Origin of the sequence: Brevibacillus fortis, assembly GCF_046196545.1 — a bacterium.
GTDB classification, from domain to species: Bacteria; Bacillota; Bacilli; order Brevibacillales; family Brevibacillaceae; genus Brevibacillus; species Brevibacillus fortis_A.
In genome coordinates this window covers 5,815,514-5,873,184 of the sequence record NZ_CP176370.1, presented here as the reverse complement: position 1 = coordinate 5,873,184, position 57,671 = coordinate 5,815,514, and the positions used below count along the sequence as shown (strand labels likewise).

54 protein-coding genes, 1 tRNA gene, 1 other RNA gene and 1 pseudogene (2 of these 57 running past the window's edge) are annotated in these 57,671 nt (G+C 46.2%); 36 read left to right on the top strand and 21 right to left on the bottom strand.

The window, feature by feature from the left end; translation table 11 throughout:
• Together ACKKE8_RS28535 and ACKKE8_RS28530 are read left to right on the top strand one after the other, a co-directional pair.
• A protein-coding gene (locus ACKKE8_RS28535; RefSeq protein ID WP_409175973.1) for a copper amine oxidase N-terminal domain-containing protein crosses the window boundary here: on the top strand, positions 1–147 show its 3' end. It extends 315 nt beyond the left edge of the window; only the last 147 of its 462 coding nucleotides appear in the window; its start codon lies beyond the left edge, outside the window; its stop codon occupies positions 145–147.
• Between the two features lie 206 nt (positions 148–353).
• The gene (locus ACKKE8_RS28530) at positions 354–1,589 is read left to right on the top strand and encodes a branched-chain amino acid ABC transporter substrate-binding protein (protein WP_409175972.1); all 1,236 of its coding nucleotides are present in this window, start codon (positions 354–356) and stop codon (positions 1,587–1,589) included.
• 252 nt (positions 1,590–1,841) lie between these two features.
• On the opposite strand, the gene ACKKE8_RS28525 is transcribed toward ACKKE8_RS28530, so the two are convergent.
• Both ACKKE8_RS28525 and ACKKE8_RS28520 read right to left on the bottom strand, forming a co-directional pair.
• A complete protein-coding gene (locus ACKKE8_RS28525; protein ID WP_015893478.1) occupies positions 1,842–1,976 on the bottom strand; it encodes a DUF4023 domain-containing protein in 135 nt (44 codons plus the stop codon).
• 35 nt (positions 1,977–2,011) lie between these two features.
• Positions 2,012–3,880, bottom strand: a complete 1,869-nt coding sequence (locus ACKKE8_RS28520) for a PAS domain S-box protein (protein WP_409175971.1) — start codon at positions 3,878–3,880, stop codon at positions 2,012–2,014.
• A gap of 194 nt (positions 3,881–4,074) precedes the next feature.
• Here ACKKE8_RS28520 and ACKKE8_RS28515 point away from each other — a divergent pair, with 194 nt between their 5' ends.
• On the top strand, positions 4,075–4,233 hold the full coding sequence (locus ACKKE8_RS28515) for a hypothetical protein (protein WP_409175970.1): 159 nt from the start codon (positions 4,075–4,077) through the stop codon (positions 4,231–4,233).
• A gap of 75 nt (positions 4,234–4,308) precedes the next feature.
• On the opposite strand, the gene ACKKE8_RS28510 is transcribed toward ACKKE8_RS28515, so the two are convergent.
• The gene (locus ACKKE8_RS28510) at positions 4,309–5,319 is read right to left on the bottom strand and encodes an ABC transporter substrate-binding protein (protein WP_409175969.1); all 1,011 of its coding nucleotides are present in this window, start codon (positions 5,317–5,319) and stop codon (positions 4,309–4,311) included.
• 266 nt (positions 5,320–5,585) lie between these two features.
• Between ACKKE8_RS28510 and ACKKE8_RS28505 the strand changes: the two genes are divergently transcribed.
• The 5 genes from ACKKE8_RS28505 (at position 5,586) to ACKKE8_RS28485 (ending at position 9,001) form a co-directional block, all read left to right on the top strand.
• Positions 5,586–6,602: a FecCD family ABC transporter permease gene (locus ACKKE8_RS28505; protein WP_409175968.1), complete on the top strand. Its 1,017-nt coding sequence runs from the start codon at positions 5,586–5,588 to the stop codon at positions 6,600–6,602.
• A complete protein-coding gene (locus ACKKE8_RS28500; RefSeq protein ID WP_409175967.1) occupies positions 6,595–7,635 on the top strand; it encodes a FecCD family ABC transporter permease in 1,041 nt (346 codons plus the stop codon). The genes ACKKE8_RS28505 and ACKKE8_RS28500 overlap by 8 nt, the downstream gene beginning before the upstream one ends.
• Before the next feature lie 390 nt (positions 7,636–8,025).
• Positions 8,026–8,505, top strand: coding sequence for a hypothetical protein (locus ACKKE8_RS28495; protein ID WP_409175966.1), 480 nt, complete (start codon positions 8,026–8,028; stop codon positions 8,503–8,505).
• Between the two features lie 42 nt (positions 8,506–8,547).
• On the top strand, positions 8,548–8,718 hold the full coding sequence (locus ACKKE8_RS28490; protein WP_409175965.1) for a hypothetical protein: 171 nt from the start codon (positions 8,548–8,550) through the stop codon (positions 8,716–8,718).
• The gene (locus ACKKE8_RS28485; RefSeq protein ID WP_409175964.1) at positions 8,678–9,001 is read left to right on the top strand and encodes a hypothetical protein; all 324 of its coding nucleotides are present in this window, start codon (positions 8,678–8,680) and stop codon (positions 8,999–9,001) included. The genes ACKKE8_RS28490 and ACKKE8_RS28485 overlap by 41 nt, the downstream gene beginning before the upstream one ends.
• Positions 9,002–9,135: 134 nt before the next feature.
• Here ACKKE8_RS28485 and ACKKE8_RS28480 read toward each other — a convergent pair whose 3' ends face one another.
• On the bottom strand, positions 9,136–9,705 hold the full coding sequence (locus tag ACKKE8_RS28480) for a TetR/AcrR family transcriptional regulator (protein WP_409175963.1): 570 nt from the start codon (positions 9,703–9,705) through the stop codon (positions 9,136–9,138).
• 214 nt (positions 9,706–9,919) lie between these two features.
• On the opposite strand from ACKKE8_RS28480, the gene ACKKE8_RS28475 reads away from it, so the two are divergent.
• A complete protein-coding gene (locus ACKKE8_RS28475) occupies positions 9,920–10,891 on the top strand; it encodes an ABC transporter substrate-binding protein (RefSeq protein WP_409175962.1) in 972 nt (323 codons plus the stop codon).
• 54 nt (positions 10,892–10,945) lie between these two features.
• Here the strand turns inward: ACKKE8_RS28475 and ACKKE8_RS28470 are convergent.
• Positions 10,946–11,020, bottom strand: a tRNA-Arg gene (locus tag ACKKE8_RS28470).
• A gap of 145 nt (positions 11,021–11,165) precedes the next feature.
• Between ACKKE8_RS28470 and ACKKE8_RS28465 the strand changes: the two genes are divergently transcribed.
• From ACKKE8_RS28465 to eno, 11 genes are all read left to right on the top strand, one after another.
• A complete protein-coding gene (locus ACKKE8_RS28465) occupies positions 11,166–12,176 on the top strand; it encodes a FecCD family ABC transporter permease (protein WP_409175961.1) in 1,011 nt (336 codons plus the stop codon).
• Positions 12,169–13,209 carry a FecCD family ABC transporter permease gene (locus ACKKE8_RS28460; protein ID WP_409175960.1) on the top strand — a complete coding sequence of 347 codons (1,041 nt, stop codon included), beginning with the start codon at positions 12,169–12,171 and terminating at the stop codon, positions 13,207–13,209. Before ACKKE8_RS28465 ends, ACKKE8_RS28460 begins: the two co-directional genes overlap by 8 nt.
• Positions 13,210–13,358: 149 nt before the next feature.
• Positions 13,359–14,732 (top strand): RNA polymerase factor sigma-54, encoded by a 1,374-nt coding sequence (gene rpoN, locus ACKKE8_RS28455; RefSeq protein ID WP_409175959.1) that lies wholly within the window; start codon positions 13,359–13,361, stop codon positions 14,730–14,732.
• Positions 14,732–15,010: a glutaredoxin family protein gene (locus tag ACKKE8_RS28450; RefSeq protein WP_409175958.1), complete on the top strand. Its 279-nt coding sequence runs from the start codon at positions 14,732–14,734 to the stop codon at positions 15,008–15,010. The genes rpoN and ACKKE8_RS28450 overlap by 1 nt, the downstream gene beginning before the upstream one ends.
• A 168-nt stretch (positions 15,011–15,178) precedes the next feature.
• Positions 15,179–16,204 carry a sugar-binding transcriptional regulator gene (locus tag ACKKE8_RS28445; protein WP_409175957.1) on the top strand — a complete coding sequence of 342 codons (1,026 nt, stop codon included), beginning with the start codon at positions 15,179–15,181 and terminating at the stop codon, positions 16,202–16,204.
• An 18-nt stretch (positions 16,205–16,222) separates the two neighbouring features.
• Positions 16,223–17,587 (top strand): Na+/H+ antiporter NhaC family protein, encoded by a 1,365-nt coding sequence (locus ACKKE8_RS28440; RefSeq protein WP_409175956.1) that lies wholly within the window; start codon positions 16,223–16,225, stop codon positions 17,585–17,587.
• Positions 17,588–17,606: 19 nt separating this feature from the next.
• Complete coding sequence (gene gap, locus ACKKE8_RS28435; protein ID WP_048034950.1) at positions 17,607–18,611, top strand: type I glyceraldehyde-3-phosphate dehydrogenase; 1,005 nt, start codon at positions 17,607–17,609, stop codon at positions 18,609–18,611.
• Between the two features lie 98 nt (positions 18,612–18,709).
• Positions 18,710–19,894 (top strand): phosphoglycerate kinase, encoded by a 1,185-nt coding sequence (locus ACKKE8_RS28430; RefSeq protein ID WP_409175955.1) that lies wholly within the window; start codon positions 18,710–18,712, stop codon positions 19,892–19,894.
• Between the two features lie 21 nt (positions 19,895–19,915).
• Positions 19,916–20,674, top strand: coding sequence for a triose-phosphate isomerase (gene tpiA / locus ACKKE8_RS28425; protein WP_409175954.1), 759 nt, complete (start codon positions 19,916–19,918; stop codon positions 20,672–20,674).
• Between the two features lie 12 nt (positions 20,675–20,686).
• Entirely contained in the window at positions 20,687–22,228 is a 1,542-nt protein-coding gene (gene gpmI / locus ACKKE8_RS28420) for a 2,3-bisphosphoglycerate-independent phosphoglycerate mutase (protein ID WP_409175953.1), read from the top strand.
• A gap of 88 nt (positions 22,229–22,316) precedes the next feature.
• Positions 22,317–23,603 carry a phosphopyruvate hydratase gene (gene eno / locus ACKKE8_RS28415; protein WP_409175952.1) on the top strand — a complete coding sequence of 429 codons (1,287 nt, stop codon included), beginning with the start codon at positions 22,317–22,319 and terminating at the stop codon, positions 23,601–23,603.
• A gap of 199 nt (positions 23,604–23,802) precedes the next feature.
• Here the strand turns inward: eno and ACKKE8_RS28410 are convergent, their stop codons facing one another.
• From ACKKE8_RS28410 to ACKKE8_RS28400, 3 genes are all read right to left on the bottom strand, one after another.
• Positions 23,803–24,630 carry an ABC transporter ATP-binding protein gene (locus tag ACKKE8_RS28410; RefSeq protein WP_007729437.1) on the bottom strand — a complete coding sequence of 276 codons (828 nt, stop codon included), beginning with the start codon at positions 24,628–24,630 and terminating at the stop codon, positions 23,803–23,805.
• A gap of 558 nt (positions 24,631–25,188) precedes the next feature.
• On the bottom strand, positions 25,189–26,226 hold the full coding sequence (locus tag ACKKE8_RS28405; protein WP_409175951.1) for a FecCD family ABC transporter permease: 1,038 nt from the start codon (positions 26,224–26,226) through the stop codon (positions 25,189–25,191).
• Positions 26,226–27,233: a FecCD family ABC transporter permease gene (locus ACKKE8_RS28400; protein ID WP_409175950.1), complete on the bottom strand. Its 1,008-nt coding sequence runs from the start codon at positions 27,231–27,233 to the stop codon at positions 26,226–26,228. The genes ACKKE8_RS28405 and ACKKE8_RS28400 overlap by 1 nt, the downstream gene beginning before the upstream one ends.
• A 183-nt stretch (positions 27,234–27,416) precedes the next feature.
• Between ACKKE8_RS28400 and ACKKE8_RS28395 the strand changes: the two genes are divergently transcribed.
• Positions 27,417–28,427 carry an ABC transporter substrate-binding protein gene (locus ACKKE8_RS28395; protein WP_409175949.1) on the top strand — a complete coding sequence of 337 codons (1,011 nt, stop codon included), beginning with the start codon at positions 27,417–27,419 and terminating at the stop codon, positions 28,425–28,427.
• 42 nt (positions 28,428–28,469) lie between these two features.
• On the opposite strand, the gene ACKKE8_RS28390 is transcribed toward ACKKE8_RS28395, so the two are convergent.
• The 5 genes from ACKKE8_RS28390 to ACKKE8_RS28370 form a co-directional block, all read right to left on the bottom strand.
• On the bottom strand, positions 28,470–29,708 hold the full coding sequence (locus ACKKE8_RS28390; RefSeq protein ID WP_409175948.1) for a YjgB family protein: 1,239 nt from the start codon (positions 29,706–29,708) through the stop codon (positions 28,470–28,472).
• The gene (locus ACKKE8_RS28385) at positions 29,698–30,222 is read right to left on the bottom strand and encodes an RNA polymerase sigma factor (protein WP_409175947.1); all 525 of its coding nucleotides are present in this window, start codon (positions 30,220–30,222) and stop codon (positions 29,698–29,700) included. Before ACKKE8_RS28385 ends, ACKKE8_RS28390 begins: the two co-directional genes overlap by 11 nt.
• A 106-nt stretch (positions 30,223–30,328) precedes the next feature.
• Positions 30,329–31,093 (bottom strand): ABC transporter permease, encoded by a 765-nt coding sequence (locus tag ACKKE8_RS28380; protein ID WP_409175946.1) that lies wholly within the window; start codon positions 31,091–31,093, stop codon positions 30,329–30,331.
• Positions 31,090–31,842, bottom strand: coding sequence for an ATP-binding cassette domain-containing protein (locus ACKKE8_RS28375; protein WP_409175945.1), 753 nt, complete (start codon positions 31,840–31,842; stop codon positions 31,090–31,092). Before ACKKE8_RS28375 ends, ACKKE8_RS28380 begins: the two co-directional genes overlap by 4 nt.
• Before the next feature lie 80 nt (positions 31,843–31,922).
• Positions 31,923–32,318 carry a YqzM family protein gene (locus ACKKE8_RS28370; RefSeq protein ID WP_409175944.1) on the bottom strand — a complete coding sequence of 132 codons (396 nt, stop codon included), beginning with the start codon at positions 32,316–32,318 and terminating at the stop codon, positions 31,923–31,925.
• 281 nt (positions 32,319–32,599) lie between these two features.
• Here ACKKE8_RS28370 and secG point away from each other — a divergent pair, with 281 nt between their 5' ends.
• The 4 genes from secG to ssrA all read left to right on the top strand — a co-directional run bounded on the left by secG (position 32,600) and on the right by ssrA (position 36,643).
• Positions 32,600–32,842 carry a preprotein translocase subunit SecG gene (gene secG, locus ACKKE8_RS28365; RefSeq protein WP_007728789.1) on the top strand — a complete coding sequence of 81 codons (243 nt, stop codon included), beginning with the start codon at positions 32,600–32,602 and terminating at the stop codon, positions 32,840–32,842.
• 142 nt (positions 32,843–32,984) lie between these two features.
• Positions 32,985–35,507, top strand: coding sequence for a ribonuclease R (rnr, locus tag ACKKE8_RS28360; protein WP_409175943.1), 2,523 nt, complete (start codon positions 32,985–32,987; stop codon positions 35,505–35,507).
• Between the two features lie 148 nt (positions 35,508–35,655).
• Positions 35,656–36,129: an SsrA-binding protein SmpB gene (gene smpB, locus ACKKE8_RS28355; protein WP_016740379.1), complete on the top strand. Its 474-nt coding sequence runs from the start codon at positions 35,656–35,658 to the stop codon at positions 36,127–36,129.
• 158 nt (positions 36,130–36,287) lie between these two features.
• Positions 36,288–36,643, top strand: a transfer-messenger RNA (tmRNA) gene (gene ssrA, locus ACKKE8_RS28350).
• A gap of 245 nt (positions 36,644–36,888) precedes the next feature.
• Here the strand turns inward: ssrA and ACKKE8_RS28345 are convergent.
• The 4 genes from ACKKE8_RS28345 to ACKKE8_RS28330 all read right to left on the bottom strand — a co-directional run bounded on the left by ACKKE8_RS28345 (position 36,889) and on the right by ACKKE8_RS28330 (position 40,611).
• Entirely contained in the window at positions 36,889–37,602 is a 714-nt protein-coding gene (locus tag ACKKE8_RS28345) for a hypothetical protein (RefSeq protein ID WP_409175942.1), read from the bottom strand.
• 309 nt (positions 37,603–37,911) lie between these two features.
• Positions 37,912–38,535, bottom strand: a complete 624-nt coding sequence (locus ACKKE8_RS28340) for a DUF2306 domain-containing protein (protein WP_409175941.1) — start codon at positions 38,533–38,535, stop codon at positions 37,912–37,914.
• Positions 38,532–38,948, bottom strand: coding sequence for a DUF6220 domain-containing protein (locus ACKKE8_RS28335; protein WP_409175940.1), 417 nt, complete (start codon positions 38,946–38,948; stop codon positions 38,532–38,534). The genes ACKKE8_RS28340 and ACKKE8_RS28335 overlap by 4 nt, the downstream gene beginning before the upstream one ends.
• Positions 38,949–39,132: 184 nt before the next feature.
• The gene (locus ACKKE8_RS28330; RefSeq protein ID WP_409175939.1) at positions 39,133–40,611 is read right to left on the bottom strand and encodes a hypothetical protein; all 1,479 of its coding nucleotides are present in this window, start codon (positions 40,609–40,611) and stop codon (positions 39,133–39,135) included.
• Positions 40,612–41,429: 818 nt separating this feature from the next.
• Between ACKKE8_RS28330 and brnQ the strand changes: the two genes are divergently transcribed.
• From brnQ to ACKKE8_RS28295, 7 genes are all read left to right on the top strand, one after another.
• Complete coding sequence (brnQ, locus tag ACKKE8_RS28325; RefSeq protein WP_409175938.1) at positions 41,430–42,776, top strand: branched-chain amino acid transport system II carrier protein; 1,347 nt, start codon at positions 41,430–41,432, stop codon at positions 42,774–42,776.
• Between the two features lie 210 nt (positions 42,777–42,986).
• The gene (locus ACKKE8_RS28320) at positions 42,987–43,634 is read left to right on the top strand and encodes a 2OG-Fe(II) oxygenase (RefSeq protein ID WP_409179222.1); all 648 of its coding nucleotides are present in this window, start codon (positions 42,987–42,989) and stop codon (positions 43,632–43,634) included.
• A 203-nt stretch (positions 43,635–43,837) separates the two neighbouring features.
• The gene (locus ACKKE8_RS28315; RefSeq protein ID WP_409175937.1) at positions 43,838–45,430 is read left to right on the top strand and encodes a diguanylate cyclase; all 1,593 of its coding nucleotides are present in this window, start codon (positions 43,838–43,840) and stop codon (positions 45,428–45,430) included.
• A gap of 204 nt (positions 45,431–45,634) precedes the next feature.
• On the top strand, positions 45,635–47,956 hold the full coding sequence (locus ACKKE8_RS28310) for a DPP IV N-terminal domain-containing protein (RefSeq protein ID WP_409175936.1): 2,322 nt from the start codon (positions 45,635–45,637) through the stop codon (positions 47,954–47,956).
• Between the two features lie 459 nt (positions 47,957–48,415).
• Positions 48,416–49,381 carry a peptidyl-prolyl cis-trans isomerase gene (locus ACKKE8_RS28305; protein ID WP_409175935.1) on the top strand — a complete coding sequence of 322 codons (966 nt, stop codon included), beginning with the start codon at positions 48,416–48,418 and terminating at the stop codon, positions 49,379–49,381.
• Positions 49,382–49,421: 40 nt separating this feature from the next.
• Complete coding sequence (locus tag ACKKE8_RS28300; RefSeq protein WP_409175934.1) at positions 49,422–50,156, top strand: N-acetylmuramoyl-L-alanine amidase; 735 nt, start codon at positions 49,422–49,424, stop codon at positions 50,154–50,156.
• Between the two features lie 264 nt (positions 50,157–50,420).
• Positions 50,421–50,786 carry a hypothetical protein gene (locus ACKKE8_RS28295; protein WP_409179236.1) on the top strand — a complete coding sequence of 122 codons (366 nt, stop codon included), beginning with the start codon at positions 50,421–50,423 and terminating at the stop codon, positions 50,784–50,786.
• A 20-nt stretch (positions 50,787–50,806) separates the two neighbouring features.
• On the opposite strand, the pseudogene ACKKE8_RS28290 reads toward ACKKE8_RS28295, so the two are convergent.
• Positions 50,807–51,025 (bottom strand): annotated as a pseudogene (locus ACKKE8_RS28290) (MFS transporter); the annotation flags it as partial.
• Here ACKKE8_RS28290 and ACKKE8_RS28285 point away from each other — a divergent pair.
• Both ACKKE8_RS28285 and ACKKE8_RS28280 read left to right on the top strand, forming a co-directional pair.
• Entirely contained in the window at positions 51,024–51,434 is a 411-nt protein-coding gene (locus tag ACKKE8_RS28285; protein WP_409179221.1) for a transposase, read from the top strand. The pseudogene ACKKE8_RS28290 and the gene ACKKE8_RS28285 overlap by 2 nt on opposite strands.
• Positions 51,359–51,604, top strand: a complete 246-nt coding sequence (locus ACKKE8_RS28280; RefSeq protein ID WP_409179220.1) for a transposase — start codon at positions 51,359–51,361, stop codon at positions 51,602–51,604. Before ACKKE8_RS28285 ends, ACKKE8_RS28280 begins: the two co-directional genes overlap by 76 nt.
• Positions 51,605–51,702: 98 nt before the next feature.
• Here ACKKE8_RS28280 and ACKKE8_RS28275 read toward each other — a convergent pair whose 3' ends face one another.
• From ACKKE8_RS28275 to ACKKE8_RS28265, 3 genes are all read right to left on the bottom strand, one after another.
• Positions 51,703–52,029: a hypothetical protein gene (locus tag ACKKE8_RS28275; RefSeq protein WP_409175933.1), complete on the bottom strand. Its 327-nt coding sequence runs from the start codon at positions 52,027–52,029 to the stop codon at positions 51,703–51,705.
• Between the two features lie 8 nt (positions 52,030–52,037).
• On the bottom strand, positions 52,038–52,454 hold the full coding sequence (locus ACKKE8_RS28270; RefSeq protein WP_409175932.1) for a hypothetical protein: 417 nt from the start codon (positions 52,452–52,454) through the stop codon (positions 52,038–52,040).
• A gap of 274 nt (positions 52,455–52,728) precedes the next feature.
• Positions 52,729–53,802 carry an RDD family protein gene (locus ACKKE8_RS28265; protein ID WP_409175931.1) on the bottom strand — a complete coding sequence of 358 codons (1,074 nt, stop codon included), beginning with the start codon at positions 53,800–53,802 and terminating at the stop codon, positions 52,729–52,731.
• A gap of 137 nt (positions 53,803–53,939) precedes the next feature.
• On the opposite strand from ACKKE8_RS28265, the gene ACKKE8_RS28260 reads away from it, so the two are divergent.
• Together ACKKE8_RS28260 and ACKKE8_RS28255 are read left to right on the top strand one after the other, a co-directional pair.
• Positions 53,940–55,058 (top strand): hypothetical protein, encoded by a 1,119-nt coding sequence (locus tag ACKKE8_RS28260; RefSeq protein ID WP_409175930.1) that lies wholly within the window; start codon positions 53,940–53,942, stop codon positions 55,056–55,058.
• Between the two features lie 240 nt (positions 55,059–55,298).
• A protein-coding gene (locus tag ACKKE8_RS28255; protein WP_409175929.1) for a LuxR C-terminal-related transcriptional regulator crosses the window boundary here: on the top strand, positions 55,299–57,671 show its 5' portion. The gene runs 198 nt beyond the window's last position; only the first 2,373 of its 2,571 coding nucleotides appear in the window; the start codon lies at positions 55,299–55,301; the stop codon falls past the right edge of the window.

The following is a 57,671-nucleotide window of genomic DNA, read 5'->3' as shown; positions in this document are numbered from 1 at the left end:
AAAGAAACCAGTGTTGCAAATCCGCCACGTCCAGTGACTGGAGCAGTACTCGTTCCTCTCGTATTCATTGCCCAAGAATTGGGTGCAAAAGTAGAGTATGACGCAAAAACGCTCACTTACAAGCTGAGCATTCCAATTAATTCCTAATATTTTCTCATTAAGATAGCCACTTCTATGCGTAGAAGTGGCTATTTGCCTCCATACTACACGTGTACGCCTCTATTAGCAGACAGCGATAGAGGTTTTTTGATTGATTCTTCTTTTAATCATTTCTATTGCAAATTTTCAAAAATATCCTACAATAAGATTGTGATTCATAGTTTGCTCATAAATAAAGAGGGGGATGTTTTGCTATGAAAAAACAGAAATCATTGTCGATACTGGCTGCAACATTTGCTCTGAGCACGTTGCTCGCGGGCTGCGGTGGAGGTGCGGGGACTGGTGGACAAAGCGCGACACCACAGCCGAGCAACAATAGCGGAGGAAGCACGGGCGGTGCAAGCGGAGCTACTGAGAAGCTCGTGATTGCTGTAGTTGGTCCGATGTCTGGTCAGTACTCCGATTACGGAAGCACAGCAAAAGCTGGTGCTGAATATGCGTTGAAAGAAAAGGCAGAGGCATTCAAAGCACTTGGCTTTGACGTTCAATTGTCCGCGCAAGACGACCAAGCTGACCCAAAACAAGGGGTAGCAGTCGCACAAATGTTGATTTCGAATCCTGATGTAGTCGGAGTAGTAGGCCATGCTACAACAGGTGCGTCGATTACAGCGGCAGCGCAATACGAGCAAGAGAAGCTCGTAATGGTTTCTCCTTCTGCAACGGGATCAGATTTGACTGAGCAAGGAAAGAAGATCGTACACCGCATTTGTGCGCGTGATGATCAACAAGGCTCCAAGGCTGCTATTTTTGCCAAAAATCAGTTGAATGTAAAAACAGCTTTCGTTATGCATGACAAGGCTGCTTATGGACAAGGTCTTGCGGAAGAAGTGAAAAAGCAATTTGAAAAAGATGGCGTACAAGTTCTCGGCTATGAAGGGGTAACGGCAGGAGAGAAGGATTATAGTGCGATCATCACCCAAATCCTTGCGAAAAATCCAGAGATGATCTACTTTGGTGGATACTACTCTGATGCAGGGATCATCGTGAAGCAAGCACGTGAAAAAGGCTTCAAAGGTGTCTTCATGGGTGGCGATGGCTACGACTCCGCTGACATGGTGAAAATTGCTGGTGCGGAAAATGCCAATAACGTAGTCTTTACTTCTACTGTTGGCGATATTGGTGCTACCGAAGACGGCAAGAAATGGATCACAGACTTCGAGAGCGCGACTGGCAACAAAGTAGGGATCTTCACTTCGTTTGGTTATGACTCCATGGGTGTTATGCTGAACGGACTGGAAGAAGCGATCAAAGCAAACGGCGGCAAAAAGCCAACTCGTGAACAAGTACTGGAAGCTGTTCACAAAACCAAAGATTACAAAGGCAAATTCGTAAACGTAACATTCAATGAAAAAGGCGACAACGACTTTGCTTCCGTATACGTGTACAAGTATGAGGATGGAAAGAAAGTATTTATGGGTGAAGCAAAGTAATTCTTCATTATGAATAAGCCGTTTGGGACATACTACGTTTGGCATGAATACCAGAATGAAAAGGAAGGGATTCTGATGTCAAACAATCGTAATACGAAGAATGGCGGCAACCAAGGACACAGCAGCAAGACGCAAGGCACCCAGAAGCAAAAGTCCGAAAGAGATCGTAACCTGAATAAGCAGGATCCACAATAACAATGACAAAAGCCCACCCGTTTGAGCCATAGGAGCTCGAGGGAGGGCTTTTGCTTGTTAAATGCCTTGCTTGCTGGGCAAACGTTTTTCGGGATGACCATAGCCCTGATGCTGTCTGCTTCGCAGGTTTTTCGCTTGGGATTCGCGAATTTTGGCCACGAACTCACTCGTGCTCATTTTGGTGAAATCCATAGGGCACCTCCGCTGATGATGGGATGTACACCTTTCTAGGATGACCCAATTTGGTCCTGTACAATCGGTAATGTAATCTCTACCACCGTGCCTTCGTTCTCTCTGCTTTTAATTTCCAAGCTGCCGTTATGATCTTTCATGATTTTGCTGCTGATCATGAGGCCGAGGCCAGTCCCGTTTTCTTTTGTCGTGAAAAAGGGGGCACCCAGCTTGTGAATCATTTCTTCAGAGATTCCACAGCCAGTATCCGTGAGCGTAATGAGTACCTGATGCTTGTTTTTTAAGGCGGTGGCAATAAGAACCTCTCCATGTCCGTCGATCGCTTCGATGGCATTTTTAATGATGTTAATAAAGACCTGCTTGAGCTGGTTTTCTTCTCCCGCAATGATCGGATGGTAAGCAAATGCGGTACGGAAATTGATGTTTTTCAAATTTGCTTCCGACCTCAATAGTGTCAAGACGTTTTCTAACAAAGGGATGAGCGGAAGAGGCTTGATTTGGATGCTATGAGGCTTTGCCAAGACTAGCAGTTCACTCACAATAAAATTGATCCGGTCCAGTTCAGAGAGCATGATGTCGGCGTACTGCTGGTTATCATTCATGCTTGGATAAAGAAATTGGATAAAGCCCTTCAAAGATGTGAGCGGATTGCGAATCTCATGGGCGATTCCAGCAGCCAGCTCCCCAATCACGGACAGCTTCTCAGCCTTGCGTAATAATTCCTCGTTATTTCGGCGTTCTGTAATATCCCGCGACACAATGATAAAACCATCACAATCTCCCGTTTTTGTCAGGATAGGGGCACCCTTTGATTCGAGAACGATCCATTTGTTATTTTTCGTTTGGAAACGGAACTCGCATATCCTTGGTTCTTGGGATGCCAGCAAATGATGAAAGTGGTCAATGACAGTTTGGCGATCTTCTGGATGAATCTCGGCAAAGGTGAGCTGACGGCAATGTTCACTCGTTTCGATTACGCGTGAATGCGAAGGGGAGAGATAGAGGATATCCCCGTTTTTGTCCGTAATCAGTATAAGATCATCTGTGTATTCTGAGATGATTTTGTTCGTATTCTCGCTTTTAAACAAGGCGGCCTCTGAGTATTTGCGTTCTGTGACATTTCGCGAGACTAACATGATGTTTTGGACGTCTCCACCCGCGCTTAAAATGGGGATACCGCGTGTTTCGAAGGAGACCTCGCTTCCGTTTCTATCCATAGATCGCGTCTCGAAGTGAACAGGTTGTTTCGTTGTCATAATCTCTTGAAATTTGTCCCGGAACATAGGAATATCCTCTGGATGTGTGAGCTGCAGATTGTTAGGGGAAGTAACCTCGGCTGGAACAAATCCCAATTGCTCGATTGATGGGGATGCATAGATGCGTCGCATGGATAAATCATAAATCGTCACGATATCCTGGGTATGATCGATGAGGAGACGATATTTGGCTTCAGTTTGACGTAAGGCCTCTTCAATTTTTTTGCGGTCGGAAATGTCACGGGTAATGCAGGAAGCGCCAATAATCTTTCCCGTTTCGTCTTTGATTGGAGCAGCCGACAGAATGACATCCATCTTTGTGCCATCTTTTCGCTGCCTGATGGTTTCGTAATTAGTTAGTAATACACCCATGCTCCTGACCGCATCAAATAACTGTTTGGTCTCGCTCCTATACTCGTCTGGAATAAAGCAGAGCGGTGAAGCGTAAATCTCCTCCATGGACCAACCGTAGTATTGCTCAAAAGCATGATTCACCAAGACGATATTGTTATCGAGATCACTAATGGAGATGGCATCCGTCGTAAAGTGAAAAAATGCTTTTAATATTTGATCTGGAAACAACACTTGCGTGATTTCCTTTTTTGAGCGTTTCTTTTTCCATAAGAAAGGGGTATTAAGCTTGTTCATCAGATTTCCCCCGTATAGTCTATCAAGTATTTGAGTGAGATAGCGTTGTGGTAACTATTCGAGATATAGGAGCCATTTTCCTATCAAAATTTGGAATAGTTTGTTATTCCATAATGAATTGGTTATGCATGAAGGTTCTGACTCGCATGGAAATCAGCTATAATGAGAGTTAGAAAAAAGTCGGGGGTGTATGCATGACAACTGGTTTTATCGTTGCGTTGGTGCTCATTTTTATCGTCATCATCGGTGCGACGATTTTGGTTACAAATAAAGCTTATTCGCGTAAACCAGAACAAATAGATCCGATTCTGCCCAGTAAGGATACTGCTGGAAATAAGGAACTCGGTCAATAATGCCAGCAGGCAAAAGAAAAGGAGTGGTTATCTCAACCACTCCTGCTTTATTGACGGTATCGGAAGGTATATAGCCTACAGTTTGGAGAAGCGTTCTACGATGTCATCAACAAGCATTTCTGCAGAAAGGATACCGCCGCCTACGTTCCAGATCACTTCGTCAACTTGGAATGCCTTATTGTTTTTCGCGACATTCAGTTTTTGATAGAGCGGATCTTTCATCCATTCCTCTGTGTATTTATTGGCAGATCCATCACCGGAATAATCGCCGATCCAGTAAAACATGACGTCGCCATCCATTTCAGCCATGAGCTCTTTTGGGATGTCTTTTTTGAACTCATCGATGTCTTGGGAGGCTGGTCGAGCAAAGCCGAGCTGGCTCAGAACAACGCCAGAAAAAGTGTCTTTCAAGTAAAGACGCGTTTTGCCAGCTACGAAACGAACGACAGAGACTTGCATCTTCGTCTTGTCACCCAATTTTGCTTTCGCATCTTCAATCTTCTTATCGAAATCAGCCATCAGCTGGTCGCCTTCAGCTTTTTTGTTAAGAGCTTCTGAATAAAGCGCAAAGTTGATTTTCCATCTGCCTACGAGATCCTCGGAGAAGACGGTTGGGGCAATCGTGGAAAGCTGAGCGTATACTTTTTCTTGCCCTTGGCGTCCTTTTGTCCCCAGAATCAGGTCTGGCTTCAGGCTGGCGATCAGCTCAACGTTCGGTTGGTTCTCATCACCCAATTCAACTGCATCCTTCATTTTCTCTTTAATATGTGGATGCCATGGGTCACCAGGTTTACCGAGGCCGCTCATGACAGCCCCGACTGGCGTAATCCCTAATGCGAGAACAGCCTCTGTGCTTTCACTGGTAAGTGCGACGACACGCTGAGGAGTCCCTTTTATTTTTGTTGACCCCATAAAGTGTTTTACTTCTCTCTCTTCAGACGCTGCCGGTGCTGGTGTAGTTGTTGACGCAGCTGGAGTAGAAGAAGATGAGCTGGATGAAGACGTTGCCTGTCCCCCGCAACCTGTTACGAGCATTACAGCGGAAAGCATAGCCCCGAGCATCAAACGCAGGGAAGTTTTGCGCATGATGGAAAATCCCCCTTTTAACTGATAATGATTATCATTTTTCTTCACTACTGTATATGCTTATATGACAATGTGTCAATATATTTTTTGGAATGAAAGGAAAAGTATAGATATTTTTGTGTTGAATTTTCCAATAGCGATAATAAAAATCAATATCATTGACTAGCCCTATCCTCAAGCTTAGACTGATTAGTGGGAGAAACTTACATACATAATGTAGCGAATAGACAGAATAGGTAGAATGCAACGGAAAGAAGGGAAAAGGCGTGAATGTGATTTTGTCCAGCCGACTGCAAAAGACTACTGTGCTCTTAGTAGGACTCGCCGTCCTGGCAGTCGTGATGGTAGCTAGTATCCTTTTCGGAATCAATCGGTATTCGCTCACTACTGCAGTAGAGGCATACACCCAATTTTCCGGTTCAGAGGAACATTTGATTATTACGACTTCCCGAATGCCGCGTACGCTGACAGCGGTAGCGGTGGGGAGCAGCCTTGCTGTAGCAGGTGTTTTGTTGCAGGCGTTGACTCGCAACCCTTTGGCTTCACCATCTCTTATTGGTGTGAACGCTGGAGCTGCAGCAGCTATCGTGACGACGATTGCTGTTTTTGGCTCGCAATTCCCAGTGTCACAAATGATGTGGGCAGGCTTTATCGGAGCGGGTGTGACTGCTCTGCTTGTATACGGGCTGGCTTCCGCTGGGCGGGGAGGCATGACTCCGATTAAACTGACACTTTCGGGTGCAGCGGTTGCCGCTTTTGCTTCGTCTGTGACCTCTCTGTTTATGCTGTTGCAAGAAAAAACGATGACAGAGGCCTTTTACTGGTTAGTTGGTTCTGTGGAGGGAAGACAGCTTGACCATTTTTTTATGATCATTCCTTATTTGCTAGTAGGCTTATTAGGCGCTATGCTACTGACCGGCTCGTTAAACTTGATGGTACTCGGTGATGATGTAGCGACTGGCCTGGGCCAAAAGATTATCTTGGTAAAAGCTACAGCGATATTGATCGTGGTGCTCTTGGCTGGTGGGAGTGTCGCACTCGCCGGACCGATTGCATTTGTGGGCATCATCATCCCGCATCTTTGTCGTTTTTTAGTCGGTCTTGATCATCGATGGTTAATTCCCTATTCAATTGTCTTCGGCGGAGCCTTTCTGGTTTGCGCTGATTTGCTTTCTCGCCTTGTATTGATGCCGATGCGTTTGGAAGTACCAGTAGGCGTAGCAACCGCCATGATCGGAGTGGCTTTTATCATCCCGCTGGTCAGGAGGAGGGCGTATGCATAGACATGTAGTCATTCGGACCAAAAAGCCAGCGCTCTCGTTTCATGTAAATAAGCGGGCGTTAGGAATTAATTTGATACTATTTTTGCTGTTATCGGTTGTGATTGTACTGAGTATTGGCTTAGGAAGCTTGCATATTCCTGTGTGGGAAGTCATCAAAGCTTTTGTGGGAGCGGGCAGTGAACAGAATGAATTGATCGTGCTCGATTGGCGATTGCCTCGCGTTGTCGTTTCAGTCATGGTGGGGGCTTCCCTGGCTGTATCGGGGGCCATCTTGCAGTCCTTGGTGCGAAATCCATTAGCTTCGCCTGATTTGATCGGGACTACAGCGGGAGCGACGGCAGCAGCGGTAGCATTTATCACATTCGCAAAAGATGTAAGTGTGCAGTGGATGCCATTGGTGGCCTTGATCGGTGGAATGTTAACCGCTACGCTTACATATCTCACTGCGTGGAAGGAGGGAGTCTCACCTTTTCGCCTCGCGCTTGTCGGTGTATGTATCTCAGCAGGCATGGGGGCATTAACGATCTTTTTCCTGGTGATCACCCAAACCCACAAAGCCTCAAACGCTCTCGGGTGGATGACTGGAACCGTGTACGGTATGTCTTGGGTAAATGTCATGACGTTGCTTCCGTGGACCGTTTTGTTTCTCGTCGCTACGATTTTCCAAATCCGGTATTTGAATGCCCAGGAGCTCGGTGATGATATCGCCAAAGGCATTGGCGTAGCGATTGATAAGAAGCGATTGCTCTTGATTGCGATCAGTGTGGCATTGGCAGGTGCTGCGGTCGGTGTGGCAGGAGGAATCAGCTTTATCGGTTTGATGGCTCCACACATTGCTCGTAGGCTAGTAGGCTCTGCGTATGGCTACTTGCTGCCGGCTTCCGCCGTTTTGGGCGGGATGCTTGTCGTCTTGGCTGATTTGATAGGGAGAACGGTGTTTTTGCCGCATGATTTACCAGCTGGGATTTTTACCGCAGCGATTGGAGCGCCGTTTTTTGTTTATCTGTTGTATAAAACGAGGAATCATCAGTAGGAATTCGATGTATGTTTATCGATAGTTTAGTGAGAACCCTGAAGAATAGGTATGCTTCAGGGTTTTTGTGTTCACTATTTGCTAATTTATTACAAAATATTACAAAATTCGAATTTACAAAATGTTTTAAACATGGTAAAAATTAGTATTATTTACATTTATGATAACCTGTGGAAGTAATCGTTATGGGCTACTTTGCGCATGGGAACTCCTAATATACGGAGAGTAGCAGAGATCGATAATATTAGTCATAGTTCGATACATGTACACTTCATTCTAGCGAAATCATCAAATTATTACAAAAAATTACAAAACTAATATTTGCAATCAAGTTATAAAATGGTAAAAAATAATAGTACCTACTATTACAGCTTTTGGAGGGATTTATTCGTGAAAAAAGTCGTAGCAAGTCTATTGAGCCTGTCACTCGTATTAACTGCTTCCGTATCTGCACTGGCTGCAGAACCTGCAAAAAGTTTGAAAGCACCTCAAAAAGCTGCGTCCGCAAGCGACTCTTATGAGCCAAATGATGAACCTGCATTTGCTTCATTTGTTAATTCCAATGTTTCGTATTCAGCAGAGATTGGCCATAACAAAGATTTCGATTGGTTTAAGTTTTACGCGAAACCGGGGAAGCTTAATTTTGCGATTAGTAGCTTAACATCAGAAAAAGGGAACCTACGGGTAGGGGTGTTTCATGAAAGTAAAATGTCAGGGTCACCTCATTTTGTAGAAAATGGGAAGTTAAGCTTCACACAGGATCTCACAAAAGAGGGCATTTACTACATCATGATTTATGACTACTCTGCATTTGATTCCAAGCCAATCAAACCAATCCCGTATGCATTTAAAGCTATTTATAATCAATAAAGTAACTGACTATTCCTACTAATGTATGCGGAGGGATTATTCATGAAAAAAGTCGTAGTTAGCTTGTTGACCCTTGCAGTAGCTTTATCAGCATCTGCTTCCGCATTTGCAGCAGAACCGACTAAATATATGAAGTCTTCCCAAAAAGCAGCCGCTTCGGTGACCGATCCATATGAACCAAATGATAGTGTTGCATTACACGGCTGCGATTAATCACAATAAAGATCTTGATTATTTCAATTTTTATGCAAAGCCAGGAACGTTTAATTTTGCATTCAGTAGACTGTCATCAAGTTCTGAATCGATTACTATCTGGGTGAGGAAGCAAACAGGAGAGACAGTGCATAGAGTTGTTATTAAAGGTAATACGTCTTTTTCAGTGAACATCCCTGAAGAAGGCCAGTACTACATTCAACTGATGGCTCCAAATGCAATGTTTGAAACTAACCCAATAGCACCAATCCCTTATTCCTTCAAAGCGATTTTTAACCAGTAAATGTAACGGTATATAGTCCTTTACTGAACTGCACCCCAATTGTTAGAAACACTTAACAATTTGGGGTGCAGTATTTTATATGGATAAGTTGCTCTGCGTATAGCGCTACTTTTTGTTTTTCATCAGGAACTCTATTAGAGAAGAAGCCCACGCATCGAGGCTGTCAATTGAAAGGCAAGTCGCCCCATCTCTTGACAGGACTCTTGAAATCGTCTCAACGTCCACTCAATCAAAAGCACATGGAGGGTGGAGGACATCGATCTTTGTGCATAGTAGTGAAGGCTTTCCTGTTGATGAACATTCTCTGGGTTTGCCCTGTTTGGAAAACGCTCTTGAATAGAAAAGTCAACGCTCCGAAAAATGATCTGTCTGACTTTCCGATCTCCATTGCTAATGTTCTTTATTAATGAAGGGGGAGAGTGCTGCTGCCACATGTCGAAAAAAGCGATCAGCATATCTTCATTCAGCTCGTTCTCTTCATCTATTATCCTCCAGTAGGTCGCATACTGAGCGCACAAAAATTCATATAAGATCTCGTCTTTATCCTCGTAATTTCGATAAAAGGTTTGTCTGGCAAGCCCTGCTTTTCGTGTGATCTCGGTAATGGAGATTTGGGAGTATTGCGTTTTTTCCATGAGTTGAAGCAGAGCAAGAGTGATCCATTCTTTTGACGGTTGTGTTCGATTTCTTACGTTGAGATTCAAATGTGACACATCCTTGCTTTTGTCTATTTTCGCGTGGTTTTTCCTGAATTCAATTGAAAATAGGAGATATCTATATTAGTGTACAATTGTAACATTTGATCTCCCTTTGCGCAGTGGGAGAACATAGTGTAAGAGGAAGCACAGATAGATAGGCCTATTTTTTTACTTCCAAATTGATAATGATACTCATTAGCATAAAAAGGGGACGCAACTCATGTTTAAAAAAGGAAAGCTTCCGCTGCTTGTGACGATGATCATGTCGTTGCTTTTGGCAGCTTGCGGTACGGAAACGGCTGCTCCAGCTCAGCAGGCACAAACAGAGCAGCCACAGACAGAACAGGTTCGCAAGATTACACATGCCATGGGTGAAACAGAAATCAAGGGCACCCCAGAGCGCATCGTTGTTCTGACCAACCAGGGGACAGAAAGCTTGCTTGCATTGGGAATCAAGCCGGTAGGAGCAGTTAAATCGTGGATCGGAGAACCGTGGTTCGACCATATTAAAGATCAGATGAGTGGGGTTGAAGTCGTAGGGGACGAGACACAGCCCAATATGGAGCTGATTGCGAGCTTAAAGCCCGATCTGATCCTCGGAACAAAAGTGCGACAAGAGAAGATTTACACGCAGTTATCAGCGATTGCACCAACCGTTTTTACTGAAAACCTCGGTGACAGCATGATTGAAAACTTCGAGTTATATGCAAAAGCATTAAATAAGGAAACAGAAGGATCGAAAATCTTGGCTGATTTCGATAAATTGATTGCAGACACGAAAACCAAGCTAGGTGACAAAACGAAGATGGAAATCTCGTTGGCACGCTTCCAGCCTGGGAAAGTACGCGTCTACTATAAACAAAACTTTGCAGGGGTTATTTTCGACAAGCTAGGCTTTGCGCGTCCAGCGGAGCAAAACAAGGCGGAGTTTTCCAAAGATATCGCAAAAGAGCAAATCAATGTACTGGACGGGGATGTTTTCTTTTACTTCACCTCTGACCGTAATGGGGATACCGGAGCTTCCAAGACCGCACAAGAATGGCTAAGTGATCCGCTAGCGAAGAACATGAAGGTCGTACAGACAGGCCGTGCATATCAAGTTAACGAAGCCATCTGGAATACGGCTGGGGGAATCCTGGCAGCGAACTTGATGGTGAAGGATATCGAGAAGATCTTTGCGGATATAAACTAATAGAAGAGATAAATAAAAAAGGCTGGAAGCATCCAGCCTTTTGGTTAGCAATTATGGTACGCCTGAAGGGAATCGAACCCCCGCACATGGTTCCGGAGACCATTGCTCTATCCACTGAGCTACAGGCGTATAGTGTTTTTTAATGACACTATTTCATTATATGACAGCGATCAGGCAAAATGCAAACGAAAAAAGTGGTTTTAGTGGATTTTTTCATGAATATGAACTCGGTCCATATCTAAATGGGCAGCAGCATGAGAGAAGGGGATCGAAGGTGCAATCTTTTTTATGCAGCCGTGTTCAAAAATGGTCTGTACTGATTATGGGGATCGTGATTCTTGGGCTGGCCATGACGGCAAGCGTACTGTATGGATTGCAAAACTTCCCTCTATCAACAGCCATTGAGGCGTATACTCAGTTCGATGGGAGCACGGAACATCTCATTATTAAGGATACGAGAGTACCTCGGGTAATTACGGCTGCATTTGTCGGAGGAAGCTTGGCTGTAGCGGGAGTTCTTCTACAAGCACTCACCCGCAACCTATTAGCTTCCCCTTCTGTTTTGGGAATCAATTCGGGAGCGGCCCTGTTCATTGTGATTGCGTTGTTTTTGGCAGGGAACGTTTTTTCCTTTACACAGTTGATGTGGATTGGATTTTTGGGCGCGGGATTTACGGCTATTCTGGTTTATTTGCTTGGGTCGGCAGGACGAGGTGGTAGCTCGCCGTTAAAAGTGACACTTGCAGGCTCGGCTGTGGCCGCTTTTGCCTCCTCATTGACTTCTCTGTTGATGCTGATCAGTAACCAAACGTTAGAGGAAGCGCTCTATTGGCTGGTGGGATCTGTGTCCGGACGCGATTTGCAGCACGCTTTGATGATTATTCCTTATTTATTCTGTGGGTGGATATTGGCAGGTTTTATGGCAGGTTCGCTCAATTTGATGGCACTGGGGGACGATGTTGCCACAGGTCTGGGACAAAAGATTATTTGGATAAAGACGGCGATCGTATTGGTTGTCGTACTCCTTGCAGGTGGGTCTGTAGCCTTGACTGGCCCCATTGGCTTTGTTGGAATCATGATTCCCCATATTGCGAGGTATTTGGTCGGCTTTGATCACCGTTGGATTTTACCTTACAGCGTCTTGTTAGGTGCAATATTCCTCGTTGTGGCTGACGTGATCTCCCGGTTCTTGCTTGTGCAGGAAGAAGTTCCTGTAGGAGTAGCTACTGCTGTTCTAGGAGTGCCATTCGTCATTGCCATTGTAAGGAGGAGGGCACATGAATAACTTTAAAGTGATTCGAAGTCAGAAGCCTATGTTCTCCTTTCATGTGGAAAAAAGGTCGGTGGGCATCTTAATCCTTTTGGCTATTCTGCTGGTGGCTGCTGTCGTCATTAGTATCGGATTGGGAAGTACACGCATTCCAGTGTTAGAAGTTCTGAAAACATTGGTTGGTTTGGGAAATGGCACTGAGCAACTCATCGTGCTCGAGTTGCGTCTGCCGCGTATTGTGCTCTCGGTACTTGTGGGAGCAGCGTTGGCTGTGTCCGGTGCTATTCTCCAAGCCCTCGTCCGTAATCCGCTGGCTTCGCCTGATTTGATCGGAACGACAAGTGGTGCAACAGCGTCGGCTATGGCATTCATCGCCTTTTCCAACGGGGCGTACAGTATTCACTGGCTGCCAGTTGCAGCATTAATTGGTGGATTTTTTGCTGCTTTTCTCACGTATATAACTGCTTGGAAACGTGGAGTCTCTCCGTTTCGCTTTGCTTTGATAGGTGTATCGATCTCAACGGCAATGGGTGCATTGTCTATTTATTTCATTTTATCCGGTCCGATCTATCTCGCTTCTCAAGCGCTTGGCTGGATGTCCGGGACTGTGTACGGGAGTTCGTGGAATCATGTGTTTAGTTTACTTCCGTGGACAGTCGGATTCTTCATTCTGATTACGATGCAGGCAAGGACACTGAATTCACTGGAGCTAGGGGATGAAGTAGCAAAAGGATTGGGTGTTTCCGTTGAACGAAAGCGGCTCATATTGATTGCGATTAGTGTGGCGTTGGCAGCGGCGGCAGTGGGGATTGCAGGAGGAATAGGCTTTGTTGGCTTGATGGCTCCGCATATGGCCCGCAAGCTGATAGGTTCAGGCTACAGTCGTTTGCTCCCTGCCTCCGCTATACTGGGTGGACTTTTCGTTTTAGTGGCTGATTTGGTGGCACGGACGCTGTTTGTCCCGCTGGATGTGCCTGTTGGCGTGTTTACAGCAGCGGTAGGGGCACCTTTTTTTATCATGATGCTTTATCACAGCCGTCAAGGATAGGAAAAGACCCTTTAAGTGACCCTGACCACAAGGGTCACTTTTTTGTGCTGCTGTATCATAATTTGGCAGGAAAATTGCATGAGAGATCGAATATAATGAAAATAAAGAGTCATCGAGCAGCATGAGCAAGTGCGAAGGAGGCGAGCTTCATGAACATGGGATTGGGGTTATTTCAAGAACAAACACTGAAATTAGTGATGACGCCGGAATTACGCCAAGCGATTACCATATTGCAGTATTCAGCCATTGATCTCATCTCCTATTTGCAAGATCAGGCCAATGAAAATCCTGTTTTCGACCTTGAAGTGGCAGGAGAAGTCGCTTCTGCAAAAGCAGAGAAACCAGCTCCTGAGATTGACTGGAAAGAAATTGTGGGCAATCGCGCGACAGGTGAGTACGGTTCGTCGAAAAATGAAAGCACTTACAATCCGCTGGATTACGTCCAGCAAGGTGCGGAGACGCTATACGAACATCTGGAGCGTCAACTCGGCTATGTAAAAGGATTCTCGTCGCTGCAAAAACAGATCGCTCTCTTTTTGATCGGGAATTTGGATGAGAAGGGGTATTTGGAAATTACACTGGAGGAAGCGAGTGCGCGCCTAGGCGCTGAAATGCTGGAGATTGAGGACGTGTTGTCCGTTTTGCAGCATTTTGATCCAGTAGGCGTAGCTTCACGCAGCCTGGAAGAATGTCTGTTGCTGCAGCTCGGGCATTTGGCACTCGATGACGAAAAGATCGTGCAGGTCGTTCGCAACCACCTGCAAGATTTAGCGGACAATCGCTATCAGCGGATTGCAGACAAAATCGGATGTACACCGCAAGAGGTACAGGCGATGGCAGACCTAATTCGTACGCTAAATCCGCGTCCAGGAGCAGCCTTTTCCACAGTAGAGACAAGATATGTCATTCCAGATGTGACGGTAGAGAAGGTCGGGAATGATTATGTAGTAATGGTCAATGATGTTGCTGCACCGCGGCTGAAAATCAGCAGCTTCTATGAAAAAATGCTGAGCCAGCAAAAAAGTCAGGATGAAGCCAAGCAGTTCATTCACGATAAGCTGAATGCCGCCATGTGGCTGGCAAAAAGTCTGGAGCAGCGCCGCCTGACACTCATGCGTGTAACACAGGCCATCCTCGATATGCAACGGGAGTTTTTTGATCGGGGGATTCATTATTTAAAGCCCATGACACAAAAGGAAATAGCAGAGCGGGTCGGCCTGCATGAATCGACGATCAGTCGGGCAACCAGCAACAAATACGTCCAGACACCACGCGGAATTTTTGAGCTGAAGTATTTCTTTACGTCAGCACTCTCTACTTCCAGCGGGGAAGCGACTTCTTCTGAGAGTGTTAAGCGCAGAATCAAAGCACTGATCGAGCAAGAAGATCGGAAGTCTCCGCTATCTGATCAAAAGCTGGGTGAGATGCTGCTTACAGAAGGGATTGAAATCTCCCGCCGCACGGTTGCCAAGTACCGGGAAGAAATGCTGATCCCATCGTCGGCCAAACGAAAGAGGTTTTAATGAGAATGAATGAAAAAACGTTTGAAATTGTTTTGTACGGCCGAAATAAATGTCATTTGTGCGACGAGGTGGAGCTCTACATCCGCAGTCTGGCGGAGGAGCTCCCCCTTCGTATGCGCGTGGTTGATATTGAAAGTGATCCGGTCTTGCATGAAGAAATGATGTTTGTCATTCCAGTAGTCGAGATTGATGGAGAAATCGTGTTTCCCTCCATTACACATGTGGTGACGCTCGAGGAGTTGCGAAACGAATTACAGAGACGTGCCGCTCGGTCATGAGTGGCACTTTTTTATAGGGGCTCGGGGGAACTTGCAAGATATTGTTAAATATGATACATTCAAGTTGTAGAAAGTGATCTTTTTTTTGCATTAAGTGGGACATAAAATGTATACACAGGGACATAAAAGGTCCCGATTAATTAATTTGTAACCAAGGAAGAAGGCAAAATGCGACGTTTACTGGAACTGCAACAAAAATTGTTGCCCGACTTGATTCAGGTTTTGCGTCAGCGGTACATGTTACTCCGATCCATCTATCATTTGCAGCCGATTGGCAGAAGAGGTCTAGCTCAAGCCATGGATACCACTGAGCGTATTTTGCGGGCAGAAGTGGAACTGCTAAAAGAGACGGGGCTCCTTCATGTAACGGCTGCGGGAATGAGCCTGAGTGAAGAAGGACAACAAGTCTTGGACGACATGGAGCCTCTCGTCGGAGAGCTATTCGGCCTTACTGACTTGGCGGAGCGTCTGCAAAAAATGCTGGGCATATCAGAAGTCATTGTGGTGCAGGGCAATGCAGACCAATCGCCTTGGGTAAAGGAAGAACTTGGACGGGTAGGGGCTAGGATCCTCAAACAGGTCGTGCAAGAAGGAGACATTGTAGCGGTAACAGGTGGTTCATCCATCGCTAGCGTAGCAAGTCATCTGACGCCTTCTGCTTCGTTCAAAAATGTTCAGTTTGTCCCTGCTCGCGGTGGACTGGGAGAACGCGTAGAGCTGCAAGCGAATACGCTCGCTTCCGCCATGGCAGCGAAAACAGGTGCTTCTTATCGGCTTCTTCACGTACCGGATCGCCTTCATCCAGAAGCCTTGCAGACATTGGTCAAAGAGCCGCAAGTACAAGATGTGCTGTCGCTCTTGGGCGAGACTCGAATCGTTTTGCATGGAATCGGGGATGCCGTCACCATGGCACGCAGGCGGAATTATTCGGAGGAAGAGCTCGCAGAATTAGCGGAGACGGGTGCTGTATCAGAAGCATTCGGCTACTACTTTAATGAAGCGGGAGAAACGGTCCACAGAATGCCGACAATTGGTTTACAGCTAGAGGAAGTGCACAAGGCAGAAACTGTGCTCTCCATTGCGGGGGGCGAAAGCAAGGCAAAAGCGATTCTTTCCTTTGCTAAGCAATCGTGTCAGAATGTACTCATTACGGACGAAGGGGCAGCTTACACGCTGTTGTCCGCACGATTGTAACGGAAGGAAGTCGGTCGCATGTCTATCACATCGGTAACACCCATCTTGGCAATGATCGCTGGCATCATTTTGAGCCTATCGCTCGGTTTTCCGATCGCATGGGGGATTGTTTTTGCGATCTTGGTCACACTGGTTAGTGTAAAAAGATTGGGTTATCCGTGGAAGCAACAGTTCGTGTTTGGCTGGGAAGGTGTCCAAAAGACAAAGCCCGTCCTTACGATTCTGTTTCTAGTAGGACTCTTGATTCCGCTATTAATGATGGGAGGAACCATACCCGCCATCATTTACTACGGATTGTCGATTGTGAATGTCGAGTATTTGTTCGTTCTCTCTTTTCTGTTGACCGCAGGCGTCAGTTATTTATTGGGTACATCAATCGGTACGCTGAGTACGATTGGGCTGTCCCTGATGGGCATCGCACACGCAGCAGGGATATCACCTGCGATCGTAGGAGGTGCGCTCATCTCTGGAGCGATGGTGGGGGAACGTTTCTCACCGATATCCAGCAGTCGTTTACTGGTGCTTTCCAATGTCGGTATGACAGAAGAGCAGGAAAGAAGAATACGGCGTCCTGCTTTGCTTACGGTAGCGATTTGCGCGTTACTTTTCCTGATTCTTGATCTGTTTCGACCTCAAGCGAACTCGACGGATACCGTTCAAATGTACCAAGAGCTGTTAGTCAGTTATTTTTCTGTACATTGGCTACTCATGCTGCCTCTCGTCGTGTTAATTGCATCTTTTGCACTGAGAGTAAAAGCGGTGAAGGCATTATTTTACGGTATCGGAGCCAGTGCGATTCTAGTCGGGATCAATGGGAATTTGGATGTGAAGACGTTTTTTACATCGATGCTAGTTGGATTTGAGCTTCATTCAGGAACGCCGCTGGATCAACTGGTCCATGGGGGCGGGATGTTCGCCATCTTCAATGTTCTGGCGTTAATCATTCTCGCAGGCTTTTTAAACGGCATTTTGAACAGAGCCAATTTATTAACCCCCATCGTAGACAAAATGATGGGCCATACAAAAAATAAGACAGGATTGGTAGCGAAGGCAGCGGCATTGTCGTTGTTAGTGGTCATCATCAGTTGTAATCAAACCATTCCAATACTGGTTCTTGGCTCTACTCTTCTCGGGCGGTTCTCCCAATGGGAGGGAGGGCGCGAGCTGCTGGGCAAGACGATGCTGGACTCCACAGTTGTCATGCCTGTACTGATCCCGTGGAATGGACTATCGATGATGATGGCGCTCACTTTAGGTGTTTCGACCATCCAAACATTGCCCTTTGTGTTTTTTCCAATCTTATTACCGATTGTTACGATATTATCGACCCGCTGGTTTTCGCCAGAGGGCAGGTTTCTCGCGATGAAGAATAAAGCTAGCTAATGAGCAGGAGGTATACATTATGGTAAAAGTAGGTATTAACGGATTTGGTCGTATCGGTCGTAACGTATTTCGTGCAGCATTGAACAATCCGAATGTAGAAATCGTGGCGGTCAATGACCTGACAGATGCACACACACTGGCTCACCTTTTGAAATATGACTCTGTTCACGGTGTTCTGAACGTGAGCGTTGAAGCTTCCGAAAACACACTCATCGTTGACGGCAAAGAAATCAAGGTGTTGGCAGAGCGCGACCCAGCTCAACTCAAGTGGGCAGATTACGGTGTTGAAATCGTAGTGGAATCGACTGGTCGCTTCACGAAGCGCGAAGATGCAGCGAAGCACTTGGAAGGTGGCGCGAAAAAAGTCATCATCTCCGCTCCAGCAACAAACGAAGACATTACAGTCGTAATCGGTGTAAACGAAGACAAGTACGATCCAGCGCAACACACGGTGATCTCCAACGCATCCTGCACAACGAACTGCTTGGCACCATATGCAAAGGTTCTCAATGAAAAATTCGGTATCGTACGCGGATTGATGACAACCGTTCACTCTTACACCAATGACCAACAAATTCTCGATCTGCCACACAAAGATTTGCGCCGTGCCCGTGCAGCTGCGGAAAACATCATTCCAACCTCTACAGGAGCGGCAAAAGCGGTAGCACTCGTACTGCCTGAGTTGAAAGGCAAGCTGAATGGTTTCGCTATGCGCGTACCAACTCCAAACGTATCTGTAGTGGACTTGGTAGTTGAGCTGAAAACAGACGCAACTGTTGAAGAAATCAACAACGCTCTGAAAGAAGCGGCAGAAGGCCCACTCAAAGGCATTCTTGGCTACTCCGAAGAGCCACTCGTATCGTCTGATTACAATGGAAACCCTGCATCCTCCACAATCGATGCTTTGTCTACTATGGTACTGGAAGGAAACATGGTGAAAGTCGTTTCCTGGTACGATAACGAGTGGGGTTACTCCAATCGTGTCGTAGACTTGTGTCATTATGTTGCACAGCGCGGCTTCTAACACGTAAAATAGAACTGTTGTGGAAAAAAGGGAGAGCAATCTCCCTTTTCCCATATCTTTTTTCCGAATAAAAAGCCAATGATTTGGGAGGATCGTTCATGAACAAGAAATCTATCCGCGATGTTGAGCTGGCAGGCAAGCGCGTATTTTGCCGTGTCGACTTTAACGTGCCGATGCAGGACGGGGTAATCACCGACGATACACGCATTCGTGCTGCTGTACCAACCATCCGTTTCATGATGGAGGCAGGGGCCAAAGTAATCCTGGCGAGCCATTTTGGGCGTCCTAAAGGCCAAGTAGTGGAAGAGATGCGTCTTACTCCTGTCGCAGCTCATCTGTCCTCGCTCTTGGGCAAGGAAGTGCGTAAGCTGGAGGATTGTCATGGTGCTGACGTAGAAGCGGCAGTAGAACGGATGGAGTCTGGCGACGTCATCCTGTTGGAAAACGTGCGCTTCCATGCGGGAGAAGAAAAGAACGATCCAGAACTGGCAAAAAGCTTTGCGGCCTTGGCTGATCTGTTTGTCAATGATGCATTCGGGACAGCTCACCGGGCACATGCTTCTACAGCAGGAATCGCTGAGTACATACCAGCAGTTGCGGGCTTGTTGATGGAAAAGGAAATTCGCTTCATGGGCGGAGCCTTGTCCAATCCGGAGCGTCCGTTTACTGCGATTGTCGGCGGTGCAAAAGTAAAAGATAAGATTGCTGTCATTGAAAATTTGTTGACCAAAGTCGATCACTTGATTATCGGCGGCGGTATGGCGAATACATTCCTCAAAGCACAGGGTTATGGCATTGGTGCTTCTCTGTGTGAAGACGACAAGCTCGATCTCGCACGTACGTTGATGGATCAGGCAAAAGAGCGCGGCGTTCAATTGCTGATGCCGGTTGATGTTGTGGTAGCTGACCGTTTTGCGGCAGATGCAGAAAAACAGGTCGTGGCAATTGATGCGATACGAGAGGGCTGGATGGCACTCGATATTGGGCCAAAAACAGTAGAACAGTACCACAGCGTCATAGTAGATTCGAAAACGGTTGTATGGAACGGTCCGATGGGTGTATTTGAAATGGATGCTTTTGCAGGCGGCACGATTGGTGTAGCCAAGGCGATGGCAGCATGCAGCGGTACGACCATCATCGGTGGTGGTGATTCCGTAGCAGCCGTGGAGAAAGCAGGCGTGGCCGAGCAGATGACACACATTTCTACAGGCGGCGGAGCGTCCCTGGAATTCATGGAAGGCAAGGAACTGCCAGGCGTAGCTGTGTTGGCAGATAACCAATAAGAGCGAACAGGGGGAGCTTACATGCGAACACCAATTATCGCGGGGAACTGGAAGATGTTCAAGACGATGGCCGAGGCAAGAGCGTTTGCGCAGGAAGCCAAGGCAGGCAACAATACTTCCGGGGTACAAAAAGTCATTTGCGCACCTTTTACAGCGTTAGCTGCACTTAAGGAAGAGCTGGCGGGCACAGATATTGCCATCGGCGCGCAAAACATGCATTTTGAAGAGCAAGGTGCTTATACAGGCGAAATCAGCGCGTCCATGCTGAAAGAAATCGGTGTGGAGTACGTGATCCTTGGTCACTCCGAGCGCCGTCAATATTTCAATGAGACAGATGAGACGGTGAACAAAAAGGTTGTAGCCGCGTTAGCAGCAGGTCTCGTACCGATTGTGTGCGTAGGCGAGAGTCTGGAGCAGCGGGAAGCGGGCCAGACAGCTGACGTCGTTCGTACGCAGACAGAAGGCGCCTTTGCTGGGGTGGATGCTACACAAGTGGCGGATACCGTTATTGCATACGAGCCGATTTGGGCGATTGGCACAGGCAAGTCTTCTACGGCAGAGGATGCGAATGAAACGATTGCGATTATTCGCAGCGTAATCGGTGAACGCTTCGGACAGGCGACAGCCGAGAAAGTGCGCATTCAATACGGCGGAAGTGTAAAGCCGGAAAACATCGCAAGCTACATGGCACAGCCGGATATCGACGGAGCGTTGGTCGGTGGGGCGAGTCTCGTAGCGGACAGTTACTTGCAGCTTGTGGCAGGAGCTACGTCGCGATAGGAGGAGAAAGCAATGGCACAAAGACCAAAACCGGTTGCCCTTTTGATTGTAGATGGTTTTGCTCTGCGTAACGAGACGCATGGAAACGCAGTAGCACAAGCGAACAAACCGAATTTCGACCGTTACTGGAACCAATACCCTCACGCGACTCTGGAGGCAAGTGGGCTGGCTGTTGGGCTGCCAGAAGGACAGATGGGGAACTCCGAGGTAGGCCATCTCAATATCGGGGCAGGGCGTGTCGTTTATCAGGATTTGACGCGCATTACCAAGTCGATTCGAGAAGGCGCTTTTTTTGAGAACGAAACACTGATCGCTGCTTTCCAGCACGCGAAGAAAAACAGCAAGCAGCTCCATCTGTTCGGGCTTTTGTCCGATGGTGGTGTACACAGTCACATTGACCACCTGTTTGCGATGCTCGAGTTGGCGAAAAAGCAGGACTTTGCGGATGTGTTCATCCACGGTTTCCTTGATGGACGCGATGTATCGCCTGACAGTGCAGTGGGCTATATCGAACAGCTGCAAGCCAAAATCGCAGAGATCGGCGTTGGTCGCATTGCTACCGTACAAGGTCGCTACTATGCGATGGATCGGGACAAACGCTGGGAGCGCGTAGAGAAGGCGTATCGCGCCATGGTATATGCTGATGCTCCGGCTTATCGTGATCCGGTTCAAGCGGTCAAGGAATCCTACGAAAAGTCCATTATGGATGAGTTCGTTATGCCGACTGTGATTCTCGATGAGACAGGAAAACCAGTGACGACCGTTCAAAGCGGCGATTCGGTTATTTTTTATAATTTCCGCCCAGATCGTGCGATTCAAATGTCGCAAGCCTTTACGAATGAAGATTTCCGTGGCTTTGACCGCGGAGATGAGCGTCCACGCGATCTGCATTTTGTGTGCTTGACGCATTTTTCCGAGACCGTTGACGGGTATGTTGCTTACAAGCCTTCCAATCTGGATAACACGTTGGGAGAGGTGCTTTCCCAGCACGGCTTGAAGCAGCTACGCATTGCAGAGACGGAGAAATACCCGCATGTGACGTTCTTCTTTAGCGGAGGGCGTGAGAAGGAGTTCCCGGGTGAGACGCGTATCCTGATTCCTTCACCAAAAGTAGCGACGTACGATTTGCAGCCGGAGATGAGTGCACCAGAACTGACAGACGCTGTTGTCGCTGAGATCGAGGCAGACAATTTTGACGCGATCATCCTGAACTTTGCCAACTGCGACATGGTGGGTCATTCCGGTATGATGGAGCCAACGATCAAAGCAGTCGAGACAGTCGATGCATGCTTGGGTCGAGTGGTCGATGCCATCGTAGCAAAAGGTGGCGTAGCCGTCATCACAGCTGACCACGGCAACGCGGATCTGATGCTGGATGAAGCGGGACGTCCGATTACTTCACACAGTACGTATCCGGTGCCTGTAATCGTGACCAAAGACGGGGCTGCTCTGCGCGAAGACGGTATTTTGGCCGACTTGTCGCCAACGCTTCTGGAGCTTTTGGAGGTAGCGCAACCGGTCGAAATGACAGGCAAATCGTTACTTGCAAAATAGGCTTTACTGGGACACACTGTAAGGGAAAGCTTGGCGTTTAAATCGAAATAGATTGTAAGTGCACATGAAAAAAGGAGATGGACGAGAAATGGCAATGATTACTGACATTTATGCACGCGAAATTATGGACTCCCGCGGTAATCCAACTGTGGAAGTAGAAGTGTATCTCGAAGATGGCTCGATGGGTCGCGCAGATGTTCCATCTGGAGCGTCTACAGGTGCGTATGAAGCAGTTGAGCTTCGCGACGGTGACAAATCCCGTTACTTGGGTAAAGGCGTACTGAAAGCCGTAGAAAACGTGAATGAAATCATTGCTCCTGAACTGATCGGCATGGATGCACTGGATCAAGTCGGCATCGATATGGCGATGATTCAGCTCGACGGCACGCCAAACAAAGCCAAGCTGGGTGCAAACGCGATTCTCGGCGTGTCCATGGCAGTAGCACGTGCAGCTGCAGATTCTCTCGGCGTTCCTCTCTACAACTACCTCGGCGGCTTCAACGCGAGAATGTTGCCAGTTCCTATGATGAACATCCTGAACGGTGGTAAGCACGCAGACAACACTGTAGACATTCAGGAATTCATGGTCATGCCAGTAGGGGCTACTTCCTTCAAGGAAGCGCTGCGCACAGGTGCGGAAATTTTCCACTCCCTGAAAAAAGTATTGGGTGAAAAAGGCCTGAGCACAGCAGTAGGGGATGAGGGCGGTTTCGCTCCAAACCTGAAATCCAACGAAGAAGCGATCACAACCATTTTGGATGCGATCAAGGCAGCAGGCTATGAGCCAGGCAAAGACGTGTTCCTCGCGCTGGACGTAGCAGCTACAGAAATGTTCAAAGACGGCAAATACCACTTCGAAGGCGAAGGCGTTGTGAAAACAACAGAAGAAATGATCGCGTTCTACGAAGAGCTGGTAAATAAATACCCAATCATCTCTATCGAAGACGGTTTGTCTGAAGACGACTGGGATGGCTGGAAAGCGCTGACTGACAAGTTGGGCAGCAAAGTTCAGCTGGTAGGTGACGACTTGTTCGTAACGAACACCGAGCGTCTGGCTCGCGGAATCGAGACCTCTACAGGTAACTCCATTCTGGTAAAAGTAAACCAAATCGGCACGCTGACAGAAACCTTCGAAGCAATCGAAATGGCGAAGCTGGCTGGCTATACTGCGGTGATCTCCCACCGTTCCGGTGAAACCGAAGACTCTACGATTTCGGATATCGCAGTGGCTACAAATGCAGGTCAAATCAAGACTGGTGCGCCTTCCCGCACTGACCGCGTAGCGAAGTACAACCAATTGCTGCGTATTGAAGACGAACTCGCAGATACAGCTCGTTTTGGCGGTCGTTCTGCATTCTACAACTTGAAGAAGTAAGCTTACCTGATTGATAGATAAAAAGAGGCGGCAGTCCAGGGCGAAAAAGTCCGGGACTGTCGTTGTTCTTTTTTACGATTAAAGATCCCGAATTGGCCAAAAAAATGGACGAGCAAGCGTCATTAGCTTAAGGACGTTTTTGCATACGCAAAAAGACTGCCCATACTACTCGATGGACAGTCTTTTTGTTGTTTGGCGCTTATGACATGGCGAATGCTTTTCGCTCGGTCTGCACAGTGCCCAGGCGGCTTTTACTGTACGGTATGCACATAGGAGTTCCGTAAAGCGGGTCTTGCGTTATTTGGCAATCCATATCGAAAACCGTACGAACAAGGTCGGTCGTCAACACTTCGTTTGGAGCCCCTTCTGCCACTACAGTTTGATTGTGAACGGCAACGATATGATGGGCATAGCGGCAAGCGAGATTCAGATCGTGGAGAACCATGACGATAGTGCGCTGTTCCGTTTGATTCAGTTCAAACAACAGGTCCAAAATCTCAATCTGATGCGACATATCCAAATAAGTCGTAGGCTCATCCAGCAAAATCGTTTCGGTACCTTGGGCGAGCGTCATCGCAATCCAGGCGCGTTGACGTTGTCCGCCAGAAAGACTGTCGACGGCACGGTTAGCCATATCCGTGAGTTGAGTAGCTGCCAATGCCTTGTTGACCATCTGCTCGTCTTCTTCTGACCATTGCTGTAGCCAGTTTTGATAAGGATAGCGTCCTTGTTTGACCAATTGCAGAATCGTCAATCCTTCTGGTGCAGATGGGCCTTGAGGAAGGATGGCAAGACGTTTGGCTACCTCTTTGGTAGAGCGTTTCGCGATCGATTCTCCTTCAAGCAGGATGGCGCCTTCCTTTGGTTTGAGTAAACGTGCCAGAGAGCGCAGCAATGTCGATTTGCCACTGCCATTACTGCCAATGAAAACTGTGATTTTTCCACGCGGGATGTTTAAATCTAAAGCTTCAATGATGTTGCGTTCTCCGTACGATAACGTAAGCCGTTGGGTTTCCAAAGCTTGCATATGAGTTGGACTCCTTTCAAACGCATAGGAAGTTAAAAAATATTTTCAGGGCCGTATGTGTCTGTGGTGGGGAGAAGAATATTCCAGTCCAGGCTCCGTCCCACTGGAAGTGTGCACTGTCCGCTCCGAAGGGATTCGCGGGGAAACGCAAAAGTGGTAGCCGCTTCGTCGTATGGGCACGGTTGCGTTTCTTTTACCCGCGAATCCCTTCTCCGCTCGGCAGGACTCCACAAGTCGCTACGTCTGGAAATATTCTTCTCTGTCGTTACTGATGACGTTCTTCAATCTTTTAAAAGGCTTTTTAAAATCCGTATAGCACGACAGCTCGTAGAGGAAACAGGAGAAATAAGCGAAGATCTTTGGTACGCCGACCGAGACGGAATGCAAAAAGCGAAACACGCTCTTAAGCGTCCACCTCTGAAAAACTTCCTGAAAGAACTACTTTGGACGCGGTTTCGCTTTTTGCATGGAGTCGGGCCGTGAATCCCTCAGCGGGTGGGACAAGAATCTGAGCGTTTTCTCCTGTTTCCTCCCCACCACCACAGCGGGACAAAGTTCCTAGCGATTTCGATTTTTGTACAGCAAGTAGATGAAAAACGGAGCGCCGATGGCAGAGGTGAATACCCCTACAGGCACTTCGATTGGTGAAAATGCCATGCGTGCAATCAAATCGGCAAGCAATACGATAATGGCACCCAAGAAAGCCGAGAGTGTCATGGCACCGCCAAAGGATGGACCAATCAGTTGCTTGGCAATGTGTGGGGCCAGCAAAGCCACAAAGCTGATATCTCCACCAACAGAGACGGCTGTTCCCGTCAAAGCCGCGCAAATCATGAGCAGGAGGAAGCGATCCAATTGCAAGGAACTGCCGAGACTCGTTGCCAGATCATCGCCGAGCTGTTGAATGTTCACGCGTCTAGCAAGCAAGCCGGCTACGAGAATCAGTCCGATGACCCACGGCAATATCATGAATACGTCGTTCCAAGAAACGCCGTAGATGCTTCCTGTCAGCCAGAGCAATGCCTTATTTTGCAGCAAAAACGGGCTGAACATGATCAGCATGGTGACAATTGCGCCCGCTGCGATTTTGATTCCAACACCGATCATGACGAGACGAAGCGGCGTGACGCCTTTTTTCCATGAGAGGGCGTACAGCAGGAATGTCGTCAATGTTGCTCCCAAAAAAGCGATGGGAGGAAGCCACTTGATACTGGCTGTTTCAAATAGGATCAAGAAGCCGACTGCAAAAACAGATGCTCCACCCGATACCCCAAGAATATCCGGGGAAGCCAACGGATTGCGGACGAGACCCTGCATGATGGCACCAGCTACGGCAAGTGCAGCACCTACCAGAATGGCAATGACGATGCGCGGCAGTCGAAATTGCTCCACAATCAAAGCATTCTCTTCTGAACCGATTCCCAACAAAACTTTTACCACATCGAGCGAGGCGATTTTCATTTCACCCATTCCAAGACTGACAACCGCTACTGCGATGACGATCAGCAAGGAGAGTAGCGAAAACAAGATCGTCTTTTTATGTAGCTGAAACGATGAAAAGCGCTTGCCGATGCGAAGAGACAGGTAGTTTTTCATTATTTATCCAGCCCCTTGCGTGCGACATAGATGAAGAACGGAATCCCGATCAGGGCTGTCATTACTCCAATAGGAACTTCAGCAGGCATTGCAATATAGCGAGCGCCGATGTCTGCTAACAGCAGTAGGATGGAACCAAGCAGACCGCTGTACAAAAGTACCCAGCGAGTGTCGATTCCAACGAGATAGCGGGCCAGATGCGGAGTGACCAAACCGACAAAACCAATAGGTCCAGCAACAGCAACTGCGCAACCGGATAAGAGAACAATGACGATTCCGACACTGAATTTGACCAATAATGTGCGTTGGCCGAGACCTTTTGCTACGTCATCACCCATCAACAACGTTTGAATCGGACGTGCGAGGACAAAAGCGGCGATCCAGGCGATGATCATATAAGGAAAGACAGTGGCTAAGTACTCCAGCTTTCTGCCTCCGACTGATCCTGCCAGCCAGAAAAGCACCTCGTCCGTAGCCTTTTCATTTAGGACCATCATGCCGTGTCGAATCGAAGAAGCCAAGGCGGTGATAGCTGCACCCGCTAGGACCAGCTTCACAGGCGAAAGTCCATCTCTGCCGAATGAACCGAGCAAGTAGACGATCAAACCTGCTACAGCGGCTCCTAAAAAGGAAATCCACGTAAATTGGGCCAAGGAGCTGATCCCGACAAAAGTAACGGCGAACACAACAAAAAGAGAAGCACCTGCATTAAGACCGAACAGTTCAACGTCTGCAACAGGGTTTCTCGTCAAGGATTGGAGCAGAGTTCCGGCCAAGCCTAGGCAGAAACCGACCGTAAGCGCATTGAGTACACGCGGTACTCGCACTTCTTTAATGACGATGTGTTCATTGGAGCCGTTAAAATTCGTATAGGCATCAATCGCAGTTTGCCAACTCGTATCAATGACGCCAAAGATGAGGCTGGCATAACTGAGGTAAGTCAGGAGGAGAAGGGCGAATGCCACTCCCAGAATTTTACGAAAGTTGCTAGCTAGAAAGGAATTCATGATGGCTACATCCTTATTTCTTAGATGGTTTCATAGTTAAGTGTAGAGCTACATAAAGGAAGTGTCAATGACGTTGATAGTCATTATCATTTTATGATTGACTTTTGACAAGCAGGGGAGTAGGATAGACTCTGTCATTGATATGAATTCTCATTATAGAAAAGGGAAAGGGGTCCTTTCATCATGTTTTCTCGTACATATCGGACCGTAGGCGGTAAAGCTTTCTTTGCTGTCTTAATGGCGCTCTTGCTGGTTGTTACAGGTTGTGGTACTCCCCAAGCAAGTGAACAAAAACCGGCAGAACAAAAGCCTGCTGATCAAGCAACAGGCAATTCGGAGGGTTCCGGCCAAAGCTACACAGTGAAACACGCGATGGGCGAAACAACTATTAAAGGTACACCAGAACGCATCGTCATGTTGACCAACCAAGGTACAGAAACTCTGATGGCTCTCGGTGTGAAGCCAGTAGGGGCTGTAGGTGCAGCTAATGATCCAACACAATTCTACGATTTCACCAAGTCTTTCCTTGAGGGGACAAAATCCGTAGGTACAGAAGGTCAACCTAACCTGGAAGCAATCGCGGCACTGAAACCTGACCTGATTCTGGGTATGAAATTCCGTCACGAAAAAATTTATCAACAATTGACTGCAATCGCTCCAACCGTATTCGTTGAAGAGCCACGCGGCGACTGGAAAGAAAACTTCTCCTTGTTCGCAGAAGCAGTAAACAAAAAGGCTGAGGGAGAAAAAGTCCTCGCTGATTGGAACAAGCGCGTAGAAGAATTTAAAGCAAAAGCTGGCGACAAGCTGAACACAAAAGTATCCGTTGTACGCTTCATGCCAGGTAAAGTTCGTATCTACTACACAAAAACCTTCACTGGCGCGATTTTCAAAGACCTTGGCCTGGCTCGTCCAGCTTCCCAAGACAAAGACGAATTCGCGGCAGAAGTTACGAAAGAGCGCATTCCAGAAATGGACGGCGACATCATGTTCTACTTCACGTATGAAACAGGCAAAGGCGAGGCTTCCAAGCTGGAGCAAGAGTGGACAAACGATCCTCTCTGGAAAAACCTGAACGTCGTGAAAAACAATAAAGCATTCAAAGTGGATGACACCATCTGGAATACTTCCGGTGGCGTAATCGCAGCGAATAAAGTACTGGATGAGCTGGAAGGCTACATCATCGGTAAATAATGAGAAAAAGACGGGACTAATGCTCCCGTCTTTTTTGTGTTTTTATCCCGCCATGTTGTTGAATGTTCCTCGTGGGTAGTAAATGTTTACGTGATCGATGTAGAGGCTGTTTGGATCATCGGTCATGATGCCTGAGAAAATGAATTTCAATTCGTAATCAGGGGTTACCTTGTAGGTGTAGATGGTTTGGCCGCCCGTTGTGGTTTTGCTAGCTGGCTCCCCAAGTGTTTCACGAACCTCGGCAAGTGTGATTGCTTGCAGGCGTGGGTCATAGGAACGAATATCAACGATCTGCATTCCTTTGTTAAAGGCGAAGACTAGATTGAGATCCCGGTACGTATTGTACGTGATGCCATTGATGACGGAGACGACATCCGGTTTGCCCAGCTGTTTTTCTGCGTCATCGAACATATCCTTTTCTACACGATACTGACTGCCAAAAATTTGGCCTTTTTGGGCGAGATCATGCACGCTTTGCAACATCTCGGCATTGTCCGCGTACAGCATCAAATTTTTGTTTCCTTGCGGGTAATAGAGATGGTATTCAACAAGAATCAGGTCTTCCTTGCTCGTGCTTTTCGTTCCTTGAAAGATCAACTTGACCTGATATTTGTTCGACACATCGTAGGTGCAAATCGTTTGATTGCCAAACTCGCTGATACGCACTGATTTTCCCCAGTTCTTTTCGACGGAAGACAGGCTGATTTGCTGCAAACGTGAATCTGTCCTGTGCATGTCTACGATCTGCATGCCTTTGTTGTAGCCAAACACGACTTCTTTTTTCGGGTAGGCGGAGTAGATCATTCCGTTTGCTGTGTAAGTTTTCTCAGGTTTTCCCCAGCCCTGTTCTACTTCATCTACCGTTTTTTCCAGAACGAAAGGAAGGGAGATGACTCTGCCTTCTTTCGCATTTGAGCGAATTTGTGACAAGAGCTCCTCTGACTGCGAAATAGGCGGTGTCGTTATGCTGTTGTTTGGACCCGGTCCCGGAGAAGCAGTAGGAGAGCCAGGAGCAACAGGCGCTACGGTGTCTGGTAAAGTGCTTTGTTGTTGGTTCGTAAGGAGTGAGGCTCCTAGCCAGACCGTCGCAGCGAGTACGGAGCAGAGGGCCAATCCCTTGCCAAGCGCAGAAAAACCACGAAAAGAAGCAGTCCCCCCAGATTTGCTCACATTTGTTTGGCGAATAGCAGAAACAATCTCTTGCTTTTTTTCTCCGCTCATTTTCATATCCGGCATCCCTTGCAATTTCCCTAGTAAGTCATGGTCTGAATTAGATCGCATCGCCAATCATCTCCTTTTTCTCACGCTCAAGTATTTCCCTGACAGCTTTCATGGCACGGTGCAGTGTCACGTTTACTTTGTTTTCGGACCACCCAAGTATTTCAGCCGTCTCCTTGGAGGATAGTCCCTTAACGCCACGCAAAATGAGCACCTCGCGAAAAGCGGGTTTTACTTCACGGATTGCATGGTAAAGTGCTTGCTGCTCCTCATGTACGTGCACAATTTCTTCGGGTGTTTTTTCTTCCCCCTCTACATTCGCCAGCCATTTATCTGGCAGCCAATTACGCAGACGCTGCTTTCGTTTATGATCGATGGCGGTATTTCTCGCGATCGTCAATAGCCATGTTTTCGGCTGCGATCTGCCTTCGAATGCATCCATAGACCGAAGCGCTTTTAAAAAGACATCCTGAACGAGGTCTTCTACATCGCGGGTTCCTGTGTAGTAAATAAGAAATTTGTAAATATCATCGCCATAGCGTAGGAACCATTGCTCCATTAAACCGTTTTTGTCCATAGCTGAACCACCTTTTGTACGTTCTACTTGTAATTTGACGACTCAGGGTGCATTTCATTACAAATACAAAAAAACTGCCGGAAGCTGTGTCCGACAGTGCTTATATTTAAGAGTGGAGCATGGAGTCCCGCGTAAACCATAGCTGATAGCTGAGTATGCTGATCAGAACCGCAGAAATGGCCGCAGAGGAGCTGAAGCTAAGCATAATGAGGATTTGGTAGCGCACGGCCTCGATGGGACTGGCACCCGCGACGATCATTCCGGTCATCATCCCTGGCAATTGGACGAGTCCGATTGTTTTCATCGTGTCAAAGGTAGGGATCATGCTCGCTTTGACAGCGCGCTTCAACACTACGTGCACGGCTTGGCGTGTAGTGGCTCCCAGACAAAGCAGTGTTTCGATTTCCCCACGAGAGGCTTCTACTTCTCTGTTCATATGCGTGAGAAAAAGGCTCGTGACGATCATAGAGCTGCCAATAATCATGCCGCTCATCGGGATGAGGTACTGCGGCGTAGGAGAGACGAGCCCGAATACAACCAACAGTCCCATGGTGATGACCTCTGTTATCGCCAGTGAAATAGAGATCCGCCAAAAGATCCCCGATAAATGCTTCGCTCTGCTGGCAGCGTTCCACGAAGCGACCAAGATCATCATGAGAATAATCAATAATATAAACCATACACTATCGGCAGCAAAGACAAAATGTAAGACATAGCCGATCGCGAGCAATTGAACGGTAGAACGGATGGTGCCAATCAAAATGTCTTTTTCCAAACCGAGCTTCTGCCAGACGGAGAGCAGAAGGGCAATGAAAACAAAGGCATAGGCAAAGAGCAGCCACATGTATGAAAACGTAAAAGTATGCGTCATCTCTGCACCTCACTTAGGGCAGCATGGACATTTCCATCTTGCAAAAATTCACGAGCTTCAATGGATTGGGGCGAATGGAAAAAAGCTTCACATTCAGCGTCCTCTGCGAGCTGGTGGTTGGCCATAAACCAAATGCGCTTGCAAGCGACTCGCGCTTCTTCTAAATCATGCGTGACCCAAATTAAGGTCGTACCCGCTTGGTGGTGCAAATCGACGAGGAGCCGCTCAGCAGCCTGTTTGCTTTTCGTATCGAGGGAAGCGGTGACCTCATCCAGCAGCAGGACAGGTGGCTGAAGCAACAGGCTGCGAACGAGAGCGAGCCGTTGTTTTTCACCGCCGGAAAGTTGAGCCGCTGGTTTTGACCAATCGATCTCCTCCATATATAACTGCTCCATCAAGTCAGAGGCGAGCTTCATATCAAAAGGACGTTGATGCAGGCTGCTCACTGCCCGCAAGTTCTCTTCCACGCTGCCGGGCAGCATAACGGCTTGCTGTGCCACATAACTGATTTTCATTCGCCAAGCTCTCGCGTCCCACAAGGACATTTCTTTATTCTCCAAGAAAACCGTACCGGCGTCAGGTTGTAGAAGACGACCCAAAATACGGAGCAAGGTGCTTTTTCCTTGGCCTGATTTTCCCAGAATTCCAATAATCGTAGGCTCTGTAATACTAGCGTTTATGTCACGGAACAACCATGTACTCGTGGGAGAGTGGATTTGTTTCCCCAAAGCTTCAATCTGGATGGTCATATGTAAAAAGCCTCCCCATTAACGCGGAAAACACCGAAGAGGACGAGTCTTCGGTGTTTCTTTTCTGGCTATCTATGTACTTATTTCTTCTCAGACAGCCACTGTGAAACCGCTTGAATTTCTGGTTGTTTCTTCAGCATTCCAGCAGGCATGCCGCCCTTACCTTCTTTGATGATTTTAGCAATGTCGTCAGCGCTGAGCGTAGCTCCAATTTTCGTCAGGTTTGGACCTGCAATGCCTTCGAGATTTTGACCATGACAGGAAGCGCAATTTTGTTTAAATACAGCAGCAGCGTCAATTTGTGCAGTTGGTGCGCCGCCACCATTTGCTTCTTCGCCATGTTTTGGTGGGAAAATGATTGATCCTACAAGTGCAATGAGAAAAACTAGAAACAAGATACCAAACGAAGTGAAAAAGGCCTTCGCGGAATCAATTACATCGTTTTGATTCATGTCTTTTTTGTTGGACCCAGCCATCTGACAAAGACCTCCCAAAGCAAATAATAAAGTTTCATGGTAATTTTACGGCAAAAGTTTGACAATATCAAGGCGACTACCAAACAAGACAAAGAAAGTACACAATTTGCCATTTTTTCGTAAAAACACGTTGCTCTTATTCTACCTTATAACGGACAATATTATTTGAAAGAATTTCTCTTATAATGGAAGGGATAGCGGGTTGCTGTTACCAGACAAGTGTGATAAAGTTGTTGTATTGGTTTTTTCCGCCTTGGAAATACGTTTTGAGGTGAATGAAAATGGCATTGGCTGCGAAAATTTTACTTGTGATCGCAAGTATTGGCTTAATTATCGTCGTGTTGCTGCAATCGGGAAAAAGTGCCGGCCTTTCCGGAGCGATTGGTGGCGGCGCAGAGCAACTGATGGGCAAGCAAAAAGCCCGCGGGATTGACGCACTTTTAGGGAAACTGACCGTTGTATTTGCGGTTGGCTTCATGATTTTTGCGATTTTGCTCGGGTATTTCTTGAAATCAGGAGCGTAATAGACGAACGGCCGAAAGACAGCGAGTGCAACTTGCTGTCTTTTTCTCTATTCCGATTGCGATATGCGGGAACGGTGAATACTACATAATAGGATGGTCATAGAGAAACGCGGGAATGCCACGCGAAAAAGGAGGTTTGTGAATGGAAGACCAAGAAAAAATACTCGCGTTTATGCGAGAGCAAGCATACCACCCGATGACGGTGAAGGAACTGGAGGAAGCGTTTGAAATTAAGGATTCTGCCACGTTCAAGGAGCTTGTGAAAACGCTGAATGCACTGGAAGCGAGCGGAGAGGTGATCCGCACCAGAGCGAATCGGTATGGTGTGCCTGAAAAAATGAATCTGGTACGTGGACGTCTGCAAAGTCATCCGAAGGGCTTTGGATTTGTGATCCCAGAAACGCAGGGCACGGAGGACGTATACGTTCATGCGAATGATATGAACGGTGCGCTGCATGGGGATACCGTACTGGTCCGTGTGGAAAAGGAAGCGGGCGGCAATCGTCTGGAAGGGCAAATTATCCGTATCGTCGAACGAGGAATGAAGCAGGTCGTAGGGACGTTCAAGGACGAGACGTATTACGCATTTGTCATTCCCGACGAAAAGAGGCTCGGCAAGGATATTTTTATCCCAAAAGAAGCCTATAACGGTGCCGTAGATGGTCACAAGGTAGTTGTGAACATCGTTCGCTACCCAGAGGGACGAGTGAATCCTGAGGGTGAGGTCGTCGAGATTCTTGGCCATAAGAACGATCCGGGCGTCGATATCCTGTCGATCATCCGCAAGTTCAACTTGCCTGAAGCTTTTCCAGAAGACGTGTTAGAAGAGGCTGAGGCAGCACCAGATGAGATTTCCGAGGAGGAGATCAGCGGTCGTCGTGATTTGCGCGAGCGGATGATGGTTACGATCGATGGTGCGGATGCCAAAGACTTGGACGATGCCGTTTCCCTGGAGAGGCTGCCAAACGGAAACCTAAGACTCGGCGTGCATATCGCTGACGTCAGCTACTATGTTCGCGAAAAGTCTCAGCTGGACAATGAGGCGTATCGTCGTGGTACCAGCGTCTACTTAGTTGACCGCGTTATCCCGATGCTGCCACATCGCTTGTCCAACGGCATTTGCAGTCTCAATCCGCAGGTAGATCGATTGACGATTTCCTGCGATATGGAGATAGATGCGAACGGAAACACCGTGAAGTACGATATCTTTTTGAGCGTGATTCGTACAGATGAGCGCATGACGTATGCAGATGTACGCAGTATTTTGGAAGACAAGGACGAAGCTTTGATTGAGAAATACAGCAGACTCGTCCCGATGTTCGAGGATATGAAAGAGCTGGCCTTGAAGCTGCGTAAAAAACGGATGCAGCGCGGCGCGATTGACTTTGATTTCCGCGAAGCAAAAATTTATGTCGATGACGAGGGAACCCCTACGGAAATCGGCTTCCGTACGAGATCGATTGCGGAGCAGATCATCGAGGAGTTCATGCTCGCTGCCAACGAAACAGTGGCAGAGCATTTCCACTGGATGAAGCAGCCGTTCATGTACCGGATTCACGAAGACCCGAACGCTGAAAAGCTCATGGCCTTCATGGAGTTCATCACGAATTTTGGCTACTCGATCCGTGGGAAGGGCAATTCTGTTCATCCACGTGCGTTGCAGCAGCTGCTGGAAGAGGTAAAAGGAACGCCAGAAGAAATTATTATCAGCACCGTCATGCTGCGTTCGATGAAGCAAGCGCGCTACGACGCGGAAAGTCTGGGGCATTACGGCTTGTCTACTGAGTTTTATACCCATTTTACTTCGCCGATTCGCCGTTATCCCGACCTGATCGTCCACCGCCGTATTCGCGAATGGATCGAGCTGGGGAATCAACTATCAGAAAAACGTCTGGGGTACTGGGCAGAGCAAATGCCAGTAATCGCAGAGCATGCGTCACAGCGTGAACGGTTGGCTGTCGATGCCGAGCGTGAAACAGACGATCTGAAAAAAGCGGAGTTCATGCTGGAGCGAGTGGGAGAAGAATTCGAAGGCGTCATCTCCAGCGTCACTTCGTTTGGGATTTTCGTCGAGTTGCCTAATACCATTGAAGGCTTGGTGCACGTCAGCTTTTTGACCGACGACTACTATCATTACCACGAGAAAATGTTTGCGCTGGTCGGTGAGCGTACAGGCAAGCAGTATCGGATCGGGGATGTCGTCGAGGTACGTGTAGCCAATGTCAACGTGGATGAACGCACCATCGACTTCGAAGTCGTCGGAATGCCGAAGGCTGGCTTCCGCGGTAGTCGTGAGCGTACGCCTCGCGTAATAGATGGTCGCAGTGGGGATCGTAAGCCGACACGTGGCAAGCAACAAGATCGTTCACGTGCAGGCCGTGCAGATCGTCCAGATCGTCCTGGCAGACCAGATCGTCAAAAGGACAAAAAGCATCCGGCGGAAATCCGTCAGAAATACAAGGATCGCCGCAAAGCAGAGGGGAACAAACCTCCTCGTCGTGCTGAATCGGGCAAAGCATCGAGCGGTGAAGAAGTACTGCCAATTGGTACAGGAGAAGGGGATACCCCAGCGAAGCGCCAGAAGGGATTCTGGGAAGATCTCGTCAAGTCCAAGAAAAAGAATCGCAAAAATGTAGCCAGTCAAGTGAAACGGAAACGCCGTTAAACGCTTGTTTAAACCCCGAAAAGTACGCGGAGCGATCCGGTTCCCTTTTCGGGGATGTTTATTTACCGGGTAAATGACTTGCCACAATGGGCAAAATTTGCTAGACTAACTGGTACGAAACGCAGTACGTACAAGTGAGGTGATCTCCATGTCAAAAGATAAGGCCGGAACCAAGACAATCGCCCAAAACCGAAAAGCGCGCCACGATTACCACATCGAGCAAGTATACGAGGCAGGCATTGAGCTGACCGGTACGGAGATCAAGTCCGTGCGTGCGGCGCGTGTCCAGCTCAAGGACAGCTTCGCTCGTGTGCAGAATGGCGAATTGCTTCTGTACAACGTGCACATCAGTCCGTACGAGCAGGGGAATCGTTTTAACCATGAGCCAGAGCGGACTCGCAAGCTGCTGATGCGTCGCTTGGAAATCCTCAAGCTCAATGGTCTGATTCGCGAAAGAGGGTACTCGCTGGTCCCGCTCAGCATATATTTAAAGGGTGGCTGGGCCAAGGTCGAGCTCGCACTTGTCAAAGGGAAAAAGAACTACGACAAGCGCGAAGACCTCAAGAAAAAAGAGTCTGCGCGTGATATCGAGCGTGCTCTGCGCGAACGCCAAAAAGGTTGATTGGATTGCACTGGCAGGCTTGGTAGCAATCAACGTTGAGTTTTGTCTATCACCTGTGCTATATTAATTAGGCAGCAAGCAATACACTTATGTTAACGATACAGTCTAGGTGCGGATCGAATGGCTCTTCACCTAGACTTTTTCTCACCTTATACCCTGGGGGCGTTCTGGATTCGACGGGGATGGTAGAGCATGAGAAGCGAGCCGGGGGGCTGCGGACCTCGTCAACAACGCGGAACGCCATTAACTGGCAACAAACAACTTTCTCTCGCTGCTTAATAACCAGTGAGGCGCTACCATTCCATCGCCCATGTGGCATGACTAGCGCTCAACTTTAGTGGGATACGCCGGAGGCTTCCGCCTGGAGCCGAAGGAAGAAGATCAATCAGGCTAGGTAACGGGTCAGCGCGTCACTCCGCGAATCCGGTACCGAAATTTAAATGAGTGACTGCGCTCGGAGATGCTCATGTATCGCTGTTTTCGGACGGGGGTTCGAATCCCCCCGCCTCCACCAAATACATAAAGTGAAGCCACCTGATGAGGGTGGTTTTTTTTATTTAAACGGATAAAAACTTCTTATTTTCCGATACATTTTCTAATTTCTCAATGAATATTCCAAGTAACATAGACTGTACGAGCTGCATTTGGTTTGCAGGGCCGAATCCATTGAGTGCTATATTCATTCTCTTTAAACAGTCTAAAAGTAAGAAATAGAAGAATAGAGAAAAAGGTTTCTTAACTTAGGAAGCCTTTTTAAAGTCACTTAATATGTAATGTAACTTCTTTCGTTTTATTCTCTTTTTGCTGCCATTGTTTAAGTGTTTCAAACGAATAGTCGGTCAGATCTGGTATGGTTATCTTTAATGTTGTGACATTCTCCCAATTTAACGAAAGTATTGGGATACTAAAATCTGTAGATGTTAACTTATTGACAATATCGCTAGCGTCATTAAGCTCGGCTAGCGTTAAGGATTCTGTGTTTATGATCATTACACTATTTCGGACAACATCTGTACCTTCATTTTTTCCAAGTAAGATAGCGAGATTCTTTTCGTTTGGAGAAAAAACATGATCAGAGAAGATGCTTCCAGAGTGCAAAGGGACGGATTTAACCTCATCGTTTTTAATCTGAACTAAAGTATGGTTGCAAAGTTTTGTACCACAACTGTATTGAAAATCACCGTATATGATCCCGGAATTTGAAGTGAAGGCTGTAGCCTGTATTCGTTTTATCTCGGTTTCTCGATCACTTTGATCGAATTGTTCAAGGTATTTATTAATGGAGTCAACCTTTTGAATCGGGATTGGGTATTCTTTTGAATCTAATGAAAAAGTTAATTGTTCTGCTTCTTTCTGCACGTTTTGTACCTGGGTACCATTGGAGTTAGAAGAAATATTAAGTGACGAATCACCACAACCAACTGTAAGCACAGTCATGGATAAAGCAAAAATGAAACCAAATATTTTTTTCATTTTTTTCTCCTTATAGGTTGTATTATTTATTGTTTTTTCCTCTTTTATATATGACAAATCAAAAAGAGCGATTAAACATGGCAATTGAAAATGCTTGATATAACAAACATTTACTATATCAGACAGTAAATATAATGATGAATGTTGAAGCGAAAAACTGGTTAACGACTAGAATATACAACAGACTCACTAAGTAGAAACCCCATAAATCCCAGCGATGACCCTCTCCCTAATTTCTGGATGCAGGGTTTTTCTACAGTCCTTCTTTGCGCTACGACTCCATCGCTCATGTGACGTGACTAAGCAAGCCTATTTCTTCAGTATAGCCCACTCGACAATAACAAAATTAAGAATGAGACCAGCCCAAATGTTTACATTCAATACCTCTCCAATGACGGTTTCCATACCATGCGGAAGAGAAAAACCGTGTAGAATAAAGTACAGAAGGAGTAATACTGGCACCAACAGACGCGCACTTACGGCAACCAATGTCATTCCAAAACTGCGAATCATCCATTTTCGGTGTTCCTCATATTGCCTGTTGATGGCGGTACGATACCCTTTCCAGCAAGTAAACAGCCAAGCCAATGATAAGACAAGGAAGCTCGTTGCCTTCATGAAATTTTCTGCATAAAAGATACTCCCTAAAGAGAGAAGTCCGCTGATAAACACACTGTACACATAAACCCTCCCAAGAAAACGATGTATCCTTGGATTCTTTAGACGAATTCGGTCGATAAACTGAAAAAAACCAGTGAGAAGAGCAATGAAAGCAGAAACGATATGAGCAACTAATAAAGGATATTGAAGAGAACCGGAAATAATCGTTATGCGACTGTTTGCAGGATCTAATGTTAAATAGGGAGCCATAAATGGAAGGATAACCACTAGAGATACAAGAAATAATCCCCACCAAATTTTAGGGAGTTTCATGCCTGCTTCCCTCCTAGATTATGAGCATGTTTTACGGTGAAGAGAGATCCCCAGGAGAGAAACAAGGCAATAACCGGGTGAAGCGCAGAGAGGATTCCTAAGTGAGAGGAATAAATAACGGTAAGGAACTGCGCAACGATCATGAGGTATAATCCGAGACAGATCCAACGAAGATGTACGGGCAGCTTTCCAGGGAAAGAGAGAACCAACATGCCGACTGGAATCAATGCAAAATATTGAGCCAAGGTTCTATGCATCTCCCAATGTTCTCCGTTGACGAACAGCCCAAGACCTGCCAGTGATACCTGAACAATAATGAAAGCAAAAAACACCCAGGCGAGGACAATAAACATGTACCTCAAAATTTTCACACGAGGAGGGGGAAGGGGAATCTTCTCATTCTTCTCAAGCATCAAAAACCTCTCCCATCTGAATAATTTGTCTTACCCCCATCCTAAATGCAAGTTCAAAACAAACCCTAAACGATTTCTAAAAAAAGGATAAAATCTGAACGTCAAATCGGATTATGTATACGTTGCATAAAAAAACAAAGACCAACATAGTAAATATCGCCGGTCTTTGGCTCATAATCAGCTATTAATTGGGCTCTAACACAAAGTAATAAGGTTTGGAGAGAAGATTGTGCAAATGATCGCGTACTTCCACGTTAGGCAAACGGTTTAATGATTCGTTAATTTCTCGTTTCATGTCGGCGTACTGGCTTTCATGCTGCACTTCCGGGCCATCTTTATGTGTCTCCTCGTGAATTACTTGAGCTAAACGCTTTGCTATCCCAAATAGCTCTTGATTGGTCTCACCATAATCAGGTTCATTAGCGTTTGCCAAATATCCGCGCATTTCTGCTAACCGGGACAGGGTATCACGCCAGTTCCAAATTTGAATATTTTTTTCTCTTGTTTGAGAGCATATCTCAACAAAAGGATTTTTCGATAACAAGTCTTCTAATGTACTCCATGAATCTGGTCGCAGAGATTCTTCGAGTTTTTGCAGACAGTACGCATCAGGAGAGAGTAGCTCTATCACTTCACGAAACGCAGGAATCGAATTGCGTTGATAGCTTTTGATTCCCCACAAGCTATGTACCTGCAATGCCGTAGCAAATGACTTGCAGTAAGTATCGAGCTCTTCTAATCGTTCCTCAGCGAGCTTATGACTAGCAAGAATCCTCGCTTTTACCCCATTATCAGGGATGTTTTCATTAGCTTCGCCTAATTGCATGTTTCTTTTGATGTACGTTCGAACCGTGTCTTTTGGTATCGATCTATCCTCTTGAGCACCTAGAACTCCAAATCGATAAGAGATAAAATCCTCGAATCCTTTACTACTTCCGAATCCATCATCAATGGCATGCAAATCTGGTTGCACTTCCATCATTTCAGCGAGCACCTGCTCTTCAAGTCCATAAATGCATGCTTCGATATGTGTCCAGTAGCTTCTACATTCGTCTACGCTCCCCAGTACACGTTGATAGACGTCATGGAAGAATAGGATATGAGCAATTTCGTGGAAGTAATTTTGAAAAGGAAACTTGATGTGAGTTCCTTCCAAATACGATCCTGCATTTTGATAGATCCGTCCATGCTCTGGTCGGAATAACGTGGGTAGCGTCGAGTGTAAATCTAAGTATAATCCAATCCCTTCATTGTAACTATGTGCCCAAACAGCTAAATAGGTTGGGCTTAACAACAAAGCGATGGAGTGATTGGTAATTTGAACAGGCAGGTTGAAATAGCCGCCGTTTATTTGAGGCTGTAAGCTTAACCAGGTCATCCCAACTGCTAGAGCCTGATATAAAGGAAATTCACCATCCGCTGATGCTTCTCTACAATAATGTTGAAATTGACGTATATCGTTTACAATTCCATGGTTCTTAAAACCGTAGGTACCTTCGAATCTCTCAAGGCCCTCAATAAAATCCTCTGGTGATACCGTTAAAAATACGTTAATCCCATCCACCCAAAGATCGGAACCGATCTCTGATTCTAGCCATGCGTCTTGATCCTCGGCAAGCTCTCTCAACTGATGATATCTTTCCAACAAAAGCGCTTGATTCATTACCTGCACCATCCCGTCATGTTTGCTTACTGCCTAGAAAGCGAGAACTCTTTGTAAAAAATTCAAGAGCACACGAGGTGCTCTTGAACAATCGATTACTTTTTACACGCAAGTGTCATAATTGGATGGAAAAGCAATTTCATTTCTTGAACGTTTTGATTGCTAGAAAGTTGTACTTTCACTACCTGTTTCATGAGGAATCCCGTCCTTTCCAAATTTTATATACGGAGATAACGCATGCTTTTTTGATTCGCTTACAAGCACACATCAACAACTACACGCCATTTCAGCGCTTTCATTTCTTGCACTTGTTTGTTCTTGTTTACTGCTACTTTTACGACCTTTTTCATGAGTTTACACCTCCTTTCCATAGAGGTGGAATTTATTTGCTCTTTCTATCAACAAAAGGCTTAGTTGTAATTATAAGGAAAATTGACAATTGATTTCAAGTTAAGAAAAATAAATATTTTCTGAAATATGTAAATTTGATTGATGGCGGTTCGAATCTCCCTCTTCCAAGAAATACATAAATGATGTGCATTTTTTCCAGGGAAGGTACTTCCTGCTGCGACACTGGGGGTGCTTGTAGTAAACTGTATCAGGGGTGTAAGATTGATTTTCGGCAACCTTGGAGTAACTGAGCTCATAGTGATTGGAGTGTCGAGTTCCTCCATATTTGGAAGAGAAAGATGATTTGTGTGTTTGAAAAGAATGTTTATTTAGAGTATAGTATCAGAATGAATAAAAGAAGGTTGATTAAGTAACCATCTGAATGAACATTTATGAATGAGAGATATAGAACAATTAGGAGGATTGTTGTGTCACAGAAAGCGCCAGTTTCTTTTGTAGTAACGATAGGATTCATGTTATTTGCTCTGTTTTTTGGAGCGGGTAATTTAATCTTTCCGCCAATGCTTGGCCAATTAGCAGGAACAAATGTATGGATAGCCAATGCAGGTTTTTTGGTTACTGGAGTTGGGTTACCTTTGCTGGCGATCACGGCCCTTGTTTATTCGGGAAAAGACGACTTGCGGTCCTTAGCCAGTCGCGTGCATCCCGTATTCGGAATTGTATTCACGATTGTTCTTTATCTAGCAATCGGTCCGTTTTTTGCGATACCTAGATCGGGCAATGTATCGTTTGATATTGGGGTAAAGCCTTTCCTATCAGAACAGGCAGGTTCGGCACCGCTGATTCTATTTACCATCCTGTTTTTCGCAATTGCTTGCTTCTTATCGCTCAATCCTGTGAAAATTATCCATGTAGTCGGAAAAATCTTAACTCCAATAAAATTAACGTTTATCGGAATGATTGCAGTAACGGCTATTATTTATCCAATTGGAGCCCTTCAAGCCCCGCAAGCAGATTACACATCCCATGTATTTTTCAAGGGTTTTCAAGAAGGGTATTTAACATTGGATGCTCTTGTAGCTTTTGTTTTTGGAATGATCATCGTGAATGCGATTAAAGAAAAAGGAGTTACTGCCAAAAAGCAAGTTTTGGCTGCGTGCGCAAAAGCAACAATGATAGCCGGTTTACTCCTGGCTCTTTTCTATACCGCACTTTCCTATATGGGTGCCTCTAGCGTAGAAAAGTTGGGCCATTTAGAAAATGGCGCTGAAGTTTTGGCGAAAGTTTCGAATTACTACTTTGGTTCTTATGGTGCCATTTTATTGGGATTAATGATTACAGTGGCATGCTTGACTACTAGTGTAGGGCTTATTACAGCCTGCTCTTCTTTTTTTCATTCATTATTTCCGAAAATCTCTTACAAAAAATTCGCGGTTATTTTGTCTGTTTTCAGTACACTCGTTGCTAATATTGGATTAACGCAACTCATTAAGGTCTCCGTTCCGATCTTAATGACCATGTACCCGATTGCGATCTCGTTACTCTTCTTGACGTTTCTGCACAAAGCATTCAATGGCAGGCCAGAAGTGTATCAAGGAAGTTTACTTTTCACTTTTCTGATTAGTCTGTTTGATGGCTTAAAGGCTGCTGGAGTCGACAACAGTGTTGTCCATTATTACTTTACTCAGTACCTTCCACTGTATGACGTAGGCTTGGGCTGGCTGCTGCCTTCTCTTATAGGGGGGGGATGCGGATACGTGATCAGTGTATTCCGGAAGAATATGTACCACGTTCAAAAACAAAAGGAAGCATGAAAATAACTTTTCACATAGACACATGCCACTTAGAAGATGCTTTACAAACCCGTCTCTTACCATATAGGAGACGGGTTTTATTCATAAGTCAATCAGAATGGAATGATAGTTAAAAATATTTTCATTTTTCTAAAGTTTTCTGATTGAAATTACCCATTTTATGGTATTCTATTTTTTGCGATGGATGTCATATATATGGGGTGCATAATGATGATAGGGCACACGACAGAGAAAGAACGGACGATATTTGATCATACTGGGAATAGGATCAAGACAGAAGATCGAGAGGTTCGAATTCTTGCTAAGTATGAGGAACCGCTGGTTGTCGTGTTAGGAAACGTGCTTAGCGATGACGAATGCAATGAGCTAATCGAACATTCCACAGAACGATTGCAACGCTCTAAAATAGGTGAAGATCGTTCAGTCAATTCTATACGAACGAGCAGCGGGGTGTTCTGCGAGCAGACGGAGACGATTACAAGAATCGAGAAGCGAATTTCTCAAATCATGAACATTCCGATAGAGCATGGTGATGGCTTGCAAGTGCTACGATATACCCCTGGCCAAGAATACAAACCCCATTATGATTTCTTTGCAGAAACGAGTCGAGCAAGTACGAACAATCGCATTAGTACGCTCGTGATGTATTTGAATGATGTGGAGCAAGGCGGAGAAACGGTGTTCCCTTTGCTTCATTTATCTGTTTTCCCTATGAAAGGCATGGCTGTCTACTTTGAATATTTTTATAGAAATCAAGAAGTAAACGAGTTCACTTTGCATGCAGGGACACAAGTGATCCATGGGGAAAAGTGGGTTGCAACGATGTGGATGAGAAGACAAAGCTTTCGGGTCTCCTAGATCATGATGTACTACGGTTAGTATAGGGGGAATCCCCATATAAATATGCGAAACTACCACCTGAAAAAGGTGGCTTTTTTATGTCCCCAAGCCAAAAGTTGGCAGTTTGAATGCCTTATATACTTGAAACGAATATTATCAAGTGTTAGACTATTTTTTATTTATTGCATAATGGCTACATGCTAAATACAAGGGGGCATCGAATGCCTGTCTTACGAAAAAAAGCAAACCACTCAAAAAAGATTAGCCTAGTGACACTATTAACAGGACTAGTCTCTTTATCAGTTGTTCTGACTGTTACCATTCTCCTTATCTCATTCTATCAGTCCAAAAAACAGGCACTGATTCACACCACGTTGACCTTAAATCACACAAGTGCAACCAAAATGAGCCACACTATAGACTCTTTGATAAAATCCATGCGGAGTAGCTTACAGTATTCGGCGAGCATCTTTTCCAATCGGAACGAGATGAATGCAGATGAGGCATATTCAAAGCTTGAACTGATCCGCCGTACAAACAACTATTTTAATTCGGTTACCGTGATAGATGAAACCGGGCTGGTTCGAAGTGTGTCTCCCGGATATATTGGTACCGTAGGAAGCTATATTAAAACGGAAACAGCGAAATCGGCATTGGCTTTAAAAAAGCCATACATTTCTAAGCCTTACGTAACTGCAAATACCAAGCGACTCATCGTACTGATGAGCGAGCCCATATTTGATAAGGACGGGCTCTACCGGGGGTTTATCGGGGGAACGATTTATCTTCATGAAGATAACATATTGAATGCGATCTTAGGGAGTAATCCAACAGACGAGTTAGGTTCATCTTTCTACATCGTAGGATCAGACGGTCATTTGTTGTTCCATCGTGATGCAAGTCGGATCGGAGAGGATATCAGTGCCAATCCAGCTGTACGCAAGCTGATCCAAGGGCAAAGTGGCTATGAACAGATCGTCAACTTGAGGGGACAGACGGTATTGGCCGCCTACGTGAAGGTTCCAGAGAATGACTGGGGTGTCGTTGTCGTATCACCTATCAGTGTTGTTTATGAACAAGTAAATCGTGATATTCAATGTGTTTTGTTGTATACGCTGCCTCCCTTTCTACTATTAATGTTAGTTGTGATTGGGCTTGCACGCAAAGTAGCAAGACCTTTCGTAGCCCTGGCCGATCTTGTGAGCAAGGCGGGTAGAGAAGAGGTTGAGTTCTCGGAAGGTAAACAGCATTGGAATCGAGAGGCTGAGCTGTTAACGCGAGCGATTCGCTTTACATTAAACGATATCAAAAAACAGACAGAGCAGTTGGCTCATGATGCGCGAACAGATCCGTTGACAGGGCTAACAAACCGAAGAACGCTCGAGGAAACCATGCAAAAATGGATGATGGAGCAAATCCCCTTTTCTCTTATTATGATGGACCTTGATCGATTTAAATCCATTAATGACACATATGGTCATCAATCTGGAGATGAGGTGATAAAACATTTTGCGAGAATGATTTCTTCATCACTTCGGCCCGAAGATGTGAGCAGTCGCTTTGGCGGTGAGGAATTTGTTGTCCTTGTTGCCCATGCTGGCTTGGAGGAGGCCTATCAGGTGGCCGAACGAATACGCCATGCCTTAGAAACAAGTACAAATCCAATCGGGCAGCCGCTAACCGTGTCACAAGGCATTGCGCACTATCCTTCCCATGCTGTTTCGGCTGAAGATCTGATGCATGTAGCCGACGAGGCCATGTACAGGGCGAAGAGATCGGGTAGGAACCAAACAATGATAGCAGAAGTGGAGTAATCTATGTTAGGAGAGAAGAGGCGAGAGACCGCCTCTTTCTTTTTGGAAAAAAAATCACTTGTTCGGTGCTAAAAAAGTAAATTCGGAGATATATTATCTCGCGTTTTACATATGCATGTAATAAATGGATAATTAAGTAAATTACTGATTTGAAAATGTGAAGCACATGATTCTTGTATCTCACTTTGAAAGAGGGGGATTCAAATGGAGAATGTTGTCACATGGGAACAGTATGAGAGGGCACAACGCTTGCATCCTGCCAATTATTACGACGCAGTATTCAATGCTTTTCTCAAGCCAAACTGGATCAGCGGGAATCAGTTCTGGTACATCCGTGAAATCCGCTTGGAAAAGGGTACTGGTAGGCAATATGTGATCGTGGATGCTGAACAGAATACGAGTCAGCCAGCATTCGATCACGCACGATTAGCGGTCTGTTTGTCAGGATGTTCAGGCGAAAGGTACTGCGCAGAAACATTACCACTTGGAGAACTTATGTTTAACGAGAATGAATCGTCCATCAAGTTTGAGGTGAGAGGTACTGTTTGGAGCTGTGATTTAGAGGAATATACCTGCAAGCCCGTCGATAATGTTTATAAGCCGTCGATGGATGAACTGCCGTCCCCAGATGGAAAATGGGTGGCGTTTGTATACGATCACAACTTGTATGTTCGATCACTCGAAACCGGAAAGCGTTTCAGTCTGACCCGTGACGGTAAGGCTTACTATGATTACGGAACCCAGCCTGAATGTCGGCTCTCGACCGTGGCGGAGCGGTTGAAAAACATGAAGCTTCCTCCAGTAGCGATTTGGTCACCCGATTCCAAGATGCTGCTGACCCATCGGCTTGACCAAAGAAAGGTGCGCAATTTGCATCTGATTCAATCGGTTCCGAAAGGCGAAGAAGTCAGATCGGTACTGCACTCGTACCGTTATCCACTGGTTGGCGATCCACACGTACCGTTGGCAGAGCTGGTCGTCTGTGATTTGGAAAGGCGAACCACAGTCCAGATTGAAAGCGAGCCTTTACTGGCATGTCCAGTCTCACCTCTCACTCCGGGGATGCAAATGGCCGGATGGTCAGCCGACAGTAAACAGGTATATTTCGCCCGAATGTCCCGTGATGCTCGCTCTGTCGACTTTTCCGTAGCTGATCCTTACTCTGGTGAGGTTTGCACGCTACTGCGGGAAGAAAGCGATACGTTTTTGAACCAAGACCTGCATAATCTAGGAGCAGCTAATCCGAATATACGGTTATTGGCGGATGGTTCGTTTATCTGGCACTCAGAGCGTGATGGGTGGAGCCACCTCTACCATTGCGATGGCAAAACGGGGGAGATTCGCAATCCGATCACATCGGGTTCCTGGACGGTACGAAAATTGATGGCAGTGGACGAGCAGCAGGGATGGGTGTATATCACTGGAGGGGGGCTAGAAGAGGGGCGCGATCCTTATTATCAACACCTGTATCGCGTTCGCCTAGATGGAACCGGTCTGTCGTTGCTGACGCCAGAAGATGCAGAGCATGATGTTGTGTTTTCTCCCACAATGAAGTATTTCGTCGATACGTTTTCGCGAGTTGATTTGCCGCCTGTTTCTGTTCTCCGCTCGATAGATGGCAGCCTGATTCGCGAATTGGAGCACGCTGATGTGGAAATGCTGCTCGAGATGGGATACCAATTTCCAGAAAGGATTACCGTCAAAGCACGAGACGGTGTGACCGATCTTTATGGGGTGATGCTGCGGCCATTCCCGTTTGATCCTTCACGCAAGTATCCGGTCATCGATTACATTTACGGGGGACCACAGATCATCAATACGCCGAAAGCTTTCGCGCTCGATCCCGGTCGAAGTCATGACCCGCTGGGTGGTGGACAATCATTGGCGCAGTTGGGCTTTATCGTATTGATCTTAGATGGAATGGGAACACCTTATCGTTCCAAATGGTTCCATGATATCTCAAACGGAAAATTGGAGGAAGCAGGAGGTTTGCTTGACCATGTGGTAGCGGTAAGGCAATTGGCTGAGCGCTACCCGTATGTGGATGTTGATCGGGTAGGCATTTGGGGCTCATCAGGGGGAGGCTACGCTTCGACAAGGGCCATGCTCTCATTTCCTGAGTTTTACAAGACTGCGGTTTCCGCGTGTGGTAATCATGATCAACGGATGTATGTTGCAGCATGGGCGGAACGATATCAAGGTCTGTATGATCCGGACTTGTACAGGGAACAAGACAATGCACGTCTGGCAGCTAATCTGACAGGAAAGCTCTTGCTGGTGAGCGGAGATATGGATGAAAATGTGCATCCTTCCCAAACGATTCGGATGGCGGATGCGCTGATTAAAGCGGATAAGGATTTTGACATGTTGATTTTGCCCAACCGACATCACGGTTTTTCTTTGGAACCGTACTTTATCCGCAGAAAATGGGATTATTTTGTACGGCACTTGATGAGAACAGAACCTCCGTGGGGGAATCAAATCGCCAACAAAAAGGACAGTGATAGTGAGCCGATAGAGAAGTAAAATTCAATCAGGTCATGGAGCAATTCTTAACTCATGTAGCGTCGCAAAAATAAAAGGGGCTGTCTCATAAGTCGATTTTTCGGCTTATAGATGCCCCTTTTTCATTTGACAAACGTTGATATATCCATGTTTCTGATGTTTAAATTTCAGCGGATTTGCCCTTTTGGGACAGCCCCCTCATATTTGGCTGGCCAACCATTGTTCACTCCGCCAAGGTGTCGTTATCCTCTTGGATGACTGCGGCTTGTGGTGTGAAAGGACCATCGTTGTTGACAAAAATCGACGAAATCACTTCCTAAGACCTATGAAAAAATCCAAAAAACGGCACTAAAACATGTAGATATATTCATCTATTGGTAATATATTCAATATAGTAATATTATCTTCCAAAGTATCTAATGAATTCTGGCTGGATATCTACTTTGCCTCATCTGTTTTACGAGAGGATGGCTTGATCACATGAAAAAACGAAGAACATGGCTTTATTTATTTTTACCGTTTGGTTTCCTGGGAGTCATTTCTCTGTATGCGGCTTTGATGTACCAGCCCCTTCTTTTTGTTTTCGGCGATCAATTTTTCCGCAGAGACGATTGGGAAAGAATAAAGCCCAAGTATTTCCAAGGGGTAGCGTACTCAGCGGACGAGGAGGTAAGGCTGCTGGAACAACTGAGCTTGGAAGAATTGATCCTTGATATTGGAAAACAGATGGGGGTGAAGACGGATGAGCGTCTGATTGAAGAACAATTAAAACAACTGGGCAGCACGAAAGCGGGGCGTGAAGAAACGTTGCGCCAGATGAACATGACGGAAGAGGACAGCATTCAAAACATAAGACGGGCGATGATTGGTTTTGAAGTGAAAAAGATCGTGACTCGGGATGTTGTGGTGACACAAGAAGAAGTAGAAAGATTTTACCGGGAACAAATCGAGTCTTTTCGCATTCCCGAACTGCGTACCATTTATTATGTACGGGCTAAAAATGGCGACAAGCTCTTGTTGGACAAGCTGAAAGCCGCATCAGCGGAACGTTTTCAGTCCCTGCTGAAGCAATATGGCGAAGATCCCGAGGGGCGTGCCGGATTGCATGAACTGGTCGCTCAGTCCCAAATGTCCGAGCATTATAACGAGATGATAGCGAAGGCTGTGTTTCACTCTCCCGTAATGCGGATTGTTGGCCCTTTTGAGAGCCAGCAGTGGACCTATTGGTTTTTCCCTGCTGAAGTCATGCCGTCAAGAACACAGACCCTCCCGGAAGTAAGCCAAAAGATACAGCAAATCATTTATCTAGAGAAAGAATCCGTGGTGTACCGCAAGTGGCTCGAGTCACAGAAGAAATCTAACAACTACCTGTTTTTGCCTGAGAATTTGCAAAGGAATAAATTTTTGGCGTTTTGGAGTGACTTACGCCTTCTTTTCAATTCGTAAGTCGTTTCGAATAAATAAAAATGATAAAGGAGAAATTACCATGAAAGTAGGAAAACTGTTGTTGACTGCACTCATTTGCTGTAGCTTGACGGGGATGGCCGCTCCCGCATTTGCGGAGAAGGAAATCGCCGACGAGCCTATGTGGGACAGCGCGCCCGCACCAAAAAATTACAGCCCGGAAAAGAAGAAAGCAGCCGAAGAGATGGTTATTAACCAAAAATCTTTCACTCTTGCCGCGAATCCAATCATCGTGATCGACCCTGGACACGGTGGAGATGATCCAGGAGCATTGGGCAACGGTTTGAAAGAAAAAGACCTGACTTTGGACATAGGCCTTCGATCCAAAAATTACATCGTTGCCAACTATCCGGCTACGGTTTACATGACGCGAAGCTCTGATACAACCGTTGCCCTGTCTACCCGAGCCTCTTATGCCAACTCCAAAAACGCCAATTTTTTTGTCTCCATACATATCAATGCCGCATCCCTTTCCTCGGCCAATGGAGTAGAAACTTACAATTACCCCGGATCGACAACCGGAAGGCGATTGGCAACGGAAACGTACAACCAATTAAGAAATTCGTTTTCAAATGATAGGGGAGTCAAAGAAGCAGAGTTTTACGTATTAAAATACACAAACATGCCGGCATCTTTAGGAGAGACTGGATTTATTACGAATGCGAGTGACGCATCCCAGCTTGCGCAAAGTTCCTTCCGTCAAACGCTTGCCACCCAATACGCTACCGGGATGCACCGTTACTGGTGGGGATTCTAAACAAATGATTGCAGCCAACCATGCCTTGAAACGGGATCCAGCCGATTAAAGCACAAACCATTCGAATTACGAAGAGGGGCTGTCTCATAAGTCGATTTTTCGGCTTAGAGACGCCCTTTTTGCATTTCTCTCATCGGGAACAGCCATTTGGGTCGGCCGCATTTAATAAAAAGAGGATCTGGGATATTTTTCATTTTATACTTAGAAAATAAAAATGTTTGTTATATTATGAATACATACCAAATGGAAAAAGGAGGAAGGGATATGCGGTTACTCGATTCGTATTTGGAGCTTGGAGTTGTGGGTATGGCACGTGCAGGTGCATCGGGATGGTTCGGAGGGAACTACGGGGCAGCTCTTCTGGCCGGATACTACATGAATCAGGAGCACGATCTGCCAGAGCATGTAAAAGAAGGGATAGAGCGGACCTGTGAAGCATACCGCGAATTAAAGCCGGAATGGTTTGTTCTTTTGGATCAAGAAGAGCAAGCAGTCCCCTCCTTATTACAGCATGTCATCGACGGGCTACGAAATAATCTGAAACAGTTCCGGACATCGGGACATGGTCTCGCATTAGGTGTGATGGCATTAAAAGCATTGGCCGCTTGCGCGAGTGCTACCACGGTGTAGATTCCTCCGCAAAACCCCAGCAAAATGCGGGATATCATCAATAGGGAGAAACTTGGGCTTATGGATGCGAGCAGGTTTGCCGCTATGAAAGAGAACAGCGTCCAAAGGATGAGCTTTTTGCGCTCCACTCCCGCAGTGAGTGCAATCAAGAACGGAGCTCCAAAGGCAAAGGCCAGGGAAAAGGCCGTAACTAATTGGCCGGCAAGGGAGAGGGAGACATGGGTGTCATCTGCGATCATGCCGATGATTCCGGTCACGATTGATTCAGCAGTTCCCACCATGAATTCCCCCAAGGCCAGCAACTTAGAGAAGGTAAAAACCGCTTTAGGAAAATTACCGGGAACCGTCATTGCGGATGCTGGATACGGCGGGGAAGAAAACTATGCGTACTTGGAGAGTGAGCAACTTGAGGCGCTCGTGAAATATAGCACCAACCATAAGGAAAAATCAAAAGCTTGGACGAGAGACATCATGCGGTACCGGCATTACCGCAGTACGAACTGCGAGGGGTGTCCTCTCAAATCGTCTTGCACGAGGGCAGTTGGTAACCGTGAAGTGAAGGTAAGTCTAAGATACCTTCGTTTAAGCAACAGGTACGGGAAAAACGACATAGTGAGGAAGGCTACGCGCTTTCCGTTCGACGTATGATTGAACCGGAGAGCGTTTTTGGACAAATAAAAAACAACCGGGGATTCCGACGCTTCCTGCTTCGCGGCTTGCCTAAGGTGAGCGTGGAGGTCGGGTGGCTTTCGCTTGCCCACAATTTGTTAAAAAAGATGGCTGTAGACCAAAAACGTAAAGCAGTCGGTCAGGGGTAATTCCCTGCCTAGCTGCTTTTTCAACAGAAACCAAAAATAAGAACAAAAGAGAGGCTATCCCCAAGTAGAAAATCTACTTATGGGACAGCCTCCATCCATTACCAGCCTCTTTGAGGAGGGGTCTGAATCTGATTCGTTTCTTGATCGATGGTGCGGGCCATTTCTTTGATTTTGGTCAATCCATCATCAATTTGGCGTTTATTCGCTGCAATGCGATTCGCTAACGAAATTAATTGGCTAGATTGTGGTGGGTAGGGTGCATTTGCCAATGTAAGCAGCTCTTGTTGTGCACCGTCCAGGTTAATCGCTGCATTGGCTACCATATCCACTGCAAAGGAAATTTTGTCAGCGATATGGTCAACTTTATTTGCCACGTGATTCGTATGCTGGTTACCCCAGCCGTTTGAATTGTTTATGTACGACATTCGATCACCTACTTTTGAACTTTGTCAGTGATGCCATCGATTTCTTTAACTTTTTGTGCAATTTTATCCGTATGCCCATCAATGGCGTCTGTCAGCTTGTCAACGTCCTTCACGTTCTTTTGAACCTCTGCCAGGTTGTTCAACGTATTTTTCACTTTACCCGTAATACCATCTGCAATGGTACCAACAAGCACCTTGATGTGATCAGGAGCATTTTGACCAACCTGAGCAACGAGACTTTCGATCAGTGGCTGAATCTCACCCAGTGTTGTTTGTGCATTGATCAGCTCACGAGAGCAAGAATTCAATTCGTTGTCAATTTTATCGGAGTCGCGGTCAATTTCTGCCTGGATATCTTTAATATCTCCAAGAACCTTGTCGATTTGATTTCCGAGCTCGCGGACTGTTCCTTTCCCCATAAACATGTACATGCACCTCTCAAGAAATATTTATAGTAACTCTTAAGGATTAAGAGCGCTACCCTGACCTGAAAATTAACACTTATCGGAATAAAGCTTCTAGAAAAAATTGGCTACTTGTATTACTTTAACATTATATGAAAAGGAGGACTACCCTTCAATTATACATATAAACCACTTTTTTCAATCGTTATATGGTCCTGTCTACGACTAGGTGTAGAGTCCCTACTTTTTCAATGGAGAAAAGCCACCTGATGAAGGTGGCTTCTGTATTCTGTCGCTATTTTACCTCGCGAAAACTTGCACTGACCTTTTGCAGTTCTTGCTTGAGGGACTCAAACCTTTTTTCTTCTGTCCAAGCCATGATTTGATGAAAATGTGTAGGTGTTTCGACCAATGTCACAATATAAGCGACCTTAATGCCGTCTACTTCGCCTTTGGCATTGAATTGGATGGCCACCTGGTTGTCGACTACAGTACGAATCTGTTTATCAACGGATACATTTTCTACTGCCTCTTGAAGGTTTGCTTCAATGACTTGGGCATAATCTTGAAGCGTGAATGAACCGTCTAGATCCTGTTTCGATTCTGACAGTACCAATACATACTTTTCGCTAAAGCGATTGGAGATTTCTAAATCAGCTTCATCGTGAAGGGCTGAATCCTTGCCCCAATCCGAAGGGGCTGTAATTTGAAACTTTTTATCCCTGCTATAGAAAATTTCTTCGGTAGGCGTTCTTGATGCGAGATCGACTATACCAAAAATCATACCAATGATGGATAAAACGGCTACGATGGAGAAGACAACAGCGAGTACGGTTGTTTGCTTTTGGCTGACGTTGTTCAGATCCTTCACTTTAACGACGTATGTATTCGCTGCTAGATCGCCTAACCGTTGTCTTTTGTCGGAGGCCAACACACTGATACCGGCCGGCAACCCGCCTAGAAGAAATGCATTTGCTTCGAATAGACGAATGAGGGAACGGATGAATGATTTCCATAACCCCGGCGGTCGTCCTTCTGCATTGACAGCAATGATGCGGAAAGTAAATTTCCCAATCGTATATCCGGTGAGTCCTTCTAACAGTACATAATAAGAAGAGAGGACAATAGCAGCTAGGATGAAGTAATAGAGACCGTTGGCGTCTTTATCAATGGCACCCCCAAGTGAGAGCATTCCGATTAGAAAACAAGCGAGAAGAATATGATCAAGAACATGGGCTCCCCATCTCGTGAAAAAAATCGTCGCCCTGTCGTACGATTTCGATAAATCCCCCATGTTTTTCGGTGGCTCTTGTTGGGGAAGGGGAGAAAACTCTGTCGGTACCGATGGTGATGGCGGTTGTTGCTCCAATTTTGTGCACCTCCTGAAAAAATGTAAACATATTACATTTAACCATTTTGAAAATTGTATTGTCAATTGTAGACGATTAGAATGGGAATTGATGAGGTAGGTGCTGCCAGCCCATTCCGGTGAGAGGAGAATAGCAGATGGAAATCAACCAAATACCCGAGCAATTGGCATTGATCAAACATTCCAAAGACCTCTGGAGCTCTTTTACATACAGCAAATGTAAGGATGCATATGGTTATGACAAGAACGGGCTGAAAAGATACGCGCTGATCATTCAGCTTCAATACGATCAGACTGTGACAGAAGCAGACAAGGAGTTCCTGCAATATTTGATGACCCAAGAGATTGAGATGCATAAGTCCCATCCGTATCAGGGATTACATGAATCTATGGACATCGTGGCTTATTTGTTGGCGAAGTTTAAGGATGTCAACCATATCCGACTGTTTGAGCAGGCAAAATTAAGCAATTTTGATACCTACTTTGGCTTTGATACCGAGTATATCATTTCAGCGGGAATTGAAGAGGCGATCACGTATATCGAAGAAAATGATCTGTACCGAATTAGCTCCTTCTTTCAGGATAAGAAAGAGGAGCTGGAAACGATGTATACAGCTGAGCATATGGAACGATGGTTTCAATCCAAGGCCAGGAATTATCCCGCTAACCTCGAAGATGAGTCCTTGATTACGTTAATGGACAGAGCAATCGATTTTGGTAACAGGGAAGAAGCCAGAAAATTACTGGAGAAGCTGGAGAAGCAGCTGGGCTCTGACAAAAAGAATGATTCTCTGTTGTATCATCGTGCAAAGGAATTGGAAGAGTACGACAAAGCACTTCACTATCTCATACAGGATCTCCCGGAACAAAAAGATTCTTTTGACAAAGTGTTCCTCTGGTTAAAAATTGCCGAAATCCATTTGCTCAAGCAGGACTGGGTCCAGGCTTTTGCGAGCGTCAAGCAGTGCGAACCAGAGCTAAAACTCTTTTCCTCCTGGAGAAGTGCCGGTTTGGGCATAAGCTTGATAGAGACCTTGCTGGATATCAGCTTGAAGGTAAAGGATAGCGACGAGTCTCTGGCTAGAGAAGCGTACCGCTGGGCCGACCAGATGTTGAAATCGACAAACAACTACAGCAGTAATGTTTTGAAAAAGGCGCATCAGTGTGCCAAGGTGCTGCAACTCAAACAGGATAAAAGGCTGTACAGTAAAAAAGTCGCGATAGAAGCCAGACGAATCAACAGAATGGTTAGATGACTCAAAGTAAACCCGACATCTGCAACGGTCGGGTTTTTCTCTGTTTAGATGCAACTTTCATAAAAAAAATACCCACGCAGGATCACTTTGCTGTATCTTTAATCTGAGCAATATTTCCTATCTTTATATGAACTCTTTTTCCCCGATAGCCAACCTCATTGCGCTTCAGGTCATCGCTGGCAAGGCTACTTTCCATGTTTCCTTCATGAATGTCATTTTACTTCTAGGCAGGAGATGCGTATGGATTTATTAACGTACAGTCCACTTATCGCAACCAAGCTTTATGTTCCGAAGTATGGCTCGGACTTATTACTTCGTCATCAAATATTGAAAGAAATCGATGATGCGGGCGAAGCAAGATTGATTCTCGTGTGCGCGCCAGCCGGTTTCGGTAAAACGACAGCAGTCAGTCAATGGACGCAAAATTCCGGCAAACCGACCGGTTGGATCTCCCTGGATGAATCTGATAATGATCCCGTGCGCTTTTGGCGATACTTTGCTAGGGCAATTGATATGGCACAGGAAGGCTTAGGCAAGGAATCTTCCGCGGTGCTGCACCCACAGTACACGGCTTCTGCTGAGCAGCTAATGTCCGTGCTACTCGAAGAAATTGCGGGGTTTGAACGTGATTTTTATTTGGTATTGGACGATTACCATCTCATAAAGGAGCCTTCCATTCATGAAGGACTGCAGACACTGATCCAGCATGCTTCCTTATATATGCATGTCGTCCTGATTACACGGGAGGAACCTCCTTTTGCCCTACACCGTCTACGCGTTCGGAAACAGTTGAAGCAACTGGGCTCAGACACTCTTCGGTTCAATGAGGAGGAGTGCCGACGCTTATTCCATGAGCAACTGGGTCTGAGTCTGTCAGAACAAGACATTGGCTTGCTAAGCAAACGAACGGAGGGATGGGTGGCCGGCTTGCAGTTAGCAGCCTTGTCCATGCAAGGAAAGCCCGAAGCGTCTAAGGTCATTCATCAATTTTCCGGTAATGACAAGTATGTCGGGGAATATTTGACGGAAGAAGTATTGAAACGACTTCCAGAAAAGGTGCAGATGTTCTTGTTGAAAACATCTATACTTCCGCGTCTGACAGGGGATCTATGCGCTGCCGTTACCGGAGAGCCGGACGCTCACGACATCCTTCGCATGCTGGAGAGAACGAATTCATTTGTCATCGCACTGGATGGCGTAAATGAGTGGTATCGTTATCACCATTTGTTCGCAGAACTTCTGCATTCCCATGTCAGAAAAACATATAACGAACTGCTTCCTGCCCTACATATCTCTGCAAGCTGTTGGTTTGAAAGTCAAGGATGGGTAATGGAGGCGACTGAGCATGCGTTTCTCGGAAAAGATTGGACCCGGGCGAGCCGTTTAATCGTCACACATGCTCCGTGGATGTTGAAACAGTACGAAAATATCACACTGCGCAGATGGATGAAATACTTTGAGAAGTCCTGGTTGGAAAGCAACCCCGAGCTGTGCATTGCTTTTGCCTGGCTGCATGCTGTATCCAACGAAATTGATCAGGCAGAAATCCTCCTTCAATTGGCTGACGAAGCAACACGGACCAATCAGGGGAGCTTTGACGACTGTCGAGTAGAAATGTGTGTGCTTCGGGGATATATCGAAGTGATGCGGGGAAATGTAGACCTTTCCCTCAAATATATGGAAGAATCGGTTCAAATGAAGCCAAAATTCAGCCGCTACTTCATCGTCGGCATAGAGCTAAATTCAGATGAGCCGTACGTGCTGCGCAGTCGTGTGGCCTTGAGCGGGTATTTGTCCAACGTGAATGAATACTATCCAAAATTAAGGGCGATCTGGAAGCACAGTGGTCTTGGTATATTGGCATACGGTTCTATCGTGTTGGCAGAGCTTTATTATGAGCAAAATGATTTTGAGCAGTTAAAATATTTCGTACCGCGAGCAATCCAGTTAGGCACCATTTCCTTGAACTTTGGTGTATTGGTCCCTGTGTATCTGACTTTGGCCCGATGGAGAAAAGCAGAGCACCGTAACGACGAGATGTGGCTGGCTATGGAGGAAATCACTTCGCTTTGCCGCCAGCACGATGCGCCTCCCCATTGGATGTCTTTTGTAGAAACATTCCGCGTCCGCTTATGGATCGAAGAAAATCGACGGGAAGAAATAGAAAGATGGGCCGAGCCTTACACCAAAATGAATGTAGATATTGTCGCTTCCCGACATGAATTTGAGCGAATGACGTTGGCCCGGGTATACATCTACTTAAAAAACGACAGTTCGGCAATCATGCTGCTAACGAGCCTAAAGCACGAGGCGGAAATAAAGGATCGGCTCGGAAGTCGGATTGAAGCCTTTCTTTTGCTCAGCCAAGCATACATGATCCAAAAACAGCATCATGAAGCGATGGAGTGTATGCGCAAGGCGGTGAAGTTGGTGGCCCCAGAAGGATATGTCCGTATTTTTCTGGATGAAGGTCCTGTCGTTGCCAAAATGCTGTATTCGCTCTATAAAAGCAAAAATGTATCCAAGCAAGAGCTGACCTACCTTTTGATGCTGCTCAAAAGCGTGGAGAAGGAATTTCCAACGCTTGATATTCAAATCCGGGTTTCCCCTGCA

Bases quoted from the DNA above. Each gene is read 5' to 3' on its own strand.
- ACKKE8_RS28530 (WP_409175972.1), top strand. From the start codon at position 354: ATGAAAAAACAGAAATCATTGTCGATACTGGCTGCAACATTTGCTCTG.
- ACKKE8_RS28525 (WP_015893478.1), bottom strand. From the start codon at position 1,976: ATGGATTTCACCAAAATGAGCACGAGTGAGTTCGTGGCCAAAATTCGC.
- ACKKE8_RS28520 (WP_409175971.1), bottom strand. From the start codon at position 3,880: ATGAACAAGCTTAATACCCCTTTCTTATGGAAAAAGAAACGCTCAAAA.
- ACKKE8_RS28515 (WP_409175970.1), top strand. From the start codon at position 4,075: ATGACAACTGGTTTTATCGTTGCGTTGGTGCTCATTTTTATCGTCATC.
- ACKKE8_RS28510 (WP_409175969.1), bottom strand. From the start codon at position 5,319: ATGCGCAAAACTTCCCTGCGTTTGATGCTCGGGGCTATGCTTTCCGCT.
- ACKKE8_RS28500 (WP_409175967.1), top strand. From the start codon at position 6,595: ATGCATAGACATGTAGTCATTCGGACCAAAAAGCCAGCGCTCTCGTTT.
- ACKKE8_RS28490 (WP_409175965.1), top strand. From the start codon at position 8,548: ATGAAAAAAGTCGTAGTTAGCTTGTTGACCCTTGCAGTAGCTTTATCA.
- ACKKE8_RS28485 (WP_409175964.1), top strand. From the start codon at position 8,678: ATGAACCAAATGATAGTGTTGCATTACACGGCTGCGATTAATCACAAT.
- ACKKE8_RS28475 (WP_409175962.1), top strand. From the start codon at position 9,920: ATGTTTAAAAAAGGAAAGCTTCCGCTGCTTGTGACGATGATCATGTCG.
- ACKKE8_RS28460 (WP_409175960.1), top strand. From the start codon at position 12,169: ATGAATAACTTTAAAGTGATTCGAAGTCAGAAGCCTATGTTCTCCTTT.
- rpoN (WP_409175959.1), top strand. From the start codon at position 13,359: ATGAACATGGGATTGGGGTTATTTCAAGAACAAACACTGAAATTAGTG.
- ACKKE8_RS28450 (WP_409175958.1), top strand. From the start codon at position 14,732: ATGAGAATGAATGAAAAAACGTTTGAAATTGTTTTGTACGGCCGAAAT.
- ACKKE8_RS28445 (WP_409175957.1), top strand. From the start codon at position 15,179: ATGCGACGTTTACTGGAACTGCAACAAAAATTGTTGCCCGACTTGATT.
- ACKKE8_RS28440 (WP_409175956.1), top strand. From the start codon at position 16,223: ATGTCTATCACATCGGTAACACCCATCTTGGCAATGATCGCTGGCATC.
- gap (WP_048034950.1), top strand. From the start codon at position 17,607: ATGGTAAAAGTAGGTATTAACGGATTTGGTCGTATCGGTCGTAACGTA.
- ACKKE8_RS28430 (WP_409175955.1), top strand. From the start codon at position 18,710: ATGAACAAGAAATCTATCCGCGATGTTGAGCTGGCAGGCAAGCGCGTA.
- tpiA (WP_409175954.1), top strand. From the start codon at position 19,916: ATGCGAACACCAATTATCGCGGGGAACTGGAAGATGTTCAAGACGATG.
- gpmI (WP_409175953.1), top strand. From the start codon at position 20,687: ATGGCACAAAGACCAAAACCGGTTGCCCTTTTGATTGTAGATGGTTTT.
- eno (WP_409175952.1), top strand. From the start codon at position 22,317: ATGGCAATGATTACTGACATTTATGCACGCGAAATTATGGACTCCCGC.
- ACKKE8_RS28410 (WP_007729437.1), bottom strand. From the start codon at position 24,630: ATGCAAGCTTTGGAAACCCAACGGCTTACGTTATCGTACGGAGAACGC.
- ACKKE8_RS28405 (WP_409175951.1), bottom strand. From the start codon at position 26,226: ATGAAAAACTACCTGTCTCTTCGCATCGGCAAGCGCTTTTCATCGTTT.
- ACKKE8_RS28400 (WP_409175950.1), bottom strand. From the start codon at position 27,233: ATGAATTCCTTTCTAGCTAGCAACTTTCGTAAAATTCTGGGAGTGGCA.
- ACKKE8_RS28395 (WP_409175949.1), top strand. From the start codon at position 27,417: ATGTTTTCTCGTACATATCGGACCGTAGGCGGTAAAGCTTTCTTTGCT.
- ACKKE8_RS28390 (WP_409175948.1), bottom strand. From the start codon at position 29,708: ATGCGATCTAATTCAGACCATGACTTACTAGGGAAATTGCAAGGGATG.
- ACKKE8_RS28385 (WP_409175947.1), bottom strand. From the start codon at position 30,222: ATGGACAAAAACGGTTTAATGGAGCAATGGTTCCTACGCTATGGCGAT.
- ACKKE8_RS28380 (WP_409175946.1), bottom strand. From the start codon at position 31,093: ATGACGCATACTTTTACGTTTTCATACATGTGGCTGCTCTTTGCCTAT.
- ACKKE8_RS28375 (WP_409175945.1), bottom strand. From the start codon at position 31,842: ATGACCATCCAGATTGAAGCTTTGGGGAAACAAATCCACTCTCCCACG.
- ACKKE8_RS28370 (WP_409175944.1), bottom strand. From the start codon at position 32,318: ATGGCTGGGTCCAACAAAAAAGACATGAATCAAAACGATGTAATTGAT.
- secG (WP_007728789.1), top strand. From the start codon at position 32,600: ATGGCATTGGCTGCGAAAATTTTACTTGTGATCGCAAGTATTGGCTTA.
- rnr (WP_409175943.1), top strand. From the start codon at position 32,985: ATGGAAGACCAAGAAAAAATACTCGCGTTTATGCGAGAGCAAGCATAC.
- smpB (WP_016740379.1), top strand. From the start codon at position 35,656: ATGTCAAAAGATAAGGCCGGAACCAAGACAATCGCCCAAAACCGAAAA.
- ACKKE8_RS28345 (WP_409175942.1), bottom strand. From the start codon at position 37,602: ATGAAAAAAATATTTGGTTTCATTTTTGCTTTATCCATGACTGTGCTT.
- ACKKE8_RS28340 (WP_409175941.1), bottom strand. From the start codon at position 38,535: ATGAAACTCCCTAAAATTTGGTGGGGATTATTTCTTGTATCTCTAGTG.
- ACKKE8_RS28335 (WP_409175940.1), bottom strand. From the start codon at position 38,948: ATGCTTGAGAAGAATGAGAAGATTCCCCTTCCCCCTCCTCGTGTGAAA.
- ACKKE8_RS28330 (WP_409175939.1), bottom strand. From the start codon at position 40,611: ATGAATCAAGCGCTTTTGTTGGAAAGATATCATCAGTTGAGAGAGCTT.
- ACKKE8_RS28320 (WP_409179222.1), top strand. From the start codon at position 42,987: ATGATAGGGCACACGACAGAGAAAGAACGGACGATATTTGATCATACT.
- ACKKE8_RS28315 (WP_409175937.1), top strand. From the start codon at position 43,838: ATGCCTGTCTTACGAAAAAAAGCAAACCACTCAAAAAAGATTAGCCTA.
- ACKKE8_RS28310 (WP_409175936.1), top strand. From the start codon at position 45,635: ATGGAGAATGTTGTCACATGGGAACAGTATGAGAGGGCACAACGCTTG.
- ACKKE8_RS28305 (WP_409175935.1), top strand. From the start codon at position 48,416: ATGAAAAAACGAAGAACATGGCTTTATTTATTTTTACCGTTTGGTTTC.
- ACKKE8_RS28300 (WP_409175934.1), top strand. From the start codon at position 49,422: ATGAAAGTAGGAAAACTGTTGTTGACTGCACTCATTTGCTGTAGCTTG.
- ACKKE8_RS28295 (WP_409179236.1), top strand. From the start codon at position 50,421: ATGCGGTTACTCGATTCGTATTTGGAGCTTGGAGTTGTGGGTATGGCA.
- ACKKE8_RS28285 (WP_409179221.1), top strand. From the start codon at position 51,024: ATGCCGATGATTCCGGTCACGATTGATTCAGCAGTTCCCACCATGAAT.
- ACKKE8_RS28275 (WP_409175933.1), bottom strand. From the start codon at position 52,029: ATGTCGTACATAAACAATTCAAACGGCTGGGGTAACCAGCATACGAAT.
- ACKKE8_RS28270 (WP_409175932.1), bottom strand. From the start codon at position 52,454: ATGTTTATGGGGAAAGGAACAGTCCGCGAGCTCGGAAATCAAATCGAC.
- ACKKE8_RS28260 (WP_409175930.1), top strand. From the start codon at position 53,940: ATGGAAATCAACCAAATACCCGAGCAATTGGCATTGATCAAACATTCC.